At 67.9% G+C, this 55,272-nt stretch carries 61 protein-coding genes (2 of these 61 only partly in view); 51 read left to right on the plus strand and 10 right to left on the minus strand.

Features of this window, described 5'->3' with window-relative positions; translation table 11 throughout:
* The 35 genes from tuf to ACIOSY_RS09125 form a co-directional block, all read left to right on the plus strand.
* Nucleotides 1–19, plus strand: partial view of an elongation factor Tu gene (gene tuf / locus ACIOSY_RS08955; protein ID WP_400852276.1) — the 3' portion only. Its footprint begins 1,172 nt before the window's first position; the window shows 19 of its 1,191 coding nt (coding positions 1,173–1,191); its start codon lies off the left edge, out of view; the stop codon is at nt 17–19.
* 316 nt (nt 20–335) lie between these two features.
* Entirely contained in the window at nt 336–9,488 is a 9,153-nt protein-coding gene (locus tag ACIOSY_RS08960) for an isopeptide-forming domain-containing fimbrial protein (RefSeq protein ID WP_400852279.1), read from the plus strand.
* Between the two features lie 160 nt (nt 9,489–9,648).
* Nucleotides 9,649–9,873: a hypothetical protein gene (locus tag ACIOSY_RS08965; RefSeq protein WP_400852281.1), complete on the plus strand. Its 225-nt coding sequence runs from the start codon at nt 9,649–9,651 to the stop codon at nt 9,871–9,873.
* 835 nt (nt 9,874–10,708) lie between these two features.
* A complete protein-coding gene (rpsJ, locus tag ACIOSY_RS08970) occupies nt 10,709–11,017 on the plus strand; it encodes a 30S ribosomal protein S10 (RefSeq protein ID WP_030147986.1) in 309 nt (102 codons plus the stop codon).
* A gap of 8 nt (nt 11,018–11,025) precedes the next feature.
* Entirely contained in the window at nt 11,026–11,685 is a 660-nt protein-coding gene (rplC, locus tag ACIOSY_RS08975; RefSeq protein ID WP_400852286.1) for a 50S ribosomal protein L3, read from the plus strand.
* A gap of 2 nt (nt 11,686–11,687) precedes the next feature.
* Nucleotides 11,688–12,350 carry a 50S ribosomal protein L4 gene (rplD, locus tag ACIOSY_RS08980; RefSeq protein ID WP_400852288.1) on the plus strand — a complete coding sequence of 221 codons (663 nt, stop codon included), beginning with the start codon at nt 11,688–11,690 and terminating at the stop codon, nt 12,348–12,350.
* Nucleotides 12,347–12,670, plus strand: coding sequence for a 50S ribosomal protein L23 (gene rplW, locus ACIOSY_RS08985; RefSeq protein WP_314841139.1), 324 nt, complete (start codon nt 12,347–12,349; stop codon nt 12,668–12,670). The genes rplD and rplW overlap by 4 nt, the downstream gene beginning before the upstream one ends.
* Nucleotides 12,671–12,690: 20 nt before the next feature.
* The gene (gene rplB / locus ACIOSY_RS08990) at nt 12,691–13,530 is read left to right on the plus strand and encodes a 50S ribosomal protein L2 (RefSeq protein ID WP_400852293.1); all 840 of its coding nucleotides are present in this window, start codon (nt 12,691–12,693) and stop codon (nt 13,528–13,530) included.
* A gap of 12 nt (nt 13,531–13,542) precedes the next feature.
* Nucleotides 13,543–13,824, plus strand: coding sequence for a 30S ribosomal protein S19 (gene rpsS / locus ACIOSY_RS08995; RefSeq protein ID WP_046013408.1), 282 nt, complete (start codon nt 13,543–13,545; stop codon nt 13,822–13,824).
* 25 nt (nt 13,825–13,849) lie between these two features.
* On the plus strand, nt 13,850–14,248 hold the full coding sequence (gene rplV / locus ACIOSY_RS09000) for a 50S ribosomal protein L22 (RefSeq protein ID WP_400852297.1): 399 nt from the start codon (nt 13,850–13,852) through the stop codon (nt 14,246–14,248).
* Nucleotides 14,248–15,006, plus strand: coding sequence for a 30S ribosomal protein S3 (gene rpsC / locus ACIOSY_RS09005; protein WP_400852300.1), 759 nt, complete (start codon nt 14,248–14,250; stop codon nt 15,004–15,006). Before rplV ends, rpsC begins: the two co-directional genes overlap by 1 nt.
* Nucleotides 15,006–15,425: a 50S ribosomal protein L16 gene (gene rplP, locus ACIOSY_RS09010; protein ID WP_400852303.1), complete on the plus strand. Its 420-nt coding sequence runs from the start codon at nt 15,006–15,008 to the stop codon at nt 15,423–15,425. Before rpsC ends, rplP begins: the two co-directional genes overlap by 1 nt.
* On the plus strand, nt 15,425–15,742 hold the full coding sequence (rpmC, locus tag ACIOSY_RS09015) for a 50S ribosomal protein L29 (protein WP_400852306.1): 318 nt from the start codon (nt 15,425–15,427) through the stop codon (nt 15,740–15,742). Before rplP ends, rpmC begins: the two co-directional genes overlap by 1 nt.
* Nucleotides 15,742–16,059, plus strand: a complete 318-nt coding sequence (rpsQ, locus tag ACIOSY_RS09020; protein WP_400852309.1) for a 30S ribosomal protein S17 — start codon at nt 15,742–15,744, stop codon at nt 16,057–16,059. The genes rpmC and rpsQ overlap by 1 nt, the downstream gene beginning before the upstream one ends.
* On the plus strand, nt 16,056–16,424 hold the full coding sequence (gene rplN, locus ACIOSY_RS09025) for a 50S ribosomal protein L14 (RefSeq protein WP_045253838.1): 369 nt from the start codon (nt 16,056–16,058) through the stop codon (nt 16,422–16,424). Before rpsQ ends, rplN begins: the two co-directional genes overlap by 4 nt.
* Nucleotides 16,425–16,427: 3 nt before the next feature.
* Nucleotides 16,428–16,787 carry a 50S ribosomal protein L24 gene (gene rplX / locus ACIOSY_RS09030; RefSeq protein WP_400852313.1) on the plus strand — a complete coding sequence of 120 codons (360 nt, stop codon included), beginning with the start codon at nt 16,428–16,430 and terminating at the stop codon, nt 16,785–16,787.
* A complete protein-coding gene (gene rplE / locus ACIOSY_RS09035) occupies nt 16,787–17,377 on the plus strand; it encodes a 50S ribosomal protein L5 (RefSeq protein WP_400852316.1) in 591 nt (196 codons plus the stop codon). Before rplX ends, rplE begins: the two co-directional genes overlap by 1 nt.
* A gap of 133 nt (nt 17,378–17,510) precedes the next feature.
* Nucleotides 17,511–17,909, plus strand: coding sequence for a 30S ribosomal protein S8 (rpsH, locus tag ACIOSY_RS09040; protein ID WP_400852319.1), 399 nt, complete (start codon nt 17,511–17,513; stop codon nt 17,907–17,909).
* A gap of 6 nt (nt 17,910–17,915) precedes the next feature.
* Nucleotides 17,916–18,452: a 50S ribosomal protein L6 gene (gene rplF / locus ACIOSY_RS09045; protein WP_400852322.1), complete on the plus strand. Its 537-nt coding sequence runs from the start codon at nt 17,916–17,918 to the stop codon at nt 18,450–18,452.
* Between the two features lie 2 nt (nt 18,453–18,454).
* Nucleotides 18,455–18,814: a 50S ribosomal protein L18 gene (gene rplR / locus ACIOSY_RS09050; RefSeq protein WP_400852325.1), complete on the plus strand. Its 360-nt coding sequence runs from the start codon at nt 18,455–18,457 to the stop codon at nt 18,812–18,814.
* 20 nt (nt 18,815–18,834) lie between these two features.
* Complete coding sequence (gene rpsE / locus ACIOSY_RS09055) at nt 18,835–19,527, plus strand: 30S ribosomal protein S5 (protein ID WP_400852327.1); 693 nt, start codon at nt 18,835–18,837, stop codon at nt 19,525–19,527.
* The gene (gene rpmD, locus ACIOSY_RS09060) at nt 19,527–19,712 is read left to right on the plus strand and encodes a 50S ribosomal protein L30 (RefSeq protein ID WP_102191670.1); all 186 of its coding nucleotides are present in this window, start codon (nt 19,527–19,529) and stop codon (nt 19,710–19,712) included. Before rpsE ends, rpmD begins: the two co-directional genes overlap by 1 nt.
* On the plus strand, nt 19,712–20,362 hold the full coding sequence (rplO, locus tag ACIOSY_RS09065) for a 50S ribosomal protein L15 (protein WP_400852331.1): 651 nt from the start codon (nt 19,712–19,714) through the stop codon (nt 20,360–20,362). The genes rpmD and rplO overlap by 1 nt, the downstream gene beginning before the upstream one ends.
* Before the next feature lie 129 nt (nt 20,363–20,491).
* Entirely contained in the window at nt 20,492–21,814 is a 1,323-nt protein-coding gene (secY, locus tag ACIOSY_RS09070) for a preprotein translocase subunit SecY (protein WP_400852334.1), read from the plus strand.
* Entirely contained in the window at nt 21,811–22,407 is a 597-nt protein-coding gene (locus tag ACIOSY_RS09075) for an adenylate kinase (RefSeq protein WP_400852337.1), read from the plus strand. Before secY ends, ACIOSY_RS09075 begins: the two co-directional genes overlap by 4 nt.
* Before the next feature lie 9 nt (nt 22,408–22,416).
* Complete coding sequence (gene map / locus ACIOSY_RS09080; protein ID WP_400852340.1) at nt 22,417–23,265, plus strand: type I methionyl aminopeptidase; 849 nt, start codon at nt 22,417–22,419, stop codon at nt 23,263–23,265.
* Between the two features lie 199 nt (nt 23,266–23,464).
* A complete protein-coding gene (locus tag ACIOSY_RS09085; protein ID WP_400852343.1) occupies nt 23,465–24,124 on the plus strand; it encodes a DsbA family protein in 660 nt (219 codons plus the stop codon).
* A 221-nt stretch (nt 24,125–24,345) separates the two neighbouring features.
* On the plus strand, nt 24,346–24,567 hold the full coding sequence (gene infA / locus ACIOSY_RS09090; RefSeq protein WP_017201569.1) for a translation initiation factor IF-1: 222 nt from the start codon (nt 24,346–24,348) through the stop codon (nt 24,565–24,567).
* 63 nt (nt 24,568–24,630) lie between these two features.
* A complete protein-coding gene (rpmJ, locus tag ACIOSY_RS09095) occupies nt 24,631–24,747 on the plus strand; it encodes a 50S ribosomal protein L36 (protein WP_033106073.1) in 117 nt (38 codons plus the stop codon).
* Nucleotides 24,748–24,940: 193 nt separating this feature from the next.
* Nucleotides 24,941–25,315, plus strand: coding sequence for a 30S ribosomal protein S13 (gene rpsM, locus ACIOSY_RS09100; protein ID WP_400852346.1), 375 nt, complete (start codon nt 24,941–24,943; stop codon nt 25,313–25,315).
* A gap of 32 nt (nt 25,316–25,347) precedes the next feature.
* A complete protein-coding gene (gene rpsK, locus ACIOSY_RS09105; protein WP_136055213.1) occupies nt 25,348–25,746 on the plus strand; it encodes a 30S ribosomal protein S11 in 399 nt (132 codons plus the stop codon).
* A gap of 150 nt (nt 25,747–25,896) precedes the next feature.
* A complete protein-coding gene (locus tag ACIOSY_RS09110) occupies nt 25,897–26,886 on the plus strand; it encodes a DNA-directed RNA polymerase subunit alpha (RefSeq protein ID WP_400852350.1) in 990 nt (329 codons plus the stop codon).
* Nucleotides 26,887–26,919: 33 nt separating this feature from the next.
* Nucleotides 26,920–27,453: a 50S ribosomal protein L17 gene (rplQ, locus tag ACIOSY_RS09115; protein ID WP_400852353.1), complete on the plus strand. Its 534-nt coding sequence runs from the start codon at nt 26,920–26,922 to the stop codon at nt 27,451–27,453.
* A 209-nt stretch (nt 27,454–27,662) separates the two neighbouring features.
* On the plus strand, nt 27,663–28,349 hold the full coding sequence (locus tag ACIOSY_RS09120) for a hypothetical protein (RefSeq protein ID WP_400852356.1): 687 nt from the start codon (nt 27,663–27,665) through the stop codon (nt 28,347–28,349).
* An 80-nt stretch (nt 28,350–28,429) separates the two neighbouring features.
* Complete coding sequence (locus ACIOSY_RS09125; protein ID WP_400852359.1) at nt 28,430–29,161, plus strand: L,D-transpeptidase; 732 nt, start codon at nt 28,430–28,432, stop codon at nt 29,159–29,161.
* Between the two features lie 17 nt (nt 29,162–29,178).
* Here ACIOSY_RS09125 and ACIOSY_RS09130 read toward each other — a convergent pair whose 3' ends face one another.
* Entirely contained in the window at nt 29,179–30,753 is a 1,575-nt protein-coding gene (locus tag ACIOSY_RS09130) for an AMP-binding protein (RefSeq protein WP_400852362.1), read from the minus strand.
* 176 nt (nt 30,754–30,929) lie between these two features.
* Between ACIOSY_RS09130 and ACIOSY_RS09135 the strand changes: the two genes are divergently transcribed.
* The 12 genes from ACIOSY_RS09135 to ACIOSY_RS09190 are packed head-to-tail and all read left to right on the plus strand — an operon-like array spanning nt 30,930 to nt 41,980.
* Nucleotides 30,930–31,736, plus strand: coding sequence for a sulfite exporter TauE/SafE family protein (locus ACIOSY_RS09135; protein WP_400852365.1), 807 nt, complete (start codon nt 30,930–30,932; stop codon nt 31,734–31,736).
* Between the two features lie 37 nt (nt 31,737–31,773).
* Entirely contained in the window at nt 31,774–32,220 is a 447-nt protein-coding gene (locus ACIOSY_RS09140) for a MaoC family dehydratase N-terminal domain-containing protein (RefSeq protein WP_400852368.1), read from the plus strand.
* A complete protein-coding gene (locus ACIOSY_RS09145; protein WP_400852371.1) occupies nt 32,220–32,618 on the plus strand; it encodes a MaoC/PaaZ C-terminal domain-containing protein in 399 nt (132 codons plus the stop codon). The genes ACIOSY_RS09140 and ACIOSY_RS09145 overlap by 1 nt, the downstream gene beginning before the upstream one ends.
* A 14-nt stretch (nt 32,619–32,632) precedes the next feature.
* Complete coding sequence (locus tag ACIOSY_RS09150) at nt 32,633–33,763, plus strand: UDP-N-acetylmuramate dehydrogenase (protein ID WP_400852640.1); 1,131 nt, start codon at nt 32,633–32,635, stop codon at nt 33,761–33,763.
* 9 nt (nt 33,764–33,772) lie between these two features.
* On the plus strand, nt 33,773–34,372 hold the full coding sequence (gene pnuC / locus ACIOSY_RS09155; RefSeq protein WP_400852374.1) for a nicotinamide riboside transporter PnuC: 600 nt from the start codon (nt 33,773–33,775) through the stop codon (nt 34,370–34,372).
* Nucleotides 34,373–34,386: 14 nt separating this feature from the next.
* Nucleotides 34,387–35,490, plus strand: coding sequence for an AAA family ATPase (locus tag ACIOSY_RS09160; RefSeq protein WP_400852377.1), 1,104 nt, complete (start codon nt 34,387–34,389; stop codon nt 35,488–35,490).
* A 23-nt stretch (nt 35,491–35,513) separates the two neighbouring features.
* Nucleotides 35,514–37,085, plus strand: a complete 1,572-nt coding sequence (locus ACIOSY_RS09165) for an AAA family ATPase (protein ID WP_400852379.1) — start codon at nt 35,514–35,516, stop codon at nt 37,083–37,085.
* Entirely contained in the window at nt 37,082–37,753 is a 672-nt protein-coding gene (locus ACIOSY_RS09170) for a potassium transporter Kef (protein ID WP_400852382.1), read from the plus strand. Before ACIOSY_RS09165 ends, ACIOSY_RS09170 begins: the two co-directional genes overlap by 4 nt.
* A gap of 26 nt (nt 37,754–37,779) precedes the next feature.
* Nucleotides 37,780–39,603, plus strand: coding sequence for a VWA domain-containing protein (locus ACIOSY_RS09175; protein WP_400852385.1), 1,824 nt, complete (start codon nt 37,780–37,782; stop codon nt 39,601–39,603).
* Nucleotides 39,596–40,204 carry a phosphohydrolase gene (locus ACIOSY_RS09180; RefSeq protein WP_400852388.1) on the plus strand — a complete coding sequence of 203 codons (609 nt, stop codon included), beginning with the start codon at nt 39,596–39,598 and terminating at the stop codon, nt 40,202–40,204. Before ACIOSY_RS09175 ends, ACIOSY_RS09180 begins: the two co-directional genes overlap by 8 nt.
* Complete coding sequence (locus ACIOSY_RS09185; RefSeq protein WP_400852391.1) at nt 40,197–41,585, plus strand: AMP-binding protein; 1,389 nt, start codon at nt 40,197–40,199, stop codon at nt 41,583–41,585. The genes ACIOSY_RS09180 and ACIOSY_RS09185 overlap by 8 nt, the downstream gene beginning before the upstream one ends.
* Entirely contained in the window at nt 41,582–41,980 is a 399-nt protein-coding gene (locus tag ACIOSY_RS09190) for a VOC family protein (RefSeq protein WP_400852394.1), read from the plus strand. Before ACIOSY_RS09185 ends, ACIOSY_RS09190 begins: the two co-directional genes overlap by 4 nt.
* Nucleotides 41,981–41,985: 5 nt before the next feature.
* On the opposite strand, the gene ACIOSY_RS09195 is transcribed toward ACIOSY_RS09190, so the two are convergent.
* On the minus strand, nt 41,986–42,651 hold the full coding sequence (locus ACIOSY_RS09195; protein ID WP_400852397.1) for a FadR/GntR family transcriptional regulator: 666 nt from the start codon (nt 42,649–42,651) through the stop codon (nt 41,986–41,988).
* Nucleotides 42,652–42,836: 185 nt separating this feature from the next.
* Here ACIOSY_RS09195 and ACIOSY_RS09200 point away from each other — a divergent pair, with 185 nt between their 5' ends.
* Entirely contained in the window at nt 42,837–44,633 is a 1,797-nt protein-coding gene (locus ACIOSY_RS09200) for a 2-isopropylmalate synthase (RefSeq protein ID WP_400852399.1), read from the plus strand.
* 82 nt (nt 44,634–44,715) lie between these two features.
* Here ACIOSY_RS09200 and ACIOSY_RS09205 read toward each other — a convergent pair whose 3' ends face one another.
* Both ACIOSY_RS09205 and ald read right to left on the minus strand, forming a co-directional pair.
* The gene (locus ACIOSY_RS09205) at nt 44,716–45,918 is read right to left on the minus strand and encodes a pyridoxal phosphate-dependent aminotransferase (protein ID WP_400852401.1); all 1,203 of its coding nucleotides are present in this window, start codon (nt 45,916–45,918) and stop codon (nt 44,716–44,718) included.
* Nucleotides 45,919–46,008: 90 nt separating this feature from the next.
* Nucleotides 46,009–47,094: an alanine dehydrogenase gene (gene ald / locus ACIOSY_RS09210; protein ID WP_400852403.1), complete on the minus strand. Its 1,086-nt coding sequence runs from the start codon at nt 47,092–47,094 to the stop codon at nt 46,009–46,011.
* A 108-nt stretch (nt 47,095–47,202) separates the two neighbouring features.
* Between ald and ACIOSY_RS09215 the strand changes: the two genes are divergently transcribed.
* Nucleotides 47,203–47,721 (plus strand): Lrp/AsnC family transcriptional regulator, encoded by a 519-nt coding sequence (locus ACIOSY_RS09215; RefSeq protein WP_400852405.1) that lies wholly within the window; start codon nt 47,203–47,205, stop codon nt 47,719–47,721.
* Nucleotides 47,722–47,734: 13 nt separating this feature from the next.
* On the opposite strand, the gene ACIOSY_RS09220 is transcribed toward ACIOSY_RS09215, so the two are convergent.
* The 6 genes from ACIOSY_RS09220 to aceA all read right to left on the minus strand — a co-directional run bounded on the left by ACIOSY_RS09220 (nt 47,735) and on the right by aceA (nt 52,695).
* Complete coding sequence (locus tag ACIOSY_RS09220) at nt 47,735–48,148, minus strand: SMI1/KNR4 family protein (protein ID WP_400852642.1); 414 nt, start codon at nt 48,146–48,148, stop codon at nt 47,735–47,737.
* Nucleotides 48,149–48,214: 66 nt separating this feature from the next.
* On the minus strand, nt 48,215–48,583 hold the full coding sequence (locus tag ACIOSY_RS09225; RefSeq protein WP_400852407.1) for a hypothetical protein: 369 nt from the start codon (nt 48,581–48,583) through the stop codon (nt 48,215–48,217).
* A gap of 128 nt (nt 48,584–48,711) precedes the next feature.
* Nucleotides 48,712–49,143 carry a hypothetical protein gene (locus ACIOSY_RS09230; RefSeq protein WP_400852409.1) on the minus strand — a complete coding sequence of 144 codons (432 nt, stop codon included), beginning with the start codon at nt 49,141–49,143 and terminating at the stop codon, nt 48,712–48,714.
* Nucleotides 49,144–49,180: 37 nt separating this feature from the next.
* Entirely contained in the window at nt 49,181–49,558 is a 378-nt protein-coding gene (locus tag ACIOSY_RS09235; protein WP_400852411.1) for a hypothetical protein, read from the minus strand.
* A 120-nt stretch (nt 49,559–49,678) separates the two neighbouring features.
* A complete protein-coding gene (gene aceB, locus ACIOSY_RS09240) occupies nt 49,679–51,340 on the minus strand; it encodes a malate synthase A (RefSeq protein ID WP_400852413.1) in 1,662 nt (553 codons plus the stop codon).
* A 26-nt stretch (nt 51,341–51,366) separates the two neighbouring features.
* Entirely contained in the window at nt 51,367–52,695 is a 1,329-nt protein-coding gene (aceA, locus tag ACIOSY_RS09245) for an isocitrate lyase (RefSeq protein ID WP_400852415.1), read from the minus strand.
* A gap of 133 nt (nt 52,696–52,828) precedes the next feature.
* Between aceA and ACIOSY_RS09250 the strand changes: the two genes are divergently transcribed.
* Both ACIOSY_RS09250 and ACIOSY_RS09255 read left to right on the plus strand, forming a co-directional pair.
* Nucleotides 52,829–54,301: a helix-turn-helix domain-containing protein gene (locus ACIOSY_RS09250; RefSeq protein ID WP_400852417.1), complete on the plus strand. Its 1,473-nt coding sequence runs from the start codon at nt 52,829–52,831 to the stop codon at nt 54,299–54,301.
* Between the two features lie 101 nt (nt 54,302–54,402).
* On the plus strand, nt 54,403–55,272 hold the 5' portion of the coding sequence (locus ACIOSY_RS09255) for a glucoamylase family protein (protein WP_400852419.1). The gene runs 699 nt beyond the window's last position; the window shows 870 of its 1,569 coding nt (coding positions 1–870); it begins with the start codon at nt 54,403–54,405; the stop codon falls past the right edge of the window.

Below are 55,272 nucleotides of genomic sequence, written 5' to 3' on the forward strand. Positions count from 1 at the left end.
CACGAAGATCATCAAGTAAGCATCTGCTTCCTCGCAAAGGGGTCGGACCTTCGGGTCCGGCCCCTTTGTCGTGCCCCCGTACGATCTTTCCGCGTAGACGGATGCTCCTCGAATATATGGTCTTGAATAAAACATGAAGTGTTGGATAAGGTGAAACCTGCTGTGGAGCATTCGCAGCACCGCAGGTGCGTGTCCGAGCCCTATGTCGGATCGTCGCTGCAGCGATTCAGAGAAACCCGAAGCTTCTCCGAATCGCTGGTCACAGCGCGCCTGCGTGTTTGAGGGGGATGCCTGCGCATCGGGGAGTGGTGCGCGGGGTAAAGGGGAGAAGCACAATGCGCTCAATCGCGCTCAAGAACAATCGGCGTGCCCGGAGACTGACGGCCATCGCCGCCATCGTCTCCCTGATCACCGGCGGTCTCGCCGTCGGTATCACGGCTCAGATGGCGACCGCAGCCGAATGGGCGCCGACGCTCTCGGTGCAGAACGGCGATCCGTCCGGAGCGGGCAAGGACTTCGTGCTCGCCGGCGAGGACGTCGCGTTCGACGTGTCGGTCTCCAACCCCGACGGCGGCAAGCAGTTCAACCTCAGCCTGATGGCCATCGTCCCGGCATCCGTGACCTTCGCCGGGGGCGGCGCCTTCGGCGCACCCACCGTCTTCACCGAGGGTCAGGTGCTTCCCAACCGCACCCGCACCGCGCAGACCACCACTCCGACCTGTGCAGACATGGGACTCGTCGCGGCACCCGCGGGCTCCCCGCAGCCGTTCCTCTGCGCCGTCCCCGCCGGGCAGCAGGTCTGGGTGTGGTCGAACGTCAACGACCTTCCTCAGGGCGCCACCGTCTCCTCGCCCATCACGATCTCTCCTGCTGCCGACGTGTACCCCGTCGGCAGCAAGATCGGGTTCTCGATCCGTGCATTCACGAGCGACGATCCCACGAAGCTCCCGACATTCGACGGCTCGCCGAGCGTCGCGCGCACCGGCGACCACACCTCGGCTCCCGCCTCTGAGCAGGACGATGTGCCGGTGAAGGCGCTGCGGATCACCAAATCCGAGCCGAGCGCCGAGATGGAACGACTGCGCGGCGCGCACGGCGAGCCCACCGTGTACACGGTCAAGGTGCAGAACACCACGCGGGCGGCGACGCTCGGCGTGACGGTCACGGACTACCTGCCCGCGGGTCTCGAGTACCTCGGATCGGGAACGACAGCCGACAATTCGGCTCCCGGAGCCGAATACCCGACCGCTCCTCGTCTCGCCGGCGGTACGACCAGCGGCGAGACCGTTGAGACGGTCTCGCTCTCCGAGGCGCAGGCCCTCGCTCTCGGTCTGTCCGGAGCGGGTGTCTACACGAAGGTCACCTGGCCGCTCGGCGATCTCGCCGCGAACGAGACGCGCACCCTGCAGTACCGCGCAGTGGTGCCCCTCTTCGCCAACGCGATGTGGCCGCAGGGCTCCGCACCGACGCCCGAGAGTGGCGCGCAGGCGGCGAACCTCGACAACAACACCGGTGCGTCGACTCGGCATGGCAACGCGGATGCCCCGGCCACCGCTCAGACGATGCGCAACGTTGCCTCGGCCGTCGGCACCTACCAGGGGCCGGTCTTCGCCAACGACGAGTCGCTTCGCGCGAGCTCCGACCGTGACGACGAGGAGATCGAAGCCGTCGACGTGCGTGTGCTGAAGAGCGTCGATTCCAGCACGATCTTCACGACCGGGTCGGTCGCGACCTACTCGGTGCAGGTCGACGTCAGTGAGTACGTGGATGCCAGCAACATCCTTCTCACCGATGTCATCCCCAACGGACTGTGCCCGGCCTTCCCCGTCGAGCAGCCCGGCACGAAGCTGATGATCAACGGCGCCTCCGTCACGCAGCAGCAGTGGAACTCCGAGATCGCCGGCGCGGTCTGCAACTACCCTGCGACCGTCGAGGGCGCGGTGCTCTCGCCCGAGCTCACCATCGTCTCGATGGACTACAACCGTACCGCAGGCTCGTACACCGTGGTCTTCGCTGTCGACGACATCGCGGCCAAGGGCTCGCTCACCGCGCAGTACTCCGCGATGCAGCGCCCGAACTACACCGGCGCGGGTGGCGGAACGAGCTCCGGTGACAGCTTCCTCAACACGGTGACCGTGACGGCGCAGACCGAGCCCATCACGGCGATCGCCTCGGATCCTGCTTTGCTCGAACGAGTGGGCGGTACCCGCTACGTGTCGGATGATTCGAGCGCCACGATCGGATCCGGGGATACGAAGCTCACGAAGACCGTCCTCGAGCGCGGGAGTGAATTCACGCCCGCCGGCGACTCCTGGGTGAAGGATGCCACGCAGGCGTTCTCTCCCGGCGACACGGTCTGGTACCGCCTCGTGGTCCCCTTCGCTCCGGGAATCGACACGCGCAATGCTGAGCTCACCGACTATCTGCCCGAGGGCGTCGAACTGCGCGAGGTGCTCTACGGCTACACCGGCCTCCCGGGCGTGCAGTCGACGACGACGCCGGTCGCGTACGGATCCGAGGGCTTCCCGACGGCGTTCATCCCGAACCCCGCGACGACGGCCAACTCGCTCACGTGGGAGTTCGGCTCGAAGAACCGTGGCACGAGTGCGCACCGGTTCATGCCGGCCGGCAGCACGGTGACCGTGTACATCCGCGGCGAGGTGCAGGCGCAGTCCGCCTCGCGCGACGAGGTCGACAGTCCCAAGAACCAGGCCAAGTACCAGCAGATCAACGTCAAGGGCGAGGTCTCGTTCCGTCGGGACGACGCCGGCATCGATCTCGACTGGGGCTCGACCCTCACCAAGGGCATCCGTTCGATCAACGGCACGCCCGTGGGCTCGGCCTTCGGGTCCGAGGAGACCGGGCGCCAGGTCGTGCAGGGCGACAAGGTCGCCTACCGCATCGACGTGAAGGCTCCGCAGAACCCGACCACCGACTACGTCGTGTGGGATGTGCTGCCCGTCGGCGTCAAGAAGGCCGATGTGGGCGGCTTCACCGCCGATCTCTACGACGGCGGCGCCACGCCCCAGACGACGGCGATCGACGCCGACGACATGGATGCCGTGGTCTACGACGCCGGCGACACTCTGCCGCAGGGAATCGCTCTGTCCGCAGGCCTCTCCGGTCGGTCGGTCGTCGCCTGGACCATCCGTGCCTCTGTCGCCGGTTCGACCGCCGCGGCCGTGAACACGAACGAGACCGTGCGCGGCTTCACTTTGGGCTACACGCTCACGGTTCCCTCCGGCGTGGCCGGCGGCGGCGCCGCCGCGCAGCTCACCCAGAGCTACGTCAACGACGCCGGCATCGTCAGCTACGGCATCGAGAACTCCGCGACCGAGACCACGACCGTCGTGCCGCAGGCGGAGGCCGGTGGGCAGCAGCTCACGAACCGCACACCGCAGGCGGGCGAGGTCGCCGCATCCGACATCGACACCGTCGGCAGCGCCGAAGTGCACCTGCCCGACGTCACCGTCGCTAAGAAGCTCATCTCGACCGAGGTGGGGCCGACCACGGGCACGCCGTTCGGCGAGGTCGATCTGCCGGGAGCGCGCAACACCGCGTCGCAGATCGTTCAGGGCGAGCACGCGACGTTCGAGTACTCGCTCACGATCCCCGCACGCACCACCATCCGCGGGGCCGTGCTGTCCGACAACGGTTCGCTGACCACCGGCGGCGCGCCGGTGACCTATCAGTACGTCGACGGCAGCGCGAAGTTCTTCGACCCGGATGACAACCCGATCGAACCCGCCGACGAGGCGGACGGATTCCGCACCGACGAGACCGACGATGCGACCAACACGCACGGCATCCTCACCTTCCCGAGCTCGTACACGAACAGGACGAACGAACCGCAGACGTTCCGCGTGCAGATCTCAGCGTGGGTGAAGGACCGCGATGACGCCGCGGCCTCGAACATCCCTCAGATCGCCGACGGCACGGACCTCACCAACACGGCGACGGCGACCTTCCTCGACCCCAACTCGACGACGGGTACGCGACTGTCCCGCACGGCGACCGCCCAGGTGCAGTTCATCGAGCCCGCTCCGGCGCTGACCAAAACGACCTCCTCGCAGAAGGTCGCCGCAGACGGCACCGTGAAGTACACGCTCACCGCGAGCAACGGCGCGAATCGTGTGGCGATGTACGACACGGTCGTGCTGGACTGCGTCCCGCGCGAGATCACGCCGAGCGAACTGACTCCTTCGGCCGGCACCACCGCCCGCATCCTCGATGGCGGCTGCGCGATCGGCACGGGAAACGTCATCCAGCCGGGCTCCGGCACCGGCACCCTCATCGAGTGGACCATCCCCGTCATCCAGGGCACCGGCCCGACCGGCGCTCCGACCCTGACGTACACGGGCAAGATCCAAGCCCAGGCCGGCGGCGGTTCGTCGTTCGTCAACCGCGCCGAGCTGAAGGGGTACACCCTCCCGCTCGCGCTCGGCACCGACACCGATACGGCCGACCGCCGCGGGGTGTACACGCGCACCGCGAATGCCACGGTTACGATGCCCGAGGCATCCATCCTGAAGACCGTCAGCCCCGGGTCCGCCGCAGTCGGCGAGACGGTGACCTACACGCTCAAGACCACGCTGCCCGCCAGCACGAACTTCTACGATGTCGTGCTGACCGACAAGCTGCCCGCCGGCGTCGAGTACCTGCCGACCGGCCCGCACACCGAGGTCGCCGACTGGAAGAACGACCCCAGCGCGCCGACGATCAGTGCGCCGACCCTGAGCAACGGCACGCTGACGTGGCGCATCGATTCTGACGACGTTCTGGCGTGGAACGCCGAGCGCACGATCACGGTGACGTTCCAGGCACGCATCACCAACAGCGTCGTCGCGGCCGTCCCGACCAACACGGGCACCTTCGCGTGGAGTTCGGTGAACGGCTCGACCGTTCCGGCGGATCGCAAGACGCCGACGTCGAGCGTGAACGTCACGATCCTGAACCCGAACGTCACGATCGCGAAGCAGGTCAAGCTCACGGGCGCCGCCGACACGACGTACGCCGCCACGAAGACGGGCAACCCGGATCAGTCCTTCACCTACCGTGTGCGTGCGACGAACGGCGGCAACGCCCCGGCGTACGGCGTTGTCGTGACCGATCGGGTCGACGCGGGGATCCGCATCGACACCGACCAGTCGGTGTTCGACTCCGCGACCTTCTCCGACGAGACGGCCCTGAAGGAAGGGCGCGGCGGCACCATCACCTGGACGGTGACCGGACCCCTGAGCAACGTCGCGAACGCGAACACGCAGGACTTCGTCTACCAGGCGACCTTCGTCGCCTCCTCGGGCCTGCGCGCCGCGGGTCTGCGCAACGACGTCGCCATCCCGCAGTACTCGTCGGCGGCGAGCGACGGCTGGACGTACCAGCCGGGTGTGGGAAGGCGTCCCGGCGGGGGAGCGATCATCCCCGCGACGACGGCCAATGCCACCGTCACGCCGCTCTTCCCGAACGTCGTGCTCGCGAAGCGCGTGACTGATGGCACCGAGGCGTTCGTCGGCGAGGCGTTCTCGTGGACCCTGCAGGCCCGCAACACGGGCACGGGATCCGCGCAGACCGTCACGCTCACCGACACGCTCCCGCTGAACTGGGAGTACGACTCCGCGGTGGCCCCGACCATCAGCGTCGGTGGCCAGACCCTGGCGGCTCCCGAGCCGCCAGTGCTGGGTCGGTCCGGCGCACGCCAGACCGTGACGTGGACGATCGGTTCGGCCACGGGCCAGTCCCTGCTGCCCGGCACCACGGGTACGACGGATGCTCAGCGCACGGTGCTCGTCACCTTCTCGTCGAAGCCTCTCGCCGATGCCGTCACCGACGCGGGCGCGGGTCTCACGATCGACCACAGCAACACGGTCGCGGGTTCCGCGACCGACACGACCGGTGCCACCCGCAACGCGACGGCGGCATACGCCGGTCCCGATGCGCAGGCGAACGCGAACATCGCCCGTGCCGACTTGACGATCGAGAAGGAAGCGATCGGCGGCGACGCGCAGAAGGCGTGGACTGCAGGCGATACCGCTCGCCCGGCTGAGGCCGGTCGCGCCGCGTACACGCAGCCGCAGTGGCGCATCACGGTCACCAACCATGGGCCGGATGCGGCGAAGGGTCCGTTCCGCATCGTCGACACGACGGAGTTGCCCGCCGGCGTCACGACGGGGTCGTTCACGGCCAAGTACTTCGCGAATGCGGGCGACGCCAACGGCACCGTTCTCACCCTGTCCGGCGCGGGCACGGCATCCGACCCGTTCGTGGTGGGAGACCGGGCGCGCACGCTCAAGGCCGACGGCACCGACCGCATCGTGCTGGTCGCCGACGTCACCATCCAGTCCCCGGCGACGGGCACGGCGAAGAACACGGCCAGCGTCACCGGCCGCACCTTCGAGCGTCCCGCCGACATCGAGAAGGACAACACCGCCACGGTGTCGAAGCCGATCTCGAGCGCGGCGGATCTGGCGATCGAGAAGTCCGTGAACACCACCGAGGTGAACGCGGGTCGTCCGATCACGTGGAGCATCAAGGTGCGCAACAACGGTCCGTCCGTCTCCGTCGCGACCGATGACGACAAGATCACGGTCACCGACACGATCCCTGCCGGGATCAGCGGCGTGCAGGACCCGTCCGCGGGTCTCACGGCGTGGACCGTCGCGGCATCCGACGGCTGGCCCGCCGCGGCCGGCGACACGATCACGTGGACGTACACGGGCACGCAGCTCGCGGTCGGGCCCGCTCAGGACCTGTCGCTCTCCGGCATCGTCGACTCGTCGTGGACCGGTGGAGACATCGTGAACACGGCCACCGTCACGCCGGGCGCGACGACCGACCCCGTGACGACCAACAACGAGGGCTCCGTCGCGGTGACGCCGGGTGTCGACACGACGCTCGCGGTCACCAAGACGCGCGTCGTGCTCGATGACGGCGTGTGGAAGGATGCCTCGCAGTACGGCTCGGCTCTGCCCGCCACCGTGGCGGGCGAGACGGTCAGCTACCGGGTGATCGTCACGAACAACGGTCCGGCGGATGCCCAGAACGTCACGATCACCGACAAGGTGCCGGCGATGCTCGCGTACGCCTCCATGCGGAACGAGAACGGCACCTGGACCCGCACCGCGGGCCCGGAAGCGGATGACACGTTCTCCGTGGCCGGCACGCTCTCCTCGGCGTCGGGCTCGAACACGCGGTCGTTCATCGTGACCTACACGATCGACTCCGCGCTCGCGCCGGGCTCGGTCATCGTCAACCGCGTGATCGCTTCGGCCGACAACTCGACCAACGAGCCGAGTGACTCCGACACGACGGACTCCGACCGTGTGGCCGATCTCTCGATCGTCAAGCAGGCGATCGACGAAGACGGTGCGCCCGTCGACGAGCCCGAGGTCACGGCCGGTACGCAGACGCGGTTCCGCCTGACGGTCACGAACAACGGCCCCAGCATCTCGAGTGCTCCGATCGACGTGTCCGACCGGCTTCCCGCCGGCATGACGTACGTGTCGTCGACGATCGACATCGCGGGAACCGGTGCGGAAGCGGCCGAACCCGTCGTCACCGACGCCGGTCGTGCGCTCGCCTGGGCGGCGCTGACCGACGAGGAGACGCTCGCCGCGGGTGACACGATCGTGATCGAGGTCACGGCGGCCGTCGCACCCGACGTGCGTCCGCAGCGCCTGGTCAACACCTCGGATGTGAGCGGACCGGAGGATTCCGACCCGACCAACAACCACAGTGAGGCAGCGGTCGACATCGTCACCCTCGCCGAGCTGACGATCGACAAGACCGTCGCCGACGGTCCGTGGATCGCGGGCACCGAGGTGTCGTACACGCTCACCGTGACCAACGAGGGACCGTCGGTCGCCGACGCCTCCGTCGCGGATGTGCTGCCCGACGGCCTCTCCGCGGTCTCGATCTCGGGCGCCGGCTGGACGTGCGACGACGAGGCGGAGACCTGCCTCCGCGCCGCGCACCCGCTGGGGGAGAGCACGATCACGGTCGTCGCCCTCATCGCCTCGGCGGTGCCGACGGGAACCGAGCTGACCAACACGGCGAACCTGTCGTGGACCGACAGCCGCAGCACCTCGCCGCACTCCGACAGCGATGACGCCGCGATCGACGTCACGACCGATGCCGACCTGCAGCTGGTGAAGACGGCCGTCGACGCCGAGGGGGAGGAGATCTCCACCGCGGTCGCCGGTGAAGCCGCCCGCTACCGCATCGAGGTCGAGAACCTCGGCACCAGCGATGCGGTCGGTCCGATCACGGTCGTCGACACGCTGCCCGCGGGCATCCGCTTCGTCGGCCTCGTCGACGGCTCGTCGGATGCCTGGACGGCGGATGCCGATGACGCCGACCCGCAATCGGTGACCTTCACCCTCCGTCCGGAGGACGCGGGTCTCGGCAGCGGTGTCGCGGCACCGGCGATCGAGTTCGAGGTGTCGATCGACCCGGCCGTGTCCCACGACTCGGTGCTCACGAACTCGGCGATCGTGTCGTCGGAGACGCCCGACTCGAACCCGGAGAACGACAGCGACACCGCCGACCTCACGGTCGCCCGCGAGGTGGACCTCTCGATCACGAAGACCCACGACAGGGATGCCGTGCGCATCGGCGACGAGCTTCCGTTCACGCTCGAGGTCCGCAACGCCGGACCCTCGGAAGCGACGGACGTCGTCGTGACCGACACCGTGCCCGCCGGGCTCGAGGTCGTCACGGTCCCCGGTGACGAGGTCGGCGAGGGCTGGACGATCGACTCGGTGGAGCCGGTCGACGCCGAAGACGCCGAGTCGGGTACGCGCATCGTCGCCCGCTACGCGTCGGCGCTCGCGCCGGGCGAGACCGCGACGCCCCTGGTCGTGACCACTCGGGTACTGGTCTCCGCCTACTCCGAGGTGGTCAACGTCGCCGACGTCACGGCGGGCGAGGTCACCGAGGAGCACCCCGACCGCAACCCCGACGACAACCACGTCGAGGATGCCGTGACGGTTCCGCCGATGTCGGCCCTCGTCGTCACCAAGACCGCGGTCGGTGCGTTCCAGGTCGGCAAGGTCGGCACGTACGAGATCGTCGTCCGCAACGACGGCCCGACGGCCGACCCCGGTCCCGTCACGGTGACGGATGCTCTTCCCGAGGGGCTGTCGTTCGCCGGCTCGCCCGACGACGACGTGCGCGTCGACGGCCGCGTTGTCACGTGGACGCTGGCCGAGGGCCTGGCTCTCGACGAGCAGCTCACGCTGACGCTGAAGGTGAATATCGCCGAGGCGGCGTACCCGACGGTGACGAACGTCGTCACGGTCGAGTCGCCGACCGAGCAGACCGAAGACGCGCAGCTCACGGCCGATGCGACGGTCACCGTCGCGGCCGCCGATCCGCTCGCGACCACCGGTGCCGAGGTGACGTGGGGCCTGATGCTGATGGCGTTGCTGCTGATGCTGTCGGGCGGCCTGTTCGTCGCCGCGCGCCGCCGTGTCGGTGCCGTCATCGAGTAGCACGCGAACGCGCAGAAGGGGGGTGGTCGTCCGCGACCGCCCCCTTTCGCGTCGCTCCGTGTCACTACGCGCACTGCATCTTCCGCCGGGGCGGTCTTGCGTGCAGAATGAGGGGGCGCTGGTTGCCACGAGCGCACATCGCATACCTAAGGGGGCCTACATGGGCATCGAGAACACTGTCGGAGACGCCGTGAACAAGGGCAAGGACTTCCTGGAGCAGAACAAGGACAAGATCGCTGAGGCCGTCAAGAGCGACCAGGCCGAAGACATCAGCGACAAGGTCCTCGACGGGGTGGCGGACTTCGCCAAGAAGATCGCACCCGGAGCTTCGGAGAAGATCGATGAGATCCGCGACAGCGCGGACAAGTCCATCGGCAACGAGTAGGCCCTCGCGCAACTCCCCGGGCGGCGGCTCATCTTCGGATGGGTCGCCGCCCTTCTGCGTCGTACGTTATATACCGCCCCGACCCTCGCGCGGATGCGTCCCCGTGCGTAGACTGGTCACGGCCGCCCTGGGGATAGTGCGGTCGGGGAGTCGGAGGGGTCCGATCTCCCGAATCCACGCGGTTCGTCCGCGTTCATACTGGGGAATGCGATCTTGGGGATCATCTTGCGACGTGCGCACACTCTGCGTGCCCTCGTCACCCCGCCCGCGCGGCGGAGTCTTCGCCGCGCCCTCGATCGAGGATCTCGGCGTCCCTTCACGCCGGATTCCTCGCGTTCGGTGTGCCCCCTCGCACTGAACGCCCTCCCCGAACGGGGCGAGGCATGGGGATGCCTCGCCCCGTTCTCTTCTCGCATCTGACCGGCGGAAACCACCGCCGTCCGGCCCTCGCGACGAGCGCGACACGCCCGGGTTTGCAGAAGTGAAATCCCCCATGGCAGAATAGACAGGTTCGACATTTCGGTGCGCTCAGCGTGCGCCGGATCACTACCAGGGCAGTGCATAGGCGGCGTCTCCTCCTGGGGGATGCAGGGTTCTAGGCCGCGGGTAGCAGGACACACCCCCGACGCCTTCATCATGAGGGTTCTGCCGTGCGCGGCAGTCATCGGGATCCGCTCGCCGAAAGGCACGCGGAATGACAGCAGAACAGTGGTGCAGCAGATCGGACTCGCAAGAGCCGTTCGAGTACCGAGGCGCGAACAGCGCCGACGTGCGTCCAATGCCCCTGGGTCATCCGGCCCAGGACGGTAAGACGCTTAAAGAGAGTGAGCAGACAATGGCGGGACAGAAAATCCGCATTCGCCTGAAGTCGTATGACCACGAGGTCATCGACTCGTCGGCACGCAAGATCGTCGACACCGTGACCCGTGCGGGCGCGACCGTCGTCGGCCCCGTGCCGCTTCCGACCGAGAAGAACGTCGTGTGCGTCATCCGGTCGCCCCACAAGTACAAGGACAGCCGCGAGCACTTCGAGATGCGCACCCACAAGCGTCTGATCGACATCGTCGACCCGACGCCCAAGGCTGTCGACTCGCTGATGCGTCTCGACCTCCCGGCCGATGTCAACATCGAGATCAAGCTCTGAGGTTCGACATGGCTGACATCAACGCAAAGATTTCCAAGGGCATGCTGGGCACGAAGCTCGGTATGACCCAGGTGTGGAACGAGAGCGGCAAGCTCGTTCCCGTCACCGTCATCGAACTCGCACCCAACGTGGTCACGCAGGTTCGTACCCCCGAGAAGGACGGCTACAACGCCGTTCAGATCGCGTACGGCCAGATCGACCCGCGCAAGGTGAACAAGCCCCTCACGGCTCACTTCGAGGCAGCCGGCGTCACGCCGCGCCGCCACGTCACCGAGATCCGCACGGCGGATGCTGCTGACTACTCACTCGGTCAGGAGCTCACCGTCGACGGCACGTTCGACGCCGGACAGCTCGTCGACGTCGTCGGAACGAGCAAGGGCAAGGGCACCGCGGGTGTCATGAAGCGCCACAACTTCAAGGGCGTCTCGGCATCCCACGGTTCGCACCGCAACCACCGCAAGCCCGGCTCCATCGGCGCATCGTCGACCCCGAGCCGCGTCTTCAAGGGCATGCGCATGGCCGGCCGTATGGGTGGCGAGCGCGTGACCGTCCTCAACCTCACGGTGCACGCCATCGACATCGAGAAGGGTCTGCTGCTCGTCAAGGGCGCCGTCCCCGGTGCTCGCGGCCGCATCGTCTACGTCCGCAACGCAGTGAAGGGTGCCTGATCATGGCTGACTCGACTCTCGCGCTCGACGTCCTCAAGGCAGACGGCAAGAAGGCTGGCTCGATCGAGCTTCCCGCCGCGCTGTTCGACGTCAAGACGAACATTCCGCTCATCCACCAGGTCGTCGTCGCGCAGCTCGCCGCGGCACGCCAGGGAACGCACTCGACCAAGCGTCGCGGTGAGGTCTCCGGTGCCGGCCGCAAGCCCTTCAAGCAGAAGGGCACGGGTAACGCCCGTCAGGGCTCGATCCGCGCGCCGCACATGACCGGTGGTGGCATCGTCCACGGCCCGAAGCCGCGCGACTACTCGCAGCGCACCCCCAAGAAGATGATCGCCGCCGCCCTGCTGGGCGCACTGAGCGACCGCTTCCGGGGCGACCGCATCCACGTCATCGAGTCCTTCGGGATCAACGGTGCGCCTTCGACCAAGACCGCGGTGAGCTTCCTGGCCACCGTCGCCTCGTCGAAGAACGTGCTCGTGGTCATCGAGCGCAACGACGACGTGACGCTGAAGAGCATCCGCAACCTGGACAACCTCCACGTGCTGACGTTCGACCAGCTCAACGCCTACGACGTGCTCGTCTCCGACGACATCGTCTTCACCCAGGCCGCGATCGAAGGCTTCATCGCCTCCAAGTCCGGCGCCAACCAGGAGGTCTCCGCATGAGCGAGCAGGCATCTGTTCTCCAGACGGCCCTGAACAAGGACCCGCGCGACATCATCCTGAAGCCGGTCGTGTCCGAGAAGAGCTACAGTCTCATCGATGAAGGCAAGTACACCTTCCTCGTCGACCCGCGCGCTTCGAAGACCGAGGTCAAGCTCGCCATCGAGAAGATCTTCGGCGTCAAGGTCGCGTCCGTCAACACGCTCAACCGCGTCGGCAAGGCTCGCCGCACCCGCTTCGGCACGGGAAAGCGCAAGGACACCAAGCGCGCCATCGTGACCCTGAAGTCGGGCACCATCGACATCTTCACGGCAATCGGCTGATCCGGGGGATAAGGACAATCATGGCAATTCGCAAGTACAAGCCCACGACCCCGGGCCGCCGCGGCTCGTCGGTGGCTGACTTCGCCGAGATCACTCGATCGACGCCGGAGAAGTCGCTGCTGCGCCCGCTCTCGAAGACCGGTGGTCGTAACAACCAGGGCCGCATCACGACCCGTCACATCGGTGGTGGCCACAAGCGCCAGTACCGCGTCATCGACTTCCGTCGCAATGACAAGGACGGCGTCGACGCCCGCGTCGCTCACATCGAGTACGACCCCAACCGCACGGCTCGCATCGCGCTCCTGCACTACTTCGACGGTGAGAAGCGCTACATCCTCGCTCCGGCGAAGCTGAAGCAGGGCGACGTCGTCGAGTCGGGTGCCGGGGCCGACATCAAGCCGGGCAACAACCTCCCGCTGAAGAACATCCCCACGGGTACGATCATCCACGCGATCGAGCTCCGCCCCGGTGGCGGCGCGAAGATGGCGCGTTCGGCCGGTGCATCCGTGCGCCTGGTCGCCAAGGATGGCAACTTCGCCCAGCTGCGTCTGCCCTCGGGCGAGATCCGCAACGTCGATGCGCGCTGCCGCGCGACCATCGGCGAGGTCGGCAACGCCGAGCAGTCGAACATCAACTGGGGAAAGGCCGGCCGTATGCGCTGGAAGGGCGTTCGCCCGACCGTGCGTGGTGTCGCCATGAACCCGGTCGATCACCCGCACGGTGGTGGTGAGGGTAAGACCTCTGGTGGTCGTCACCCCGTCTCCCCGTGGGGCCAGGCTGAGGGTCGTACCCGTCACGCCAACAAGGAAAGCGACAAGTACATCGTGCGTCGTCGTAACGCCGGCAAGAAGCGTAAGTAGGAGTAAGAGAAGATGCCTCGCAGTCTTAAGAAGGGCCCCTTCGTCGACGATCACCTGCTTCGCAAGGTGGTCGTGCAGAACGAAGCCGGCACCAAGAACGTCATCAAGACCTGGTCCCGCCGGTCCATGATCATCCCGGCCATGCTGGGTCACACGATCGCGGTCCACGACGGTCGCAAGCACATCCCTGTGTTTGTGTCCGAGTCGATGGTCGGCCACAAGCTGGGCGAGTTCGCGCCCACCCGCACCTTCCGCGGCCATGAGAAGGACGACAAGAAGGGCCGCCGCCGCTGACGCGGGGGCGATAGAGGAGAGAGAAATGGTGGAGTCCATCGCACGCGTGCGACACATCCGCGTGACCCCTCAGAAGGCTCGTCGTGTCGTCGCGCTCATCAAGGGCAAGCAGGCCCAGGAAGCTCTCGCGATCTTGAAGTTCGCGGCACAGAGCGCCAGTGAGCCGATCTACAAGCTTGTTGCATCGGCCATGGCCAATGCGCAGGTCAAGGCGGATCGTGACGGCGAATACCTCGACGAGCAGGATCTGTACGTGGCTAACGCGTACGTGGATGAGGGCACGACGCTCAAGCGTTTCCGCCCCCGTGCACAGGGTCGCGCTTTCCAGATCAAGAAGCGCACGAGCCACATCACGGTCGTGCTCTCGACGCCGGAGGCGGCTCCGGCCGCGACCGGTGACAGCAACAAGAAGGCGAGCAAGTAATGGGACAGAAGGTAAACCCGTACGGCTTCCGTCTCGGCATCACCACGGACCACGTGTCGCGCTGGTTCTCGGACTCGACGAAGGCCGGTCAGCGTTACGCCGACTACGTCGCCGAGGACATCAAGATCCGTCGTCTGCTGCAGACGCAGCTCGACCGTGCCGGCGTCTCGAACATCGAGATCGAGCGCACCCGTGACCGCGTCCGCGTCGACATCCACACCGCCCGTCCGGGCATCGTGATCGGTCGTCGTGGCGCCGAGGCCGAGCGCATCCGCGGCGACCTCGAGAAGCTGAGCGGCAAGCAGATCCAGCTCAACATCCTCGAGGTCAAGAACCCCGAGGCTGACGCTCAGCTCGTCGCACAGGGTGTCGCCGAGCAGCTCTCTGCTCGCGTGGCGTTCCGTCGTGCGATGCGCAAGGGCATGCAGGGCGCTCAGCGCGCTGGTGCCAAGGGCATCCGCATCCAGGTCTCCGGCCGCCTCGGCGGCGCGGAGATGAGCCGGTCGGAGTTCTACCGCGAGGGCCGTGTGCCGCTGCACACCCTTCGTGCGAACATCGACTACGGCTTCTACGAGGCCAAGACCACCTTCGGCCGTATCGGCGTGAAGGTCTGGATCTACAAGGGCGACCTCACCAACAAGGAACTCGCTCGCGAGCAGGCAAACGCGCCCAAGTCCCGCGGTCGCGATGACCGCGGTGGCGACCGTCGTCGTGCCCCTCGTAACGAGGCCCCCGTCGCAGAAGGAGCGTCTGCCTGATGCTTATTCCCCGCAAAGTCAAGTTCCGCAAGCAGCACCACCCGGGTCGTTCGGGTCAGGCTACCGGTGGCACGAAGGTCTCCTTCGGTGAATTCGGTATCCAGGCGCTCACGCCGGCTTACGTGACGAACCGTCAGATCGAGTCCGCCCGTATCGCGATGACCCGTCACATCAAGCGTGGTGGAAAGGTGTGGATCAACATCTACCCTGACCGTCCGCTCACGAAGAAGCCGGCCGAAACCCGCATGGGTTCCGGTAAGGGTTCCCCCGAGTGGTGGGTCGCCAACGTCAAGCCGGGCCGCGTCCTCTTCGAGGTCGCCGGTGTCAACGAGGAACTCGCTCGTGAAGCACTGACCCGAGCAATTCACAAGCTGCCGCTCAAGGCACGCATCATCAAGCGCGAGGAGGGCGACGCGTAATGGCGATCGGCACCAAGGAGCTCGCTCCGGCAGAGCTCGACACGTTCGAAGACCAGCGCCTCGTTGAGGAGCTGCGTAAGGCCAAGGAGGAGCTGTTCAACCTCCGTTTCCAGTCGGCCACCGGCCAGCTGGAGAGCCACGGCCGCATCCGCGCCGTCAAGCGCGACATCGCGCGTCTCTACACCGTGATCCGCGAACGCGAGCTGGGCATCCGTGCGACGCCCGCTCCGGTCGAGGTTCCGGCCAAGAAGGCGACCAAGTCGAAGGCGAAGAAGACCGAGGAAACCTCGGACGACGCCGAAGGGAAGGCTGAGTGATGGCCACCAAGAAGGAAGCTGCCGTCGAGGCTGAGGTCGTCTCGCACGACGTCCGCGATGCGGATGCCCGTGGCTACCGCAAGTCGCGTCGTGGCTATGTCGTCAGCGACAAGATGGACAAGACCATCGTGGTCGAGGTCGAGGACCGCGTGAAGCACCCGCTTTACGGCAAGGTCATCCGCCGCACCTCGAAGGTCAAGGCTCACGATGAGACGAACTCCGCCGGCATCGGCGACCTCGTCCTCATCAACGAGACCCGCCCGCTGAGCGCCACGAAGCGCTGGCGTCTGGTGGAGATTCTGGAGAAGGCCAAGTGATTCAGCAGGAGTCCCGCCTCAAGGTCGCCGACAACACCGGCGCCAAGGAGCTGCTCACGATCCGTGTCCTCGGTGGATCGAAGCGCCGGTACGCCGGCGTGGGCGACACCATCGTCGCGACCGTCAAGGACGCGATCCCGGGTGGCAACGTCAAGAAGGGCGACGTCGTCAAGGCGGTCATCGTCCGTACCGTCAAGTCCACGCGCCGTCCCGACGGCTCGTACATCAAGTTCGACGAGAACGCCGCCGTCATCCTGAAGAACGACGGGGAGCCCCGCGGCACCCGTATCTTCGGACCGGTCGGTCGTGAGCTTCGCGACAAGAAGTTCATGAAGATCGTCTCGCTCGCGCCGGAGGTTATTTAAGTCATGGCGAAGATCAAGAAGGGTGACCTCGTTCAGGTCATCACGGGCGCAAAGCCCGAGCGCGGCGGCGACCGCGGTAAGCAGGGCAAGGTCCTCGAGATCTCTGCCGAGCGCAACCGCATCATCGTCGAGGGCGTGAACTACGTCACCAAGCACACGCGCGTCGGTCAGACTCAGCGCGGCACCAAGACCGGAGGCATCGAGACCGTCGAAGCCCCCATCCACATCTCGAACGTCGCACTCGTCGACCCCTCGACCAAGAAGCCGACCAAGGTCGGCCACCGGGTCGAGGAGCAGACCAAGGACGGCGTCAAGCGCACCGTCCGCGTGCGGTTCGCGAAGAAGTCAGGTAAGGACCTCTGATGGCAACCACCGACGCTGCGGTGGCTGGCAAGATCCAGCCCCGCCTGAAGGCGAAGTACAACGCTGAGATCAAGAAGGCACTGCAGGAAGAGTTCGGCTACGCGAACGTCATGCAGATCCCCGGACTGGTCAAGGTCGTCGTGAACACCGGTGTCGGCGAGGCAGCTCGCGACAGCAAGGTGATCGATGGCGCGGTCGACGATCTCACCAAGATCACCGGCCAGAAGCCGATCGTCACGAAGGCTCGCAAGTCCATCGCGCAGTTCAAGCTGCGCGAGGGCCAGGCCATCGGCGCGCACGTCACCCTCCGCGGTGACCGCGCGTGGGAGTTCGTGGACCGCCTCGTCTCGCTCGCACTGCCCCGTATCCGCGACTTCCGCGGTCTCTCGGGCAAGCAGTTCGACGGCACCGGCAACTACACCTTCGGTCTCCAGGAGCAGAGCGTGTTCCACGAGATCGATCAGGACAAGATCGACCGGGTTCGCGGTTTCGACATCACCGTCGTCACCACCGCGAAGACGGATGACGAGGGTCGGGCACTGCTCCGTCACCTCGGCTTCCCGTTCCGCTCGGAAGACGCAAAGGCGTAGCAACCTCGACGGGCTCAGTGAACCAGTGTCACTGAGCCCGTCGATGTGCACGTACAATTGAAGATTGCGTGCTCATCGCAGGCCGTCTGTCGTGTAACGGCAGCCGGAACCTCATGACAAAAGGACAATAACAATGACAATGACAGACCCGGTCGCAGATCTGCTGACCCGTCTGCGTAACGCGAACTCGGCGCACCACGAATCTGTGACCCTGCCGTCGAGCAAGCTCAAGACGCACATCGCCGCGATCCTTCAGCAGGAGGGTTACATCTCCGGCTGGGAGACCTCTGACGCTCGCGTGGGCTCGAACCTCACGCTCACGCTGAAGTACGGCCCGAACCGCGAGCGCTCCATCGCTGGCATCAAGCGCGTGTCGAAGCCCGGGCTTCGCGTGTACGCAAAGTCGACCGAGCTGCCCCGTGTTCTCGGCGGGCTCGGCGTAGCCATCCTGTCCACCTCCTCCGGTCTTCTCACCGACCGTCAGGCTGAGCAGAAGGGCGTGGGCGGAGAAGTTCTCGCCTACGTGTGGTAATTCGAAATGTCGCGTATTGGACGACTTCCCATCGACGTTCCTGCGGGCGTGACCATCTCGGTCGACGGCCGTGAGGTCGCGGTGAAGGGCCCCAAGGGTGAACTCACCCTCACGGTGGCCAGCCCCATCGAGGTCGCGGTCGAGGAGAACCAGGTTCTGGTCTCCCGTCCCGACGACGAGCGCGCGTCCCGGTCGCTTCACGGCCTGACCCGCACGCTCATCAACAACAACATCATCGGCGTGACCGAGGGCTACACCAAGGGCCTCGAGGTCGTCGGTACCGGTTACCGCGTGCAGCAGAAGGGCAGCTCGGTCGAGTTCGCCCTGGGCTTCTCGCACCCGGTCCTGATCGACCCGCCCGCCGGGATCACGCTGACGGTCGAGGGCACCAACAAGCTCACCGTCAGCGGCATCGACAAGCAGGCTGTCGGCGAGGCAGCTGCGAACATCCGCAAGATCCGCAAGCCCGAGCCGTACAAGGGCAAGGGCGTTCGCTACGCCGGCGAGATCGTGCGTCGCAAGGCCGGAAAGAGTGGTAAGTAATCATGGCTCTCAAGTCAAAGTCTGACGCCCGCGCGCGTCGCCACGCCCGCCTTCGCAAGAAGGTCGTCGGCACCGAGGCGCGTCCGCGTCTCGTCGTCAACCGTTCGGCTCGCCACGTCTTCGTGCAGCTCGTCGACGACAGCAAGGGGCACACCGTCGCGTCGGCTTCGACGCTCGAGAACGACGTTCGTTCGCTCGAGGGTGACAAGACCGCCAAGGCCCGCAAGGTCGGCGAACTCGTCGCCGAGCGTGCGAAGGCTGCCGGCGTTTCCGAGGTCGTTTTCGACCGCGGTGGCAACCGCTACGCCGGTCGTGTCGCCGCCATCGCCGATGGCGCCCGTGAAGGGGGTCTGGCACTGTGAGTGACAACAAGGAGAACGAAGTGACCGAAACGGCTGCTGCCGCTCCCGAGGCGGCCGCGGTCGTCTCTGAGACGGCTGCCGGTACGACTCAGGCCGAGCCTGCCCGCGAGGGCCGCCGAGGTGGCGGTCGCGATCGCAACCAGGGCGGCGGACGTGACCGCAACTCGCGTGACCGTGGAGACAACCAGTTCCTGGAGCGCGTCGTCACCATCAACCGCGTCTCGAAGGTCGTGAAGGGTGGTCGTCGCTTCAGCTTCACCGCACTCGTGGTCGTCGGTGACGGCAACGGTCTGGTCGGCGTCGGCTACGGCAAGGCCCGTGAGGTCCCTCTGGCGATCGCTAAGGGTGTCGAAGAGGCCAAGCGCAACTTCTTCCGCGTTCCGCGCGTCGGCAGCACCATCCCGCACCCCGTGCAGGGTGAGGCCGCCGCTGGTGTGGTCCTGCTGCGTCCGGCGGCCGGTGGTACCGGTGTTATCGCCGGTGGTCCCGTTCGCGCCGTGCTCGAGTGCGCCGGTATCCACGACGTCCTGTCGAAGTCGCTCGGTTCGTCGAACACGATCAACATCGTGCACGCGACCGTCGCTGCCCTGAAGCAGCTCGAGGAGCCTCGTGCGGTCGCCGCACGTCGTGGCCTCGAGTTCGACCAGGTGGCACCGGCGCGTCTTGTCCGCGCCGAGGCTGAGGCCATCGCCGCACAGAAGGTAGGTGCCTGATGGCCGCCCGGCTCAAGGTCACACAGATCAAGTCCAAGGTGAGCGAGAAGCAGAACCAGCGCGACACGCTGCGCAGCCTCGGTCTCAAGCGCATCGGTGACAGCACCGTTCGCCCCGACGACGCGCAGAATCGCGGATACGTCAAGACCGTCGCCCACCTCGTCAAGGTTGAGGAGATCGACTAATGGCTGAGAAGAACGAAGCCGTCGAGGCCGAGAAGGCCCCGAAGAAGGCTGCTGCCCCCAAGGCTGCTGCCGAGAAGAAGCCCGCCGCGAAGAAGGCTCCGGTCAAGACTGCGGCGGCCAAGACCGCTGCGTCCGACGCCAAGTCCGACTCCGCTGCCAAGAAGCCCGCTGCCAAGAAGGCTGCGCCGAAGAAGGATGCTCCGGCATCCCGCCCCGGCGTGCTGAAGGTGCACCACCTGCGTCCGGTCCCCGGAGCCAACACCGCGAAGACCCGTGTCGGTCGCGGTGAGGGTTCCAAGGGTAAGACCGCTGGTCGTGGAACCAAGGGCACCAAGGCTCGCAACACCGTTCGCGTCGGTTTCGAGGGTGGGCAGATGCCTCTGCACATGCGCACCCCGAAGCTGCGCGGGTTCAAGAACCCGTTCCGCGTCGAGTACCAGGTCGTCAACCTGGAGAAGCTCGCGGAGCTGTACCCGAAGGGCGGAGATGTCACCATCACCGACCTCGTCGCCAAGGGTGCCGTTCGCAAGAACGAGAAGGTCAAGGTTCTCGGAAACGGCGACATCGCCGTGAAGCTCACCGTCGCGGTCGACAAGGTCTCGGGTTCTGCCGAGCAGAAGATCGTGGCTGCGGGCGGTTCCGTCAAGTAACCACAGCATGGAAGGGGTCGGAGATTCTCCGGCCCCTTCTGTGGTTTTGGATGCCGGGAACCGTGTGTAGGTTACTCTGGTCTTTCAGCCGCCCTTCGGTTGCGGCAACCCTTTTCAGGAGGAACGTTCTTGTTTAGCGCCATCGCGCGGATCTTCCGCACTCCCGACCTCCGTCGGAAGATCGGTTTCACTCTGGCCATCATCGCCATCTACCGACTCGGTTCCAACGTCCCCGCTCCGTTCGTGAACTTCCCGAACGTCGAGGAATGTCTGGCGGCGAACTCCGGTACCGACGGTCTGCTCGGACTCGTCAACCTGTTCTCGGGTGGCGCCCTGCTGCAGCTGTCGATCTTCGCGCTGGGTGTGATGCCGTACATCACGGCGACCATCATCACGCAGCTGCTGCGTGTGGTCATCCCGCACTTCGAGGCGCTGCACAAAGAAGGTCAGGCAGGCCAGGGCCGCCTGACCCAGTACACGCGCTACCTCACGATCGCGCTCGCGCTCCTGCAGTCGACGACGCTCGTGACCGTGGCCCGCAGCGGCCAGCTCTTCGGTTCCACCGATCTCGCCGCTTGCAACAATCTTCTGACGAACGACGTGTGGTGGGCACAGCTGCTCATCATCATGGCGATGACCGCCGGTACCGGTCTGATCATGTGGTTCGCCGAGCTCGTCACCGAGCGCGGCATCGGCAACGGCATGTCTCTCCTCATCTTCACGTCGATCGCTGCGACGTTCCCCGGCGCCATGGGCCTCATCTGGCAGACCAAGGGCTTCGAGGTCTTCCTCCTGGTCCTCCTGGTCGGAATCATCGTGATGGGTCTCGTCGTCTTCGTTGAGCAGTCCCAGCGACGGATCCCCGTGCAGTACGCGAAGCGCATGGTCGGCCGTCGCACGTACGGCGGCACCAACACGTACATCCCGATCAAGGTCAACATGGCCGGCGTGATCCCCGTGATCTTCGCGTCGTCGCTGCTGTACATCCCGGCTCTGATCGCGCAGTTCAACACCCCGCAGGACGGCTCGACGCCGGCTCCGTGGGTCACCTGGATCAGCGCCAACTTCACCACCGGCAACCACCCGGTCTACATGCTGGCGTACTTCCTCCTGATCATCGGATTCACGTACTTCTACGTGGCGATCACCTTCAACCCCGTTGAGGTGGCCGACAACATGAAGAAGTACGGCGGGTTCATCCCCGGCATCCGTGCGGGTCGTCCGACCGCCGAGTACCTCGACTACGTGCTGACGCGCATCACGCTGCCCGGATCGATCTACCTGGGTCTCATCGCGCTGATCCCGCTGATCGCTCTGGCGACCGTCGGCGCCAACCAGAACTTCCCGTTCGGTGGCGCGTCGATCCTCATCATCGTCGGTGTCGGTCTCGAGACGGTCAAGCAGATCGACGCGCAGTTGCAGCAGCGTCACTACGAAGGGCTCCTCCGATGACGGCATCCGCACGTCTTCTGATCGTCGGCCCGCAGGGCTCCGGTAAGGGAACGCAGGGTGTGCGCATCGCCGAGACCTTCGGCATCCCCGTCGTGTCGACCGGAGACATCTTCCGGGCCAACATCAAGGGCGGCACCGAGCTCGGCCAGCAGGTCACGGCGATCCTCGATCGTGGAGACCTCGTCCCCGACGAACTGACCAGCGAGATCGTGCGCGATCGTCTGTCGCAGGACGATGCGTCGAACGGCTTCCTCCTCGACGGGTATCCGCGCAACACCGCGCAGGTCGCGCACCTCGAAGAGTTCCTGTCGGCGCGTGGCGAGTCGCTCGACGCCGTTCTGCTTCTCGATGTGCCGCGAGAAGAGAGCATCTCCCGACTCAGCCTGCGGGCGATCGAGCAGGGGCGCTCCGACGACACCGAAGATGCCATCGCGCACCGCCTCGACATCTACGAGCGCGAGACGGCGCCGATCATCGACGTCTACAGCGAGAAGGGCATCGTCGACCGTATCAACGGCACCGGTGCCCTCGACGAGGTCACCGACCGTATTGTCGCCGCGCTCGACGCGCGCGGTCTCCGCGTCGCGGTCTGAGGTTCGGCGATGTTCCGCCGGTCGATCTACAAGACCCCTGCGCAGCTGCGTTCCATGGTGGAGCCGGGGCTCATCACCGCCGCGGCGCTCGACGCCGTGCGGCCGCTGATCCGTGCCGGCGTCACGACGCTCGAGCTCGATGCCGAGGCGAACCGGGTGATCCTCGCCCGGGGCGCGGAGTCCAACTTCCAGCTGGTGCGCGGCTACCACCACACCATCTGCGTATCCGTGAACGAACAGGTCGTCCACGGCATCCCCGGCGGCCTCGTGCTGCAGGCCGGAGACATCGTCTCGGTCGATTGCGGCGCCCAGTTCGAGGGATGGAACGGCGACAGCGCCATCACCGTCGTGATCCCCGACGACTCGCGCCCCGAGCTCGTCGCGAATCGCGAGGAGCTCTCGCGCGTGACCGAGGGATCGATGTGGGCGGGTATCGCCGAACTGGCCACTGCCGCGACTCTGGGTGACGTCGGGGCGGCGATCCAGGGCTACATCGAGTCGCAGGGTCCTTCCGCCGTCTCCGGTGAGACGTACGGGATCCTCCGCGAGTACGTGGGCCACGGCATCGGTCGCAAGATGCACGAAGCGCCGAGCATCTTCAACTACCGCACTCCCGACCCGGGAGCCGACGTGAAGCCGGGTCTCGTGGTCGCCATCGAGCCGATGGTGACCGCCGGGGGAGAAGAGACCTTCGTCGAGGACGACGACTGGACGGTCTCGACCGTCGACGGTTCCGATGGTTCCCACTGGGAGCACAGCGTGGCGGTGCACGCCGGCGGTGTCTGGGTGCTCACGGCGCCCGACGGCGGTGCCGCGGGTCTCGCGCCCTTCGGCGTGACGCCGGTTCCGTTCGCCTAGAACGCTCAGGGGGCGTCACATCGTCACGAGAATCCGCAGGACGGATGCCTCGTGCCGTCGCTGAGGCGCGTGCGATGTTACGCAAGCGTGAGGTGCGGGAAAGGCTGCCCTCACACGAACCGCATAGGCTGATGCAGGAAGATCACAGAGTACTTGGCGCCCGCTCCAGCGCGGCGAGCAACCGACAGAACGGAAGAAAATGGCAGCGGCGAAGAGCAACACCAACTGGTTCGCGATCGGGGTGTCCATCGCCGTCGTCGTGGTCCTGGTCGTGCTCGGTGGACTCGTGGTGTTCCTGAACAATCAGGCCACGGCCCCCGGCGTCGCTCCCGAGGGCGGCAACGTCAATACCGAGACCGGCGCCATCAGCTTCGGTGCGGGCGAGAACGAGGTCGATGTGTTCGTCGACTTCATGTGCCCGGTCTGCGGTGACTTCGAAGACGCCTACGGCGAGCAGCTGCAGTCCGCCGCCGCGAGCGACGACATCACCCTGAACATCCACCCGGTGTCGATCCTGGATCGCTACTCGCAGAACACGAAGTACTCGACGCGTGCCGCCAGCGCGGCCTACTGCGTCGCCGAGAACGCGCCCGATTCGTTCCTCGACTTCTTCAACTTCATGTTCGCCAACCAGCCGCAGGAGAACACGGCCGGCTACACCGACGAAGAACTCGCCGCATACGCCGAGCAGGTGGGCGCAGGCGCTGCCGCAGACTGCATCGCCGACGGCACCTACATGGACTTCGTCGGCGACCAGACGAAGGCCCAGGAGATCCAGGGCACGCCGACCGTCGAGGTCAACGGCGAGCGGATCGAGAACGCCGACATCCAGACCCAGTTCGCGAAGATCCTCCCCTGAGCGACTCGCGACGGTCGAAGGGGCGGCCCGCTCAGCGGGTCGCCCCTTCGTCGTCCCCGCATGGCGGGCACATCACGGCTCTCTCAAGTTGCCGGATGATGCCGCGTCGTCTAACATAGATCTTTGGTGCCTTGTGCCCTGATTCGGCGTGTCCGACAGGGCGGCATCACAATCACCCACCCACCGCAGATCGACCGGTCTGCAGAAGCGTCAGCGAGGCTATGGCTAAGAAAGACGGTGTCATCGAGATCGAGGGCGTCATATCCGAGGCTCTGCCCAACGCGATGTTCCGCGTTGAGCTCAGCAACGGACATAAGGTCCTGGCAACGATCTCCGGCAAGATGCGGCAGAACTACATCCGTATCATCCCCGAGGACCGTGTCGTCGTGGAGCTCAGCCCCTACGACCTCACCCGCGGCCGTATCGTCTACCGCTACCGCTAACCGGTCGAGAAGTAACGGCCTGCCCCCGACGGGGCGGTACGAAGACAGCGAACAGGAAACATCATGAAGGTCAACCCCAGCGTCAAGCCGATGTGCGATCACTGCAAGGTGATCCGTCGCCACGGCCGCGTCATGGTGATCTGCAAGAGCAACCCGCGTCACAAGCAGCGCCAGGGCTGAGTGCCCTGCGGGTCGATCGGTTTCACCGACGGACCCCGCTGCGTGAGCACCGCTCTCGCAATCTCACAACTCAATACGAAACGGCAGGGTCAGATCCTTCGTCGGAGCTCAGGCGCCGACGGAGAGGACACCTCGGGCGGAGGCCCGGGCACCGATCCTGTTCCACACCTCCACAACACCCCAGGAGAACCGCATGGCACGTCTTGCCGGCGTTGACATCCCGCGCGACAAGCGCGTGGTGATCGCCCTTACATACATCTACGGCGTTGGCCGTACCCGCTCGGTCGAGATCCTCAAGGCGACGGACATCGACGAGAGCGTTCGCGTCAAGGACCTCAGCGATGACCAGCTGATCGCCCTGCGCGACCACATCGAGGGGACCTACAAGGTGGAGGGAGACCTTCGTCGCGAGGTCGCCGCAGACATCCGCCGCAAGGTCGAGATCGGCTCCTACGAGGGCATCCGCCACCGTCGTGGTCTCCCGGTCCGTGGTCAGCGCACCAAGACCAACGCCCGTACCCGCAAGGGCCCGAAGCGCACCGTCGCAGGCAAGAAGAAGGCCCGCTAAGCAGCGGCCCCAGGGACTAGGAGAACACTTTCATGGCTGCACCCAAGGCCGCCGCGCGCAAGCCGCGCCGCAAGGAAAAGAAGAACATCGCGCTGGGCCAGGCCCACATCAAGTCGACGTTCAACAACACGATCGTTTCGATCACCGACCCGTCCGGCGCTGTCATCAGCTGGGCATCGTCGGGTGGCGTGGGCTTCAAGGGCTCGCGCAAGTCGACTCCCTACGCTGCAGGACTGGCCGCCGAGTCGGCCGCCCGTCAGGCGCAGGAGCACGGCGTCAAGAAGGTCGACGTCTTCGTGAAGGGTCCGGGCTCCGGCCGCGAGACCGCGATCCGCTCTCTCCAGGCCGCTGGCCTCGAGGTCGGCTCGATTCAGGACGTCACCCCGCAGGCGCACAACGGATGCCGCCCGCCGAAGCGCCGCCGCGTCTGATCCGGCTCGTGAGCCGCTCGTCTCTCCACGCTCTCTGAGCCGGCGAGGGCCGAGCGGCTCTCACGCCCGCATGCGGGCATCGACTTCCACAACTCAAAACCTCACCCACCACATGTCATATAGCGGTCATGTGATCGAAAGGAACACAGAGTGCTTATTGCACAGCGTCCCACACTCACCGAGGAAAAGATCGTCGAGAACCGGAGCCGGTTCATCATCGAGCCTCTGGAGCCCGGCTTCGGATACACGATCGGTAACGCGCTTCGTCGCAGCCTGCTCTCGTCGATCCCCGGTGCCGCTGTCACCAGCGTCCGTCTCGACGGCGTGCTGCACGAGTTCAGCACCATCCCGGGCGTGAAGGAGGATGTCACCGAGATCATCCTCAACATCAAGCAGCTCGTCGTCTCGTCGGAGCGCGACGAGCCGATCACGGCCTACCTGCGCAAGACCGGTGCGGGCGAAGTGACCGCCGCAGACATCTCGGCTCCGGCCGGTGTCGAGGTGCACAACCCCGAGCTCGTCATCGCGACGCTCAACGACACCGCGAAGTTCGAGCTCGAGCTGACGATCGAGCGTGGCCGTGGCTACGTCTCGGCGACGCAGAACCGCAACGAGTACGCCGAGGCCGGTCAGATTCCGATCGACTCGATCTACTCGCCGGTCCTGAAGGTCAGCTACCGCGTCGAGGCGACTCGTGCCGGAGAGCGCACCGACTTCGACAAGCTCATCCTCGACGTCGAGTCGAAGTCGTCCATCAGCCCCCGCGACGCTGTCGCTTCGGCTGCGAAGACGCTCACCGAGCTGTTCGGTCTCGCCCGCGAGCTGAACGTCGAGGCCGAGGGCATCGAGATCGGCCCGGCGCCGGTGGAGGCAGTGAACTCCAGCGAGCTGTCGATGCCGATCGAGGACCTCGACCTGTCGGTCCGCTCGTACAACTGCCTGAAGCGTGAGGGCATCAACACCGTTTCTGAGCTCGTCGCCCTGTCGGAGACGCAGCTCATGAACATCCGTAATTTCGGCCAGAAGTCGGTCGACGAGGTGCGCGACAAGCTCATCTCGCTCGGTCTGTCGCTCAAGGATTCGGTGCCCGGTTTCGACGGCGCCCACTTCTACGGCGGCAGCGAAGACGAGTCCTTCTGATACCCGACCTTTCTGACCAGGAGCTAGACGATTATGCCCAAGCCCACTAAGGGTCCCCGCCTCGGAGGCGGCCCCGCACACGAGCGCCTGCTGCTTGCCAACCTCGCGGCTGCGCTGTACACCCACAAGTCGATCAAGACGACCGAGACCAAGGCCAAGCGTCTTCGTCCGCTCGCTGAGCGTCTCATCACGTTCGCCAAGCGCGGTGACCTGCACGCACGCCGTCGCGTGCTGTCGGTCATCGGCGACAAGAGCGTCGTGCACACGCTCTTCGCCGAGATCGCTCCGCTGGTCGCTGACCGTGAGGGTGGCTACACGCGCATCACCAAGATCGGCAACCGCAAGGGCGACAACGCCCCGATGGTCGTGATCGAGCTCGTCCTCGAGCCCGTCACGCCGAAGGCGAAGTCGGCCAAGAAGACCGCCGCTGCCGCCCCCCAGGCAGAGAAGGCCGAGAAGCCCGCTGAGAAGCCGGCCGAGGCCGAGGCTGCCGCCGAGGAGGCTCCCGTCGAGGAGGCTCCCGTCGAGGAGACCACCGAGGCGCCCGCCGAGGAGAAGTCCGAGTAATCACTCGTTCGTGAAGAAGCCCGCCATCCCTTCGGGGTGGCGGGCTTCTTCGTCTTTCCGCGTTCTTCGCCCTGCGGTGGGCGGGCCGGACCCGTGATGTCATCGTTAATTGACCGCGCTGTCAGAATGCCGATATATTGCGAGAAGTCGTGCCGTACCCCCGTGCGTCACGCGGCGCCGCCCCGGGCGCCCTTTCCTCAGGAGCATTCATGAAGAAGCACCGCCTCCCCGCCGTCGGCGCCGCACTGGCGCTCGTCGTCGGCTCGTTCGCCCTCGCCGTACCCGCGATGGCCGCGGAGATCGACGTTCCCGACAACTCCTACGGCGCTGAGGGTGACAGCTACCCCAACGGCTGGTTCACCGGTGACCCGCAGCCGACGACGGCTCCGGTCGACAACGCCTCCGGCATCACTCTGACGGGTGCCACGCAGTTCCTCTACGGCGGCATCATCCCGATCGCTGACTCCATGGACTTCGTCGTGCTGGTCGACGGATCCGCCGTCGACGTCGACGGCATCGCGACCTTCCAGTACCCGGTCTTCTTCAACTCGGCCAGCGACGGCAACCTCGGTTTCGCGACCATCCGTCCGCTCCCGGCCGGCACCCCGCAGACCGGTGGCACCTGGTTCTCGAGCCAGAACGTCACCATCGGTGAGACCCTCGTGCTCTCGCAGGGCGAGCACACGTGGGAAGAGGTCGTCGACGCGTTCGGACTCGCGCTCGAACTCGGCGCCGCGCCCGAGGTGCTCGCGGTGGGCGTCTTCGTCGACCCGGGCCAGACCGCACTGGTGCGCAGCATCAGCTTCGGCGGCAACACGTACAACTTCGATGTCGCAGCCACCGCTCCGGCACCGGTTCCGACGCCGATCGCGACGAACGCCAACTTCACGGGCTGATCGACCCGCGTCATCACGGTGTGCCTCGCCCGTTCGTCGGGCGGGGCACACCGCTGTGTCGAGCTGAAAGAGAAGCACCCATGAACGTGAAGATGCCCGCCCTGCTCGCCGCCGTCGTGCTCGTCGCCGCGGTGATGACGGGATGCACCCCCGCCCCGGAGCCCACGCCCACGGCTGCGGTGCCGTCGGCCGAGCCGACGCACGCTCCGGAACCCGTGAGCACCACGGTCGGCGAGGTGGCGACGGCGATCAACGCCGAGGTCGCGGTCTACGACGCCGTCGACGGTGCGCAGCTCACCACCTTCGCGAACCCGAACGCTTCCGGGGCGCCGCTCGTCTTCCTGGTCGAGGCGACCGAGGGTGCGTGGCTGCAGGTCAAGCTGCCGATGCGCCCGAACGGCTCGGTCGGCTGGGTGCGAGCATCCGACGTCACCGTGGCTTCGCTCGAATACCGCCTCGAGGTCTCGACCGCCGACCGCACGGTCACCCTCCTCAAGGGCGCCGAGGTGGTGCAGACATTCGCAGCGGCCATCGGAACGGGCGACACCCCGACCCCGCTGGGCGACTTCTATCTGACCGAGCTGCTGGCGCCCACCAACCAGGGGTACGGCCCCTTCGCCTACGGGATCTCGGCGTTCTCCGACGTGCTGAACAGCTTCGGCGGCGGCCCCGGCCAGATCGGCATGCACGGCACCGACGATGCCGACAGCATCGGCCAGGCGGCGAGCCACGGATGCATCCGCCTCAGCAACGACGACATCACGATGCTGGCCGGCATCCTGCCCCTGGGCACGCCGATCACCATCGCCTGACGCGGCTCCCGTCGGGGTCAGCGCGACCGGAGATCCTTCCGCAGGATCTTCCCCGACGCGGACTTCGGGATCGCGTCGATGAACTCCACCTGACGCACCTTCTCGTGCGGGGCGACCCGCGCGGTCACGTGCGCCATCACGGCATCCGCATCGATCTCGGCACCCTGCTGAACGACGACGAACGCCTTCGGAACCTCCTGGCCGTCGCCATCGGGGGCGCCGATCACCGCGGCATCCGCGATCGCCGGGTGCTCCAGCAGCACGGCCTCGAGCACCGCCGGAGCCACCTGGTAGCCCTTGTACTTGATGAGCTCCTTCAGGCGGTCGACGATGCGGAAGATTCCGTCGTGGGTCACGGTCGCAACATCGCCCGTGTGCAGCCAGCCCTCGGCATCGAGCATGTCGGCCGTGGCATCCGGACGATTCAGATAGCCCTTCATCACCTGCGGTCCGCGGATGAGCAGCTCACCCGGTTCGCTCGCTCCCTCGGACGGCAACTCGACATCGCGGCCCGTCTCCGAGTCGCGCAGTCGCGCTTCCGTGCCGCTGAGCAGCAGCCCGACGCTCGCGCGGTCGATGTCGTCGCGGTCGTACGGGATCGCGTGCGTGACCGGACTGGTCTCGGTCATGCCGTAACCCTGGCAGACCGTGCAGTCCAGACGGCTGGCCACGGCGGCGGCGAGCGACCCGTCGAGCGGGGCCGCTCCCGAGAAGATCACTTTGACGGCGGAGAGATCGTAGTCGTCGACGAGCGGATGCTTCGCCAGGGCCACCGCGATCGGCGGGGCGATGAACACCCACGTCGTACGGTGCTCGGCGACGACGCGGAGGAAGTCGACGAGGTCGAACTTCGGCATCGTCACGAGCGCCGCGCGCTGGCGCAGGGCGAAGTTGAGCAGCACGGTCATGCCGTAGATGTGGAAGAAGGGGAGCACGGCGAGGACGCGGTCGTCATCGGCCAGCGAGATCGTCGACCGGCATTGGCTCACATTGGCGATGAGGTTGCGGTGGGTGAGCATGACGCCTTTGGGGCGTCCGGTCGTGCCCGAGGAGTAGGGCAGCACCGCGAGATGCTCGGCGGGGTCGAACGAGACGATTGGGGCGGGTTGCCCTTCGCCGAGGAGCGCCGGCAGAGAGGGATGCCCCTCGACGCCGTCGAGGACGATGAGGTGGTCGGCGTCGATGCCGACCTGTGCGGCGGCCGCAGCGGCGTTCGGAAGCAGGGGTGACACCGTGATCAGCCACTCGGCCTCGGCGTCGGTGAGCTGGTTGGCGATCTCCTCGGGGGTGTAGAGCGAGTTGATCGTGGTGGCGGTGGCGCCGGCGCGCAGGATGCCGTGGAAGACGGTCGCGAACGCGGGGATGTTCGGGCACAGCACCCCGATGCGTGTACCGACACCGACCCCGCGGGCGGCGAGGGCTCCGGCGAAGAGCTCGATCTGGCCGATCAGCTGCCGGTAGCTCGTCTCGGCTCCGCTCGTGCCATCGATGAGGGCGGTCGAATCGAGCCGCGCCTCGTCGAGATCGCCGAACAGGAAGTCGAAGACGGAGACCGCCGGGATCGCGACGTCGGGGAAGGTGCTGCGAACCATGAGATCTCCTTCGATCCGGCCGACCACGGCGGCGTCGTCGGCGATGGCATCAAGTGTCGCACAGGAGGACACTGCGTCCCAGAGGCATCCGCATCTCCGTGCCGAGGCACGGCGCGCGGACGGTGCGGGAGTAGGCTGGCGGAGTTGCGGCCAACTCCCAGGCCCGCGTGGGAAGGATGACCGTGCACGAGGTGGAGACGAGCCGATATCGAGGACCGCGGGCCTATACGACCTTCATCGGGATCGGCCTCCTCGCCGGCCTCCTCTCCGGCCTCTTCGGCGTGGGTGGGGGCACCGTCATCGTCCCGCTCCTCGTGCTCTTCCTGCACTTCGACCAGCGGCTCGCGGCGGGAACCTCGCTGGCGGCGATCGTGCCGACGGCCGGCGTCGGTGTGATCTCGTATGCGGCCTCCGGCTCCGTGGCGTGGATCCCCGCGCTGATCCTCGCGGCCGGCGCCGTGGTGGGGGCGCAGATCGGCACGCGCCTGCTCCCGCGCATCTCCCAGACCGCACTGCGGTGGGGCTTCGTCGGATTCCTCGTCGTCGTCATCGTCACCCTCTTCCTCGTGATCCCGTCGCGCGACGCGGAGTTCGTGCTCTCGTGGGGTTCCGGCATCGCCCTCGTGGCGGTGGGCGTCGGCACCGGCGTCCTGGCGGGTCTGATCGGCGTCGGCGGCGGAGTGATCGTCGTGCCCGTGCTGATGCTCGCCTTCGGCACCAGCGACCTCGTCGCCAAGGGGACCTCGCTCCTCATGATGATCCCTACCGCCATCTCGGGCACGATCGGCAACCTGCGCAATCGCAACGTCGACCTGCTCGCCGCCGCGCTCATCGGTGTCGCCGCCTGCACCACGACCGCGCTCGGGGCCTGGCTCGCGACGCTGATCGAACCCGGCGTCGGCAACATTCTCTTCGCGGCATATCTCGTCGTCATCGCCGTGCAGATGGCGCTCAAGGCGATCCGAGGGCGCAACAAGGGCTGAGCCGGGCAACGTCGGTGCACCTCGGTAGGATCGAGGGGTGGCAGTGAACAGTGAATTGGTCGGCCGGGAGTTCCCGCCGACGCCCCCGTACCTCGTCGGCCGCGAGAAGGTTCGCGAGTTCGCCCGCGCCGTCTTCGCCGAAGCCCCGCAGCACACCGACGTCGAGGCGGCCCGCGCGGCCGGCTTCACCGACGTCGTCGCGCCGCCGACCTTCGCGATGGTCGTGCAAGACCTCACCGTGCAGCAGCTGCTGAACGAACCCGACTCCGGCATCGTGCTGTCCCGCACGATCCACGCCGAGCAGCGCTTCGCCTACACGCGCCCCATCGTGGCGGGCGACGAGCTCACCGCGCAGCTGCGGGTCACCGGCATCCGCATGATGGCGGGCAACGCGCTCATCACCAGCGAAGCCGAGATCACCGATGCCGCGGGCGACCACGTCGTGACGGCGACCGGCGTTCTGCTGGTCGGAGAGGGGGAGTGATGGCCTACGCGATCGGAGATGTCATCGCCGAGCGCACCGTGCACCTCACGCGCGAGTCGCTGGTGCGGTACGCCGGAGCATCCGGAGACTTCAATCCCATCCACTACCGCGATGACATCGCGGCATCCGTGGGCCTTCCCGGCGTCCTCGCGCACGGCATGCTGACCATGGGCATCGCCTCGTCCGTGGTGGTCGCCGCGCTCGACCCGCAGACCCGCATCGTCGACTACGGCGTGCGCTTCACCAAGCCGGTCGTCGTCGACGCCGTCGACGGTGCCGACGTGCACGTGCTCGCGACGGTCGGAGCGGTCGACGAGACCACGGCGCGCATCGACCTGAAGGTCATCTTCGGCGACGCCACGGTGCTCGTCAAGGCGCAGCTGCGCATCGCCCTCTGATGGTGGGCACCGACATGCAGGAGATCACTCCCGTCCGTCTCGCGGGACTCACGACGCTGCGCACCGGTGGTGCACCGGAGCGGATGCTCGAGGCCACGACGACCGCGGGCCTCGTCGACGCTCTGCGCGACACCTGGTCCCGCGGAGACGAGTGGTTCGTGCTCGGTGGAGGGTCGAACCTCTTCATCGGCGACGAGACGTTCGAGGGCACCGTCATCCGCGTGCTCACGCGTGGGATCGACGAACTGCCGTCGCCGCACGAGGGGCGCGTCCGCCTGCGCGTGCAGGCGGGTCAGGGCTGGGACGAGCTGGTCGCCTACGCCGTGGAGCACGGCTTCGCGGGCCTCGAGGCGATGAGCGGCATTCCCGGCACGGTCGGCGCCGCCCCGGTGCAGAACATCGGCGCCTACGGCCAGGAGATCCAGGAGACGCTGGTCGAGGTCGAGCTGATCGATGCCGCGACCGGCGAGATCTCGACCGTGTCGGCCGCCGATCTCGAACTCGGATTCCGCACGTCCGTGCTCAAGCGCCATTACGGCAGCGAGCCGCGGCGTCGCGCCGTCATCCTCTCGATCACGGTCGATCTGCTCGTGGCGAGCGAACGCGTCGTGCGCGGCGAGCAGCTGCGTCGCGCCCTCGCCCTCAGTGGCGACGACCCCGTGCCGCTGGCGTGGGTGCGCGAGCGCATCCTCGCCACGCGCGCGTCGAAGGGGATGCTGTGGAACGCCGACGACCCCGACACGCACGGTGTCGGGTCGTTCTTCCAGAACGCGATCGTGTCGGAGGCGGTGGCGCGCGCGCTGCCGCCCGCATGCCCGCGCTGGCCGGTCTCGCCCGACCTCGACGCGGTCACGGTGATCCCGCTCGCCTCCTACGGCGGCATGGTTCCCGTTCCCCGGCGCGAGGCTCCCGACGTCAAGGTGAGCGCCGCCTGGCTCATCGAGCAGGCCGGCATCGGCAAGGGGTTCAAGCTGCCCCGGTCGCGGGCATCCGTCTCGACCAAGCACGCGCTCGCTCTCACCAATCGCGGGGGTGCGACGGCCGCAGAGGTCGCCGAGCTCGCCCGGTTCATCCAGAGCCGCGTGCACGCCGAATTCGGTCTCGTGCTGCAGCCCGAGCCGGTGCTCGTCGGCGTCGAACTCTAGGCAGACGGCGTGCTCGACTGGCTGATCACCGAGTGGCCGCAGGTGCTCGGGTTCGTGACAGGGGCGATCTGCGTGCTGCTCGCCGGCCTGCGCAACGTCTGGACCTACCCGATCGGCATCGCCAACAACGTGGTGCTGTTCATCGTCTTCATCGGCGCCGGGGTCTACGCCGCCGCGGGGTTGCAGATCGTCTACCTCGTGATGGGCGTGCACGGCTGGTGGCGGTGGACGCGCGGCGTCGAGCAGAGCCGCACCTACATCGCCGACGCTCCGCGGCGCGCCTGGCCCTGGTTGGTGCTCGCGGGCCTCGTCGGCACGGCGGTGCTCGTCTGGGTGCTGCTGACGTTCACCGACTCCGAGCTCGCGTGGGCGGATGCGGCGACCACGGCGGCCAGCCTCGTCGCTCAGTACATGCTCAACCGCAAGTGGATCCAGAACTGGTTCGTGTGGATCGGCGTCGACATCGTCTTCGTCGGGCTGTCGATCGCCGCCGGGCTCTGGGTCATCGCCGCGCTGTACGTGCTGTTCATCGGCCTGTGCGTCTTCGGCTACACCTCGTGGCGGCGGGTCGCGGTCGAAGAACGGTCGCGGGTCGAGGCGCCGGCGTGACCGAGCAACACGGCATGACTGAGCGACATGGCGTGACCGGACGACACGGTCACGGGCTCGTCATCGGCAAGTTCTACCCGTTCCACAGCGGGCACTCGCACCTGATCCGCGAGGCGCAGCGCACGAGCGCGCGGGTCACGGTGCAGGTGCTGGGGGCATCCGTCGAGTCGATCCCGCTCGCGACCCGGGCCGACTGGATCCGCGAGTCGCACCCGGGCGTGCGCGTCGCGGCGGCGATGGACGACGCGCCGGTGGACTTCGGATCGGATGCCGCGTGGCGCGAGCACCTCGCCGTGATCGAGTCGCTGCTCGACGAACCCGTCGACACCGTCTACTCGTGCGACGCCTACGGTGGGGAACTCGCGCAGCGTCTCGGCGCGCGGTGGGTGCAGATCGACGAGGGACGGCGGATCAACCCCGTCTCGGGCACGGCGATCCGCGCCGATCCCGCGGCACTCTGGCACGAGCTCGCCCCGGCGGTGCGGGCTTCTCTCACCGCGCGTGTGGTGGTGCTCGGCGCCGAGTCGACCGGATCGACGACGCTCGCCGAGGCGCTGGCCGCGCACCTCGGCACCCTCTGGATTCCCGAGTACGGCCGCGAGCACTCCGAGATCCGCGAGGGCGGGCTGACCGCACCGTGGCGGAGCGACGAGTTCGACCTGATCGTCGACCGCCAGATCGCCTTCGAGGAGCAGGCGCTGCGCCGTGCCCCGAAACCGGTGCTGGTGTGCGACACCGATGTGCTCGCGACGGCGCTCTGGCACGAACGCTATGTGGGTACGGTCGCCGATCGGCTGCACCGTGCAGCCGCGGCACACCGTCCTCTGCTGTACGTGCTCACCGGCGACGAGATCCCCTTCGTGCAAGACGGCATGCGCGATGGCGAGCACATCCGCCACGACATGCAGCAGCGGTTCCGCGACGTGCTCGCCGGGCAGCCGGTGCCGTGGCTCGAGGTGCGCGGTGACGTGCCCGCGCGGGTGCAGGCCGCGGCATCCGCCCTGTCTCCGCTCCTGGCCGATCACCTGCGTTTCGCCATCCCGCTCGAGGCGCGTCCGATGCACGAGCAGCGTGCGCTGCAGCTCCGATCCGAGCGGGAGGCCGCGGGAGAGGCGTGAGTCGCCGCCCGTAGGATGATCGCATGTCCGATCGCTGGAGCCGAGTGTCCGCATCGCCCACGAATCCGGGTGCCGATCACGGTGTCGAGCAGGTGACCGCCGAAGACCTCTTCCGCGCGGCTCCGGCCGCGGCGGCGGTGCCCCTCGACGAGAAGCTGCGGCAGGCGTACTACTGGATGGTCAACCGAGCGGTCATCTCGCCGTACTACGACATCGAGTTCTCGCACGGTGATCCGCTCACGATCGCGCTCGGCGACGCGGATGCGCGGGTGTCGCTGCCGACTCAGGCCTCCTTCTCGTCGAACGTGCTGCTGCCGCTGCTCACGTTCGCGGTGGGGGGCAAGTGCCTGCTGATCGGTGGCCCCGGCCGCGGCAAGACCACCGTCGCCGTGCTGATGGGCGTGCTCGCCGGCACCTCGGCCGACGACGTGCGGCGCGGCGTGCAGCAGGGCCAGCCGCAGCTCACGGTCAGCGACCTGGTGGGCATCCCGCTGCCGCGCGACCTCGTCGAGGCCGAGAAGCTCAGTGACATCCGCATCGCGTGGCGCGACTGGCTCGCACTTCCCGTGAAGATCATCGACGAGTACAACCGCATCCCCACCAAGACGCAGTCGGCGCTGCTCACGATGGTCGCCGAGGGGTACGTCGAGAGCCACGACCAGATGCGCCGCACCGCACCCGGTGGGGGAGTGGAGAGCTGGTTCTTCACGGCGAACGACGATGCCGGCGGCGGCACGTTCCCGGTGATCCAGGCGCTCCGCGACCGCATGGACGTCACGGTGCAGGCGGCGGGGTTCAACAGCCGATTCCTCGACGAGCTCATCACCCGCGTCGAGGCGGGGGAGAAGCCCGAGGAGCACGTGCCGGTCGAGCTGCGCTTCGACGCGGCGGAGCAGCAGCGCATGCGCGCGATGATCCGCGCGGTGCCCATCCCCGAGGGCGTGCGCCACCGCCTGCGGTTCTTCCTCAGCCACTTCGAGTTCGTGCAGCACGGCGGACGCCGGTTCGAGTACCGCACGAAAGACGTCGTCACCACCGCGGGAGGCAGCGTCGGCGAGGTGATCGATGCCAACAGCGGTGCTGATCTCGAGGTCGATCTCGGCGCGCAGACCCGCAACGGACTCTCGGTGCGCGCGCTGCAGACGCTCATCCTGTACGCGAAGGCGATGGCCTGGTTTAGGGGAGCTGCAGCGGTCGAACTCGCCGACATCGGCGCGATCCTGCCCTTCGTGCTGCGCGGCAAGCTGCTGCCGAACGACACGCACCCGCGCTTCGACGTCGGCGCCGAGAGCGAGCTCGCGACCGACACGGTCAGCTGGCTGAACGACCTGTTCGTGCAGTCCTGCCGCCAGTACGACATGCTCGGCCGCGATGCCGACGACCCGGTCGCCGCGATGCTCGCCGAACTCGACCGGGGCCTCGACGGCGTCTCGGTGCTCGACGTGTCGCGACGCATCACCGCTGTCGAGGCGCAGCTGCGGCGCATCGCCGGAATCGGCAAGCTCTACGGGCGCGACTTCGACGACGTGATCGCGCTCAAGTATCTGCATCAGCGGTACACGGCCTTCGCCCGGTGGCAGGAGACGCGCGGGTGATCCGCCGCCCGCTGCAGCTCGCGAACGCGCGGGATGCGTTCCCGCCGGCGTCGCCGCCCGACCTCTCGGACGCGGGCCTCGACACCGCTGCGGCCATCGAGGGCGTGCGCCGGTCGCATGGCGACGTGGGCATCTTCGTGAGGGCGCTCGCCGGGGGGCTCGCCGAAGACACCGACGTGCTCGGCGACAGGGAGCGCGTGCTCGACCTCGTGGCGATCGCGGCGTGGCGCTCGGGCGCCCTGGCTCTGCGCGCCGACGCCCTGCGACGTCTGGAGGGGATCGATGCGCCGGACGACCGTCGCGCCGCAGCGGTCGTACTCGGGCTCGGCGTCGATCTGCTCGAGACCTTCCTGCGCAGACAGCGCACCGATCGCTACTGGTGGCCCGGTCGTGCCGACGAGCGGGGCTACGTACTCGCGGCCGGCGGGTTCCGCGGGGTCGGCGGGGCGTGGATCCGGCCGCCCGATCGTGTCGTGCGCCTGGCGGATGCCGGGGCGTTCGCCTTCCTCGTGGCGGGAGAGTGGTGGCGGCTCGACGTCGACGTGTGGGGTGCGCGGCTCACGGCATCCGTCGCGCCCGATCCGGCACCGGCCACGGACGACGGGGTGAGCGTGGTGATCGGTCCCGACACGCACCTCGCCTGGGTGCACGTGCGGGACGACGCGTGAGGACGGGCAAGGTTCCCCGCGTTCCGGTGACCGAGCCGCAGCACGCGGCCTGGGAGCGTGCGCTCGCGCTCTGGGGTGTGCGGTTGAACGACCCCGTCGTGCTGCCCGGCGCGCACGCGAAGGCGGGCGCTCCCGCCTGGTTCACGTTCCCGCCGTCGGTGACCATCGACCCCGACTACCTCGTCGAGCGCGGTCTCGACGACGAACTGTGGAGCATGTTCGCGCACGAGATCGGCCACCACGTGCTCGCCCCGAGCACCCGCATCGACGCGCTGAAGGTGCGGCATCAGATGGCGCGAGCGCTCGCCGCGTTGTCGGTGCGCCCGCCCGCGGCATCCGATATCGGCATGCTCGCCAACCTGTGGAACGACCTGCTCGTCAACACCCGGCTCGCGCACCTGCAACGGGCCGAGGTCGGGGGCGTGGGCGAGCCCGGCATCATCCGTCTCGGGCGGGTGCTCTATCCGGCACCGGCCGAGAGCGGCGACCGGCTCTGGTGGGTGTACTGCCGCGCCTACGAGATCCTCTGGCGACTGCCCGCGGCGACCCTCTGCTCGGTCGCCGCTCCGCCGGCTCCGCCGCCCGCGATCGCGCACGAGCAGCTGCCGCCGCTCGACACGATCCCCGAAAGGCACCGCGAGAAAGAGCGCATCCTGCGCGAGCGCAAGGCCGAGAGCGCGCGCATCGCTGCCGAGCTCGCGGGCGCCCGCACGACGAATCCCGTGGTCGATGCCGCGCTCGTCGCCGAGACGGTGCGCACGTTCGGCACCGACCCGGTGTCGGGGGCCGTGCGCTTCGGGGTGATCGCCGCGCCGTACATCGCCGAACGACAGGATGCCGTGGACGAGTCGACGCGCCTCGGGGGCGTCGGCTGCGCCGCCGACGAGGAGGGGCCGAGCGCCGACGAGCTGGGGCGCATCCTCGCCGATCAGCGCGTGCGCGGCGACCTGCCCGCCCACCCCGGGGCGGCCGCGGAGCCCGAGGCCGTCGACGGTGACGACGAGGGTTCGGCGCAGGCAGGGCAGCGCCTCGATGTCGCCCGCACCCTGCAGCTCTACTCCGATCTCGACCAGGCCGACGTGCTCGCCGCCTGGTATCGCAACGAGGCGGCGAGCTGGGTGCGCCCGTACACGCGTCGCGCGCCCGCGCGACCGAGCGGCGGAATGCCCGGCCCCCTCGAGCTGTGGGAGACCGGCGATGCGCTCTCGGACATCGACTGGGCGGCCACGCTGCGGGGCGGACCCGTGATTCCCGGTGTGACGACCAGGCGGCGCTCCGAGCTCGACGACGAGCCGGTGGTGCGCGAGACCAGCATCGAGATCGATCTCTACATCGACTCCTCGGGGTCGATGCGTCATCCCCGCGCAGGGTCGCCCGCGGTGCTCGCCGGCACGATCCTCGCGCTGTCGGTGTTGCGCGGCGGCGGTCGGGTGCGCGTGACGAGCTTCTCCGCGGCGGGGCAGGTCGCCGGCATGCAGCGGTTCACACGCGATCCGGTGGAGATCGTCGCGGCGCTCTGCGTCTTCTTCGGCGGCGGTACATCGTTCCCCCTCGACCTGTACGGGTCGCGCTACGCCGGGCTGCCGCGGGTGACGGCGGAGCGGCAGCGTCACGTCGTCGTGCTCTCCGACGACGGCCTCGTCTCGATGTTCGGTGTGGGCAACGAGCCGTTCGCCGGCGTCGCGCGCGCCGTCAGAGAGAAGCTGACCACCGGTACGCTCGTGCTCATGGATCGCCAGCACCGCGTCTCGGACCTCGCCCGGCGAGACGGCTACGACGTGGTGTACCTGACGAGCATGGACGACGCCCCGGCAGCCTGCGCGGAACTGGCGGAGAGAATGCATGGCTGAGACCGAGGCGCTGCTCGAGGCCTGGAGCGAGCGCTCTGGCGGCGAGGCCGAGGCTTGGGGGCGCGCACGACCCGGTCCTGCGCTCGAGGCGATCGCGAGCCGGCTCTCGGCCGTTCCGCATTCTTTCCTCGACGACCGCGTCTCGGTGCGCGCGCTCGCCGGTGACATCGTCGGCTCGTCGCTCGCCTGCGTGGCCTTCGACGATGACCCGCGTGTGCGTCAGGGAGCGGCCATCGCGCTGTGGGTCGTCGCGAGCGAAGAGCTCGTCGAACCGTTCGCCGTCTCGCTGCGATCGGGGTCGCCGGCGCTCGCGGTCGACGCCCTCGCCCTGCGCCTGGCCCCGATCGCCGACCCGGCGCTCTGGATCTCCGACGACGAACGCCGCACCGAGGCCGCGCGCACCTTCCTGCTCTGGAGCGGGTTCCTGCCGGCCGGCGAAGACGCCTCGACCGCGATGTCGCTGCTCGCGGCCGTCGATTCGCTCGCGCGCGACCAGGCTCTCGCCGAGGCCTACGAGGGGCATCGGCACCGGGCCGAGATCGCCCGCAAACTGCAGGAGGCCCGCCGCAAGGAGGCGGCGGCGCGGTACTCCAGTGAGTGACCAGGGCGGGGTCGGTGCCGACCCGGATGCCGTCGATCCGCTCGCGCTCCCGGAATACGCGCCCGGCGCGGCGGCCGTGCTCACAGACGCCGAACGCTGGCCCACCCTCGACGATGCCGGAGCGACCCGCCTCGCGCGGTGGCGCGACCATCCCGACGCCCCGCAGTGGACGCATGCGACCGGCGACAGGCTGACGGCCGCGCAGGTCGAGCGGGTGCGGCATCCGCTTCCGACGGAGGGTTGGCTCGACGACCATCTGGCAGCGGTGCGGCGCACGCTGCGTCACCGGGGGATGCCGGCGGACTACCCGACCACGCGCCGGGTCGACCTCGTCGCCGATCTCGGCGCGCACGTGCCGCTCGATGCGGACCTGGGGCGGATGCTGCACGGCACGAGTTCGGGATCGACCGGCGCCGCGCTGCTCATCCCCGATGACATCGAGGAGGTCGCGCGCGGCTTCCACCTGCTCGTGGCGCTCGCCCGTGCGGCCGGCGCGACGGTGACGCCCGACGGCGACCGACTGGCCGTGGCGAACCTCGTCTTCCAGCGGCAGGCGTTCACCTACGTCTCCGTGATCAGCAGCTTCGCGCAGCGCGCGATGGCGCGGATCAACCTGCACGTCTCCGCGTGGACGGATGCCGAGGCCCGCCGTCGTTTCCTGGCAGACGCCGACCCGCAGATCCTCAGCGGGCATCCGACCAGCCTCGCAGAGCTCGTCGATTCCGGGCTCGACCGGGTGCTGCATCCGTCGGTCGTCTTCTCGGGCGCGATGGCGCTCTCCGCGCCGTTGCGGGCACGCCTGGAGAGTGCGTTCGGATGCCCCGTGATCGACGTCTACGGGCTGCACGAGACGCGGCCGATCGCAGCCCGCGCCGACGACGGGCCGTTCCGCGTGCTCGACCGGCGGGTGCACGTCGAGGTGCTCGATCCGCGCGACGACGTGCCGGTGCCCGACGGCGAGGTCGGGGAGATCACCGTGACCGCGGGCGAGAATCCGCTGCTGCCGCTCGTGCGCTATCGCACGGGCGACTACGGGCGACTCGTGCGGCTGGCTGACGGCACGGTGGGCATCGCCGACCTCGAGGGGCGCGAGAACACCCGCTTCCGCGCAGGCGACGGATCGCTCATCGCGTGCGTCGACCTCACGCAGCACCTGCAGGCGCACGGCGCCGAGGGATGGTCGGTCGTGCAGGGCGACGACCTCGTCGTGCACGCCACGGTGGCGGGTGCCGACGCGGAAGCCGTCGAGGCGGCGCTCGCAGCGCTGCTCGGTGTGCCGATCACCGTGACCGCCGTGCCGCGCGTCGTCGACCTCGGCGAGGGCAAACCGCGTCGCTACCGCAGCAGCGTCGACGACCCGGGGCGTACACTCGCGGGATGAGCGGACTCGTCCCGTACCTCCTCTTCCCCGGCAATGCGGCCGAGGCGTTCGCGCACTACCGCAGCGTCTTCGGCGGCGAGGTCCAGCTGTTCGACTACGCCCAGCTCGGGCGCGAAGACGGCCCCGGCGATGCGATCGGCCACGGCATGCTGCAGGGAATCGTCGAGCTCTCGGGTGCCGACGCCGGCGCCGATGACGATGCCGTGCAGATGAGCGGGATGTTCCTCTCGCTGCTGGGAACGGCGGATGCTGCGACCCTCACCCGATGGTTCGACGCGCTCGCCGCGCAGGGGCGTGTGCTCAGTGCCCTGGAGACGCGTCCGTGGGGCGACGTCGACGGCATGGTGGTGGATCGCTACGGCATCCGCTGGCTGATCGGGTTCCACCCCGAGTAGCCGCTTCAGGCAGACGTCTTCAGCGTCAGGAGGTGGCTGCGGCTGAGCGCTGCGGCCGATTCGGCGTCGTGAGCCGCGATCGCATCGATGATCCGTTGATGCACGAGCTGATCGGCATCGCTGCCGTGCGTGCCGCGCAGGCGGAGCAACTCGATCATCGCCTGTCTGCTGCGCGGCGCGAAGCCGTCGAACAGCTCGGTCAGCAGCGGGTTGTGGGCGGCCGCGACGATGGCTCGATGCAGAGCCATATCCGCGTCGACATGCCCTTCGACATCGTCGCGGTGGGCGTCGCGCGCCGCGGCGGCACGGTGGATCGCCCGCAGTTCGGCGGGCGTGCGTCGAACGGCGGCGAGAGCGGAGGCTTCCACCTCGACCGCGATGCGAGCCTCGACGACGGCATCGATGTCGGCGCGGAGGAGCACCTGCGCCCAGTCCTCCGTCACGTCGAGCGCGGTGACGAACACCCCTGACCCCTGTCGCGTCGCGAGCACGCCGCGACCGGCGAGCTGCCGGATCGCTTCGCGGATCGTGGATCGTCCGACACCGAGCTGGGGGGCGAGCGTGGTCTCGCCGGGCAGCTTCTGGCCGAGCGCCCATTCGCCCGCGCGGATGCGTGCGAGGAGGGCATCCGCAGCCTGTTCGGCGAGCGGCTCGCGGCGCAATCGGGTCATGCGTCCATTATCGTCGATGATCCAAAAGTCCTCTACTTGTCTGAGGAGTTGTGCTAGCGTGAACGCGTGCTCATCCGCCTCCTTCTCCTTCGCCGCCACGGCGGGGCCTAGCCTGACCGGCTCCCCGACGTGGAGCCGATGCACGCGCCGGTCATCTCCTCCACGACCGCAGAAGGACCCCTCGCATGACCACCGTTCCCCGATCCCGCATCTCCTCTCCGGCCGGCGCCGTCCCCGATCACGCTCCCGCCTGGAACCGACAGCGCCACTCGCAGATGCCCTCCCATCGCTATCGCGACGTCTACGCGCGCGTCGACGTTCCCCTCACCCATCGGGAGTGGCCGTCTCGCCGCCTCACCGAAGCGCCCCTGTGGGTTCCCGTCGATCTGCGCGACGGTAACCAGGCGCTCGCCGAGCCGATGGATCCGGAGCGCAAACGCCGGTTCTTCGAGCTGATGGTGCAGATGGGGTACAAGGAGATCGAAGTCGGATACCCCTCGGCGTCGCAGACCGACTACGACTTCGTCCGCCTGATCGTCGAGAGCGACACCGCGCCCGACGACGTGACCATCGTCGTGTTCACCCCGGCGCGGCGCGACCTGATCGAGCGCACGGTCGCATCGATCGCCGGCATCCGCAATCCCGTCGTCATCCACCTGTACACCGCCACCGCCCCCACCTGGAGGGAGGTCGTGCTGTCGAAGGATCGCGACGAGCTGCGGGAGCTGATCCTCCAGGGCGGACGCGACGTGCTCGCGCTCGCCGGGCATCTGCCGAATGTGCGCTTCGAATTCTCGCCCGAGGTCTTCAACCTCACCGAACCCGACTTCGTGCTCGAGGTGTGCGATGCCATGACCGAACTGTGGCAGGCGACCCCCGAGCGACCGGTCATCCTGAACCTGCCCGCGACGGTGGAGATCGCCACCCCCAACGTGTACGCCGACCAGATCGAGTACATGCACGAGAACCTGGCACGACGCGATGCCGTGATCCTGTCGGTGCACCCGCACAACGATCGCGGCACCGGGATCGCCTGTGCGGAACTCGCCGTGCTGGCGGGAGCGCAGCGGGTGGAGGGATGCATCTTCGGAAACGGCGAACGGACGGGCAACGTCGATCTCGCGACCCTGGCCCTGAACCTGCATGCGCAGGGCATCGACCCGATGATCGACTTCTCGGACATCGATGAGATCCGTCGCACCGTCGAGTACAGCAACCGCATCGAGGTGCATCCTCGCCATCCCTACGTCGGGGATCTCGTGCACACGGCCTTCAGCGGCACTCATCAAGACGCCATCAAGAAGGGATTCGCCGAGCATCGGGCCCGCGCGATCGCCGAGGGGCGCGCCGAGAGCGAGATCGACTGGCGAGTGCCGTACCTGCCGATCGATCCGGCCGACATCGGCCGCAGCTACGACGCCGTGATCCGCGTCAACTCCCAGTCGGGCAAGGGCGGGATCGCATACCTGCTCGAAGCCGACTACGGCATCGAGCTGCCCCGCCGGCTGCAGATCGACTTCGCCCGCCGGGTGCAGAACCACACCGACAGCACCGGGATCGAGATCGACGCATCGCAGCTGCTCGCCCTGTTCGAGCGCAGCTACCTGGCCACCGATACCGGGGATGCCGTACTGGTCGATCTTCGCGTCGAGAGCCAGGCGGAGGGCTCCTCGGAGACGACGCGCACGCACGTCGGCATCCGCATCGGAGGGGTCGAACACCACGGCACCTACGACGAACTCGGTCCGGTCGAGGCGGTCACGGCGCTGCTGCGCGAGAACGGAGCGCCCATCGAGATCCTGTCGCTGCATCAGACGGCGCTCACCGCGGGCGCGGACGGCGATGCACTCACCGTCATCGAGTACCGCGATGGCGAGGCGACCGCATGGGCGGCCGGGCGCGATCGCTCCGTGCTCACGGCGAGCGTGAACGCCGTGCTTCGCGCAGCGGGTGCCGCGGCGTTCGCCCGTATCGACGCCTGAGCACGACGAAGCCCCCACCCGCGCAGTGCGGTTGGGGGCTTCGGTCGTCAGCCGGGGCGGCATGCCCCGGACGGACGGATGCTCAGGAGGCGAACAGGCGCTGCAGGCGCTGCACGCCCTCGAGCAGCGCGTCGTCGCCGAGCGCGTACGACAGGCGCAGGTAGCCGCTCGGGCCGAAGGCCTCGCCGGGAACCACGGCCACCTCGGCCTGTTCGAGGATGAGGTCGGCGAGCTCGAGCGACGACGTCGGGGTGACGCCGCCCCAGGTGCGCCCGAGCAGACCCTGCACGTCGGGGTACACGTAGAACGCGCCGAGCGGGTTCGGCACGACGAGCCCGTCGATCTTCGACAGCTCCGAGACGATGAGCTTGCGACGACGATCGAAGGCCTCGCGCATCTGCTCGGCCTCGGTCTGGGGGCCGTTGAGGGCGGCGATCGCGGCCTTCTGGGCGACGTTGTTGACGTTGCTCGACAGGTGCGACTGCAGGTTGCCGGCGATCTTGATCGCATCGGCGGGGCCCACCATCCAACCCACGCGCCAGCCGGTCATGGCATAGGTCTTCGCGACGCCGTTGACGAGGATCGTCTGACCCGCCACCTCGGGAACCGCTTCGACGATCGAGACCGCTTTGACGCCCTCGTAGGTGAGGTTCTGGTAGATCTCGTCGCTGATCACCCAGATGCCGTGCTCGAGAGCCCACTCGCCGATGGCCTTGGTCTCGTCGGCGGTGTAGACCGAGCCCGTCGGGTTCGACGGCGACACGAAGACGAGAGCGGTGGTGCGCGGGGTGCGCGCAGCTTCGAGCTGCTCGACGGTGACCTTGTAGTCCTGGTCGGCTCCGGCGAACACCTCGACGGGGGTGCCGTCGGCGAGGCGGATCGCCTCGGGGTAGGTGGTCCAGTACGGGGCGGGGAGCAGCACCTCGTCGCCCGGGTTCACCACGGCCTGGAACGCCTGGTACACCGACTGCTTGCCGCCGTTGGTCACGATGACCTGGCTCGGCGAGACCTCGAGACCCGAGTCGCGCAGCGTCTTGGCGGCGACCGCTTCGCGCAGCGCCGGAAGACCCGCGGCCGGGGTGTAGCGGTAGCTCGCGGGATCGGCGAGGGCTTCGGCCGCAGCATCCACGATGAACTGCGGCGTCGCGAAGTCGGGCTCGCCGGCGGCGTACGAGATGATCGCCTTGCCTTCGGCCTTCAACGCCTTGGCCTTCGCGTCGACCTTGAGGGTCGCGGACTCGGCGATCGCGGACAGTTTGCGGGAGAGGGGAGCGCGTTCGGTCACGACTACGAGCGTACTCGGGGGCGCGGGCGTTGTGCGGGCCGCAACGTCATGAAGATCCTGAGTTCTTAAGGGCTCGGAGTTCTTCGGCCCTCAGAGGCCGTGCGCGCGGGCGACCGCGTCGAGCGTGATGCGTCCGTCCTGCACGTTCAGGCCCTTCGCGAGCGCGGGGTCGGATGCCGCGGCCTGCGCCCAGCCCTTGCCGGCGATCGCCGAGACGTAGGGGAGGGTCGCGTTCGTGAGGGCGCGGGTCGCCGTCTCGGGCACGGCGCCGGGCATGTTCGCCACGCAGTAGTAGATGGAGTCGTGCACCGCGAACGTGGGGTCGTCGTGGGTCGTGGGGCGCGAGCCCTCGAAGCATCCGCCCTGATCGATCGCGATGTCGACGAGCACCGAACCCGGCTTCATGCCCGCGACCATGTCGTCGGTCACGAGCTTCGGGGCAGCCGCGCCCGGAATGAGTACCGAGCCGATCACGAGGTCGGCCGTCGCGAGCTCTTCGGCGATGTCGTACCGGCTGGAAGCACGAGTCTGCAGGGCCCCGCCGTAGCGGTGCTCGAGCTCGCGCAGTCGGGGGAGCGAGATGTCGACGACGGTGACCTGCGAGCCGAGGCCCAGGGCGTTCGCGGCCGCGTGCTCGCCGGCGACACCGCCGCCGATGACGACGGTCTTGGCGCGCGGGGTGCCCGCGATGCCACCGAGCAGGGTGCCGCGTCCTCCGTTCGAACGCAGCAGCGAGTAGGAGCCCATCGTCACCGAGAGGCGCCCGGCGATCTCGCTCATCGGCACGAGCAGGGGCAGGCTGCGATCGGGCAGCTGCACCGTCTCGTACGCGACTGCGGTCGTGCCGGCGTCGACGAGAGCGGTGGTCAGCGCGCGGTCGGCAGCGAGATGCAGGTACGTGAAGAGCGTCAGATCGGGGCGCAGGAATCCGTACTCCGAGGCGATGGGCTCCTTGACCTTGATCAGCAGGTCGGCCGCGCCCCAGACCTCGTCGGCGGAGTCGACGATCTCGGCACCCGCCGTGCGGTACGCCTCGTCGTCGATGCGTGAGCCGAGGCCCGCGCCGGACTGCACGAGCACGCGGTGGCCCTCGCGTACGAGGCGGTCGGCACCCGCGGGGGTGAGTGCGACGCGGTTCTCGTTGTTCTTGACCTCTGTGGGCACGCCGATCTTCATCGATTCTCCTGAGCTCGGTGCTGCGTTGATGCAGATCAGGATCGCAGAAACATCGGCCAAGCAACAGATTCCGCGAAGATGATTCGCAGATCGACAAAATCCTGAATAATGATTCACATGGAGACGTCAACCGGGCCCGATCGACCGAACACTCTTCGGGCGCCGGCGCTCGATCCGATCGATCAGCGCATCGTCGCGCTGCTCACCGACGACGGCCGCATGACCAACGCCGAACTCGCGACCACCCTCGGCGTCGCCCCGTCGACGGCCCACGCGCGCCTGCGTTCGCTGATCGAACGCGGCGTCATCACCGGATTCCACGCGAGCGTCGACGAACGGATGCTCGGCGCGGGGCTGCAGGCGATCATCGGTGTGACTCTGCGACCGAGCGGGCGGCGCGAGAGCATCGTCGAGTTCGCGGACCGCGTGCGCGTGCTCCCGCAGGTGATCCAGGTGTTCTTCCTCGGCGGCGACGACGACTTCCTGCTGCACATCGCGGTCGCCGACTCGTCGGAGATGCGCGAGTTCGTGCTCGAGCACCTCTCAGCGCAGAGCAGCGTCGCTTCGACGCGCACCAGCATCGTGTTCGACTACCACCGCAATTCGGTCGCCGCGTCGTTCACCTGAGCCGCGTCGGTGCCTACCAGCCCTCGCCGTTAGCGATGGCCTCAAGGAAATGCTCGAATGAGTCGCCGAGGGGGCGGATCTCGGCGGCGTCAGACGATGCGAGTGGTATCGAGACGAAGCGGCTCGAGTCAGTCCGCAGGATGCCGAATCCGGTCGGGCCGCCGTTGGAACCTAGGAGAACCACACCAGCCTCTTCTGGCCCTTCGTACCCACCACGCAGGATGTCGGCGACAGGCCAGAGGGAGATGTCCGCACCTCGGGCGCCGACCGGACCGTCATATCCGTCACTGGCCAAAAGAAAGGACCGATAAGCGGCAGGTAGCCGGAATTCGAGAGCCCGCTCTAACCGGCCGAGCTCACTTTCTTTTGCCGGGGCCGAGACATACAGGGTGTCCGCGCGGAGGAGCAAGGGACGTTGACTATCCATCACGCCGCAAGGCTACGCGACGCGTCCAGCGAGAGTTCGCGAGGAGCCGCGTCGGGTGTCGGCGGGTCAGGTCACGGCCACCAGGATGCCGAAGATGATCACGGCCTCGAGGATGCCGAGGATGGCAACAAGCCGCGTGCCGCCGCACAACCGGACGCCGCGGGACAGCAGCAGCGCGAGCGCACCGATCAGTCCCCAGAACCAGAACGTGAAGAGGAAGAGCATCGGCACCATGATCGCCACGAGACCGACGAACGGATACGTGGCGATCGAGAGCGCAGAGATGCCCAGTGGTGCCCCGAACGAGATCCACGCGAGGACCAGCGCGGTGATGTGCCGACCGGTCCGGCGATACGGCGCGTAGCGCGACAGCGGATTGTCACGAACGTAGGCGGCGAGCGGCGATAGGCGAGGAGTGTCGGGCTGGTCGCTCATGATCGGCACAGCTTGCCACATCCGGTCGAGGGCGCGCTCGCGTTGTCCACAGCATCCGCTCCCGTCGCACTTTCTGTCGGTCTGAGCCGGTCAGAACGACAGAAAGTGCGATGGGAGCGAAGAGGAGATCAGGCGCCGAAGGCGCTGGGCAGCGCGCAGTAGTCGGCGAAGCGGCGGGTGGGGGCATCCGGATCGGTCACGTCGACGATGACGGATGCCGCAGTGTGCGGCTGCTCGTCGCCGGCGAGCTGCCAGACCGTGTAGTTCCAGAGGCCGCGGGCGCTGGCGCTGACGAGCGCGGCCGGGCCCGAGACGACCAGCACCCGGTCGCTCCTGTCCGCACGGAACGGCGCGATCACGTCGGCACGCAACGCCCCTTCGTCGCCGTCGGCGGAGTGCGCGCGCTCGACCTTCTGCGCCGCGGCGGTGAGCGCGGCGGCCAGGTCGTCGGCCGCACGTCGCGAGCGATCGGCATCCGCTCCCGCGACCGCGAGCAGTCGCCCGCCGGTCGGGTACAGGTGCAGGAATTCGCCGGCGATCTCGCTCCAGAACTCGGTCATGAGATCAGGCTACGCCCGTGAGCGGATGAAGGGCGGATCAGCCGTAGAGCAAGAGGAAGGTGACGAACGACAGCACGTGCAGGGCGATGCCGAACGACGCGAGGGTGCGGACGCGGGTGCACTGCGGGATGCCGATGGTCAGCAGCAGCGCGATCACTCCCACCAGGCTCCAGATCCAGGAGGTCCAGACGAAGAGCATCGGGAGGAAGAGCGCGTAGCCGCCGCCGGCGAGGAGCGCGAGGACGACCAGGAGCAGCGCGAGAATCCAGGTGCCGAATGAGAGCCAGGCGACCACCAGTGCGCCGAAGTAACGTGCTCCCCGCGCAGGCGCGTGTGACGCGGGCACCGGAAGGCGCTTCGCCGGGGGCGGAGCGAACGGTGAGGAGGCGGGCCGGGCTTCGGAGGCGTCGCTCATCGTCACAGCCTGACACAGCGGGCAAACGGCTGCCGGCATGAATCGCGCACGGCCGCTCCCGTCGCGCCTTTCGTCTCGCGGCTGAACCGGTCGACGGAGAGGCGCGACGGGAGGGCGGCGTCAGTCCTCGCCGAGGTAGCGGGCGTAGGCGCCCAGCGTCAGGAAGGTGGGGAACTCCTCCTGCAGCGCGACCTCGCGGAAGATCTCCGCCGCGTCGTCGAACCGGTCGCCCTCGGCCCGAGGCGCCTCGGAGAGCACCTCCGCGATCAGACCCTCGACGTACTCCGCCGTGATGGCCGTGCCGTCGGCGGTGCTGCGGTCCTGGTGGATCCACTGCCACACCTGCGAGCGGCTGATCTCGGCGGTCGCGGCATCCTCCATTAGGTTGTCGATCGCGACGGCGCCGAGACCGCGCAGCCACGCTTCGAGGTAGCGGATCGCGACCGACACGTTGCCGCGCACGCCCTGCGCCGTGATCGGGCGACCGATGTGCAGATCGAGCAGATCGGCGGGCTGAACGTGCACGTCGTCGCGCTGACGGTCGAGCTGGTTCGGCCGGTCGCCGAGCACCGCGTCGAACTCGGCCTGCGCGGTCGGGATCAGGTCGGGGTGGGCCACCCACGTGCCGTCGAAGCCGTCGCCGGCCTCGCGCTTCTTGTCGGCGGTGACCTTCTCGATCGCGCGCGCCGTCACCTCGGGGTCGCGGCGGTTGGGGATGAAGGCGCTCATGCCGCCGATCGCGAACGCGCCCCGCTTGTGGCAGGTCTGCACGAGTAGCTCGGTGTAGGCCCGCATGAACGGCACCGTCATGGTGACCTCGCTGCGGTCGGGGAGCACGAAGCGCGCTCCGCGGCCGCGGTAGTTCTTGATGATCGAGAAGATGTAGTCCCAGCGTCCGGCGTTCAGGCCCGCGCAGTGGTCGCGCAGCTCGTAGAGGATCTCGTCCATCTCGAAGGCCGCGGGCAGCGTCTCGATCAGCACGGTCGCGCGGATCGTGCCGTGCGGGATGCCGATGTACTCCTCGCTGAACGAGAAGACGTCGTCCCACAGCTTCGCCTCTTCGCTGGACTCGAGCTTGGCGATATAGAAGTACGGTCCGCGTCCGCCGTCGATCAGCGCCTGCGCGTTGTGCAGGAAGTACAGGCCGAAATCGACCAGGGAGCCGGATGCGGTCGTGCGGCGCCCCGCGCGATCGATGAAGTCGATGTGCTTCTCGGGCAGGTGCCATCCGCGCGGACGCATCACGATCGTGGGGGTGCGCTCGGCGGTGACGCGGTACTCCTTGCCCGGGGCCCCATCGGTGGCGGGCCCCGTGAACGAGAGTTCGCCGCGGATCGCGTCGCGCAGCGACAACTGGCCCTCGATCACGTTCTTCCAGGTGGGGCTCGTGGCATCCTCCTGGTCGGCGAGCCAGACCCGCGCGCCCGAGTTGAGCGCGTTGATCGTCATCTTCGGATCGGTCGGGCCCGTGATCTCGACCCGGCGGTCTTCGAGGCCGGGCCCGGCGCCCGCGACGCGCCAGTCGGCGTCGTCGCGGATGTGCGCGGTGTCGTCACGGAACCGCGGATCGTGGCCGTTGCCGATCTCGAAGCGGCGGCGCATGCGGTCGGCGAGGCGATCGTGGCGGCGCGACGCGAAGCGGTGGTGCAGCTCGGTGAGGAAGGCGATCGCGCCCGGCGTGAGGATCTCGTCGTAGCGATCGCGCAGCGTGCCGGTGATCTCGATCGCCGGCCCCTGGTGCGTCGGGGTGGGAATGGAGCGGGTGGTGGTCGGAGTGGTCATGAGTTCATTCCTTCGAAGAGGGAGGATCAGTGGAACTGCGCGGTCTCGGTGGAGCCGGCGAGGGCGAGCGTGGCGCTGTCGGGGTTGAGCGCCGTGGAGATCACGTCGAAGTAGCCGGTGCCCGCCTCGCGCTGGTGCTTGGTGGCGGTGTAGCCGTCGGCCTCGGCGGCGAACTCGGCCTCCTGCAGCTCGACGTACGCGCTCATGGCGCGATCGGCGTAGCCGCGGGCGAGGTCGAACATCGAGTAGTTCAGGGCGTGGAAGCCCGCCAGGGTGATGAACTGGAACTTGTAGCCCAGGTCGGCCAGCTCCTGCTGGAACGTCGCGATCTCGGCATCCGAGAGGTGACGCTTCCAGTTGAAGCTCGGCGAGCAGTTGTACGCGAGCAGCTTGCCCGGGAACTCGGCGTGGATCGCCGCGGCGAACGAGCGTGCCAGTTCGATGTCGGGCTCGCCCGTCTCGACCCAGAGCAGATCGGCGTAGGGGGCGAAGGCGAGACCGCGGCTGATGACCGAGTCGATGCCCGGGCGGATCCGGTAGAAGCCCTCGGGGGTGCGCTCGCCGGTGGTGAACGCCTGGTCGCGCTCGTCGACATCGCTGGTGAGCAGGTCGGCGGCGAGAGCATCCGTCCGCGCGATGATGACGGTCGGAACGCCCGCGACGTCGGCAGCGAGTCGGGCGGCGTTCAGCGTTCGGATGTGCTGCTGCGTCGGCACGAGCACCTTGCCGCCGAGGTGGCCGCACTTCTTCTCGCTGGCGAGCTGGTCTTCCCAGTGGATCGCGGCGGCGCCGGCCTGGATGAGCGACTGCGCGAGCTCGTAGGCGTTGAGCGGCCCGCCGAAGCCGGCCTCGGCATCGGCGACGATCGGCGCCAGCCAGTCCTGCGTGATCTCGCCCTCGCCCGCCACGGCCTCGGCGTGCTCGAGCTGGTCCTGGCGCAGCAGCGCGTTGTTGATGCGGCGCACGACGGCGGGCACCGAGTTCGCCGGGTAGAGCGACTGGTCGGGGTAGGTCTGGCCGGCGAGGTTGCCGTCGGCGGCGACCTGCCAGCCTGAGAGGTAGATGGCCTTGAGCCCGGCGCGCACCTGCTGCACGGCCTGGCCGCCCGTGTAGGCGCCCAGTGCGCGGATGTAGTCCTCGGTGTGGAGCAGGTTCCAGAGGTTCTCGGCGCCGCGGTGGGCGAGCGTGGACTCCTCGCGGACCGAGCCGCGGATGCGGATGACGTCATCGGCCGAGTAGGTGCGCTCGACGCCGTCCCAGCGGGGATCGGTCTCCCAGATCGCCCGGAGCTCGGCGGCGGTCTGAACCTGGTCGCCTGCTCGCAGACCTGCGGGGCGGGGTGCGTTCGTCGTCATGGTGTCTCCTTCGGTCGGTCCGGCGGCGGTGCCGGGTGGCGTGTTTCCACTGTGGGTGAAGATTCCGACGGTTCACGGCCGGATGGCGTGTGAAGTTCAGCGGAAATTCTGCTTTCGTGACAGAATCACGGCCATGAACCCTTCGACAGGCTCAGGGACCCATGCCGAGATCGCAGAAGAGACCGACGCCCTCACGATCGGCCGGCGCATCCGTCGTCTGCGCACCGCGCGGGGGATGACGCTCGACGACCTCGCGACCGCCGTCGATCGTGCGCCGAGTCAGCTGTCGATGATCGAGACCGGCAAGCGCGAGCCCAAGCTCACCCAGCTGCAGGCGATCGCCCGCGCCCTCGGCGTCACGCTCGACGCACTGCTCGAAGGCGAGCCGCTCGATGAGCGCAGCGCGATCGAGATCGCCCTCGAACGCGCGATGAAGGGGCAGACGTTCCAGGCGCTCGGCATCGAACCGTTCCGTATCGCCAAGACCCTGCCGACGGATGCGCTCAAGGCCCTGCTCGCCCTGCACGGCGAGATCGACCGATTGCGCGACGAGCGGGCGGCGACCCCGGAAGAGGCGCGACGGGCGAACGTCGAGCTGCGCCACCTGATGCGACGGCAAGACAACCACTTCGCCGACCTCGAGGCGAAGGCCGCCGAGATCCTCAGCGCCGTCGGGCATCCGGGCGGACCGCTCACGCAGCGCACGGCATCCGAGATCGCCGCCTATCTCGGCTTCACCCTGCACTATGCGCCCGACCTGCCGCAGACCACCCGCAGCGTCGCCGACCTGGCGCACGGGCGGCTGTACCTGTCGAGCCGGGTGCCCGCGAAGGGCGATGCCCGCACCGCCGTGCTGCAGGCGCTGTCGAGCCGGATGCTCGGACACTCCGAACCGCGCAGTTACGCCGAGTTCCTGCGGCAGCGGGTCGAGACGAACTACCTCACCGGGGCGCTGCTGATCCCCGAGGCGCATGTCGTGCCGGCACTCGTCGATGCCAAGGCGCGCCGCTCGATCTCGATCGAAGATCTGCGCGACACCTATTCCGTGTCGTACGAGACGGCGGCGCACCGATTCACGAACCTGGCGACCCGGCACCTCGACATCCCGGTGCACTTCCTCAAGGTGCACGAATCGGGAACCATCACCAAGGCCTACGAGAACGATGACGTGAACTTCCCGGCCGACCGCCTCGGGGCGATCGAGGGGCAGATGTGCTGCCGCAAGTGGACGAGTCGGGTCGTGTTCGACGAGGACGACCGCTTCAACCCGTACTACCAGTACACCGACACGGGCAACGGCACGTACTGGTGCACGGCGAGGGTCGAGGCGTCGAGCGAGGGACTGCACTCGGTGAGCGTGGGGGTGCGCTTCGACGACACGAAGTGGTTCGTCGGGCGGGACACCCCGCACCGCGGTGTCTCGAAGCACTCGGTCGAGGTGTGCTGCCGCCGCGCTCCCGCCGACCTCGAGGAGCGCTGGCGCGAGAACTCGTGGCCCAACGTGAAGACCCCGCGCACCCTTTTGGCGACACTGCCGACGGGCGCGTTCCCCGGTGTCGACACGACCGACGTCTACGAGTTCCTGGAGGCGCACGCCCCGGACTGACGTCGCGCTCGCTTCGAGGGCGTATGGGACATTCGCCCCGCGCGTGTTAATTTTCGTCTACTGGGAGACGAGGGTCGCGACACATTCTCGAGGGAGAACCGATGAAGCGATGGATGAGCGCGGCAGTAACGATCGGAGTGGTCCTCTCGGGCCTGTCCCTCGTGAGCCCGGGCGCAATGGGACCGGGCGCGGGCGGCGGGGGAGAGGTCTCGCAGGACCTGAATCGGTGGGCGCGAGACACCTGGCAGTCGTTGGCGGCGATGACCGACGAGGGCACCGGGCTTCCGGCGGATCACATCTCAGGTGATCTGGAGACCTCCAGCGCGTACACCTCGCCGACCAACATCGGCGGCTATCTGTGGTCGACGGTGACGGCGCGTGATCTCGGGATCATCGGCACGGACGAAGCGCGCGACCGCATGTCGACGACGCTCGACACGCTCGCCGGGCTCGAGCGCAATGACGCCAGCGGGATGTTCTACAACTGGTACTCGCCGACGACGGGCGAGAAGCTGACGAGCTGGCCGGGTTCCGGCGACCCTGTGCACCCGTTCCTCAGCACGGTGGACAACGGATGGCTCGCTGCCGCGCTCCGGATCGTGCGGGAGGCGGAGCCCCAGCTCGCTGACGAGGCCGACGCCCTCTACGACTCGATGGACTTCGCGGCCTTCTTCGACCCCGCGGGAGCCGCGGGCCTGGCCGCCGGCACGAATCGCGGGGGTTTCTGGGAGACGGCGCCGCCCGAGTGCAGTGTCGCGGCACCGATGTACAACGGCTCGGGCGAGATCGCCCACTACACGTGCCATCACTACGACACGACCGTGAGCGAGAGTCGCATCGCGACGTACCTCGGCATCGCCAACGGCCAGATCCCGGCCACGGCGCTGTACGGTACGCGCCGCACCATGCCGCCGGGCTGCGATTGGGCCTGGCAGGAGCAGGTGCCGCAGGGAGAGTACCGGACCTACGAC

The organism is Microbacterium sp. NPDC087665, from assembly GCF_044743285.1.
GTDB lineage: Bacteria > Actinomycetota > Actinomycetes > Actinomycetales > Microbacteriaceae > Microbacterium.

What these genes read in the sequence shown, in the direction of transcription:
- ACIOSY_RS08960 (WP_400852279.1), top strand. Translation starts at nt 336, where the DNA reads ATGCGCTCAATCGCGCTCAAGAACAATCGGCGTGCCCGGAGACTGACG.
- ACIOSY_RS08965 (WP_400852281.1), top strand. Translation starts at nt 9,649, where the DNA reads ATGGGCATCGAGAACACTGTCGGAGACGCCGTGAACAAGGGCAAGGAC.
- rpsJ (WP_030147986.1), top strand. Translation starts at nt 10,709, where the DNA reads ATGGCGGGACAGAAAATCCGCATTCGCCTGAAGTCGTATGACCACGAG.
- rplC (WP_400852286.1), top strand. Translation starts at nt 11,026, where the DNA reads ATGGCTGACATCAACGCAAAGATTTCCAAGGGCATGCTGGGCACGAAG.
- rplD (WP_400852288.1), top strand. Translation starts at nt 11,688, where the DNA reads ATGGCTGACTCGACTCTCGCGCTCGACGTCCTCAAGGCAGACGGCAAG.
- rplW (WP_314841139.1), top strand. Translation starts at nt 12,347, where the DNA reads ATGAGCGAGCAGGCATCTGTTCTCCAGACGGCCCTGAACAAGGACCCG.
- rplB (WP_400852293.1), top strand. Translation starts at nt 12,691, where the DNA reads ATGGCAATTCGCAAGTACAAGCCCACGACCCCGGGCCGCCGCGGCTCG.
- rpsS (WP_046013408.1), top strand. Translation starts at nt 13,543, where the DNA reads ATGCCTCGCAGTCTTAAGAAGGGCCCCTTCGTCGACGATCACCTGCTT.
- rplV (WP_400852297.1), top strand. Translation starts at nt 13,850, where the DNA reads ATGGTGGAGTCCATCGCACGCGTGCGACACATCCGCGTGACCCCTCAG.
- rpsC (WP_400852300.1), top strand. Translation starts at nt 14,248, where the DNA reads ATGGGACAGAAGGTAAACCCGTACGGCTTCCGTCTCGGCATCACCACG.
- rplP (WP_400852303.1), top strand. Translation starts at nt 15,006, where the DNA reads ATGCTTATTCCCCGCAAAGTCAAGTTCCGCAAGCAGCACCACCCGGGT.
- rpmC (WP_400852306.1), top strand. Translation starts at nt 15,425, where the DNA reads ATGGCGATCGGCACCAAGGAGCTCGCTCCGGCAGAGCTCGACACGTTC.
- rpsQ (WP_400852309.1), top strand. Translation starts at nt 15,742, where the DNA reads ATGGCCACCAAGAAGGAAGCTGCCGTCGAGGCTGAGGTCGTCTCGCAC.
- rplX (WP_400852313.1), top strand. Translation starts at nt 16,428, where the DNA reads ATGGCGAAGATCAAGAAGGGTGACCTCGTTCAGGTCATCACGGGCGCA.
- rplE (WP_400852316.1), top strand. Translation starts at nt 16,787, where the DNA reads ATGGCAACCACCGACGCTGCGGTGGCTGGCAAGATCCAGCCCCGCCTG.
- rpsH (WP_400852319.1), top strand. Translation starts at nt 17,511, where the DNA reads ATGACAATGACAGACCCGGTCGCAGATCTGCTGACCCGTCTGCGTAAC.
- rplF (WP_400852322.1), top strand. Translation starts at nt 17,916, where the DNA reads ATGTCGCGTATTGGACGACTTCCCATCGACGTTCCTGCGGGCGTGACC.
- rplR (WP_400852325.1), top strand. Translation starts at nt 18,455, where the DNA reads ATGGCTCTCAAGTCAAAGTCTGACGCCCGCGCGCGTCGCCACGCCCGC.
- rpmD (WP_102191670.1), top strand. Translation starts at nt 19,527, where the DNA reads ATGGCCGCCCGGCTCAAGGTCACACAGATCAAGTCCAAGGTGAGCGAG.
- rplO (WP_400852331.1), top strand. Translation starts at nt 19,712, where the DNA reads ATGGCTGAGAAGAACGAAGCCGTCGAGGCCGAGAAGGCCCCGAAGAAG.
- ACIOSY_RS09075 (WP_400852337.1), top strand. Translation starts at nt 21,811, where the DNA reads ATGACGGCATCCGCACGTCTTCTGATCGTCGGCCCGCAGGGCTCCGGT.
- map (WP_400852340.1), top strand. Translation starts at nt 22,417, where the DNA reads ATGTTCCGCCGGTCGATCTACAAGACCCCTGCGCAGCTGCGTTCCATG.
- ACIOSY_RS09085 (WP_400852343.1), top strand. Translation starts at nt 23,465, where the DNA reads ATGGCAGCGGCGAAGAGCAACACCAACTGGTTCGCGATCGGGGTGTCC.
- infA (WP_017201569.1), top strand. Translation starts at nt 24,346, where the DNA reads ATGGCTAAGAAAGACGGTGTCATCGAGATCGAGGGCGTCATATCCGAG.
- rpmJ (WP_033106073.1), top strand. Translation starts at nt 24,631, where the DNA reads ATGAAGGTCAACCCCAGCGTCAAGCCGATGTGCGATCACTGCAAGGTG.
- rpsM (WP_400852346.1), top strand. Translation starts at nt 24,941, where the DNA reads ATGGCACGTCTTGCCGGCGTTGACATCCCGCGCGACAAGCGCGTGGTG.
- rpsK (WP_136055213.1), top strand. Translation starts at nt 25,348, where the DNA reads ATGGCTGCACCCAAGGCCGCCGCGCGCAAGCCGCGCCGCAAGGAAAAG.
- rplQ (WP_400852353.1), top strand. Translation starts at nt 26,920, where the DNA reads ATGCCCAAGCCCACTAAGGGTCCCCGCCTCGGAGGCGGCCCCGCACAC.
- ACIOSY_RS09120 (WP_400852356.1), top strand. Translation starts at nt 27,663, where the DNA reads ATGAAGAAGCACCGCCTCCCCGCCGTCGGCGCCGCACTGGCGCTCGTC.
- ACIOSY_RS09125 (WP_400852359.1), top strand. Translation starts at nt 28,430, where the DNA reads ATGAACGTGAAGATGCCCGCCCTGCTCGCCGCCGTCGTGCTCGTCGCC.
- ACIOSY_RS09130 (WP_400852362.1), bottom strand. Translation starts at nt 30,753, where the DNA reads ATGGTTCGCAGCACCTTCCCCGACGTCGCGATCCCGGCGGTCTCCGTC.
- ACIOSY_RS09135 (WP_400852365.1), top strand. Translation starts at nt 30,930, where the DNA reads ATGACCGTGCACGAGGTGGAGACGAGCCGATATCGAGGACCGCGGGCC.
- ACIOSY_RS09145 (WP_400852371.1), top strand. Translation starts at nt 32,220, where the DNA reads ATGGCCTACGCGATCGGAGATGTCATCGCCGAGCGCACCGTGCACCTC.
- ACIOSY_RS09150 (WP_400852640.1), top strand. Translation starts at nt 32,633, where the DNA reads ATGCAGGAGATCACTCCCGTCCGTCTCGCGGGACTCACGACGCTGCGC.
- ACIOSY_RS09160 (WP_400852377.1), top strand. Translation starts at nt 34,387, where the DNA reads ATGACTGAGCGACATGGCGTGACCGGACGACACGGTCACGGGCTCGTC.
- ACIOSY_RS09165 (WP_400852379.1), top strand. Translation starts at nt 35,514, where the DNA reads ATGTCCGATCGCTGGAGCCGAGTGTCCGCATCGCCCACGAATCCGGGT.
- ACIOSY_RS09180 (WP_400852388.1), top strand. Translation starts at nt 39,596, where the DNA reads ATGGCTGAGACCGAGGCGCTGCTCGAGGCCTGGAGCGAGCGCTCTGGC.
- ACIOSY_RS09190 (WP_400852394.1), top strand. Translation starts at nt 41,582, where the DNA reads ATGAGCGGACTCGTCCCGTACCTCCTCTTCCCCGGCAATGCGGCCGAG.
- ACIOSY_RS09195 (WP_400852397.1), bottom strand. Translation starts at nt 42,651, where the DNA reads ATGACCCGATTGCGCCGCGAGCCGCTCGCCGAACAGGCTGCGGATGCC.
- ACIOSY_RS09200 (WP_400852399.1), top strand. Translation starts at nt 42,837, where the DNA reads ATGACCACCGTTCCCCGATCCCGCATCTCCTCTCCGGCCGGCGCCGTC.
- ald (WP_400852403.1), bottom strand. Translation starts at nt 47,094, where the DNA reads ATGAAGATCGGCGTGCCCACAGAGGTCAAGAACAACGAGAACCGCGTC.
- ACIOSY_RS09215 (WP_400852405.1), top strand. Translation starts at nt 47,203, where the DNA reads ATGATTCACATGGAGACGTCAACCGGGCCCGATCGACCGAACACTCTT.
- ACIOSY_RS09220 (WP_400852642.1), bottom strand. Translation starts at nt 48,148, where the DNA reads ATGGATAGTCAACGTCCCTTGCTCCTCCGCGCGGACACCCTGTATGTC.
- ACIOSY_RS09225 (WP_400852407.1), bottom strand. Translation starts at nt 48,583, where the DNA reads ATGAGCGACCAGCCCGACACTCCTCGCCTATCGCCGCTCGCCGCCTAC.
- ACIOSY_RS09230 (WP_400852409.1), bottom strand. Translation starts at nt 49,143, where the DNA reads ATGACCGAGTTCTGGAGCGAGATCGCCGGCGAATTCCTGCACCTGTAC.
- ACIOSY_RS09235 (WP_400852411.1), bottom strand. Translation starts at nt 49,558, where the DNA reads ATGAGCGACGCCTCCGAAGCCCGGCCCGCCTCCTCACCGTTCGCTCCG.
- aceB (WP_400852413.1), bottom strand. Translation starts at nt 51,340, where the DNA reads ATGACCACTCCGACCACCACCCGCTCCATTCCCACCCCGACGCACCAG.
- aceA (WP_400852415.1), bottom strand. Translation starts at nt 52,695, where the DNA reads ATGACGACGAACGCACCCCGCCCCGCAGGTCTGCGAGCAGGCGACCAG.
- ACIOSY_RS09250 (WP_400852417.1), top strand. Translation starts at nt 52,829, where the DNA reads ATGAACCCTTCGACAGGCTCAGGGACCCATGCCGAGATCGCAGAAGAG.